Raw genomic sequence first — 57,671 nt, 5'->3', positions numbered from 1 at the left:
GCGGATCGATTCGCCAGCCGGCATCTTTCTGCGGCGTCGTCGGCTTAAAGCCTACATATGGACGCGTTTCCAGATACGGCCTTGTCGCATTTGCTTCTTCATTGGATCAAATCGGCCCGATCACAAGATCTGTCGAAGACAACGCCTACCTTCTTCAGGCGATTTCAGGCGTCGACAAAATGGATTCGACGAGCGCCAATGTGGACGTGCCCGACTATCTGTCAGCGTTAACAGGCGACATTAAAGGACTTAAAATCGCCGTGCCGAAAGAATACCTCGGCGAAGGAGTGGGAGAAGAAGCGAGAAATTCCGTGCTTGAAGCGCTGAAAGTGCTCGAAAGCCTTGGCGCGACATGGGAAGAAGTATCGCTTCCGCACAGCAAATACGCGCTGGCGACTTACTACCTGCTTTCTTCATCTGAAGCATCGGCAAACCTGGCGCGCTTCGACGGCATCCGCTACGGCTACCGCACGGACAATGCCGACAACCTGATCGACCTGTACAAACAAACGCGTTCCGAAGGATTCGGAAACGAAGTGAAACGCCGCATCATGCTCGGCACGTTCGCGCTCAGCTCAGGCTACTATGATGCGTACTATAAAAAAGCGCAAAAAGTCAGAACGCTGATCAAAAAGGACTTTGAAGACGTATTTGCAAACTATGACGTTATCATCGGACCGACAACGCCGACGCCGGCATTTAAAATCGGCGAAAAAACGAGCGATCCGCTGACCATGTACGCCAATGACATTCTGACGATTCCTGTCAACCTTGCGGGCGTACCGGGAATCAGCGTACCGTGCGGCTTGGCGAACGGCTTGCCGCTCGGCCTGCAAATCATCGGCAAACACTTTGACGAAAGCACAGTATACCGCGTCGCCCATGCATTCGAACAGGCGACAGACCACCATAAAGCAAAACCTGAACTGTAAGGGGTGAAAAAACATGAACTTTGAAACGGTAATCGGACTTGAAGTCCACGTGGAGCTCAAAACAAAATCGAAAATTTTCTCCAGTTCTCCAACGCCATTCGGCGCGGCGGCCAACACGCAGACAAGCGTTATCGACTTAGGCTATCCGGGTGTACTGCCTGTGTTGAACAAAGAAGCCGTTAATTTCGCGATGAAAGCCGCGATGGCGCTCAACTGCGAAATTGCGACAGAAACGAAATTCGACCGGAAAAACTATTTCTACCCCGACAACCCGAAAGCTTATCAAATTTCTCAATTTGATAAACCGATCGGCGAAAACGGCTGGATCGAAATCGAAGTCGGCGGAAAAACGAAGCGCATCGGCATCACCCGCCTTCATTTGGAAGAGGATGCGGGAAAACTGACGCATACAGGCGACGGCTACTCCCTTGTCGACTATAACCGCCAGGGAACACCGCTCGTTGAAATCGTCTCCGAGCCCGATATCAGAACGCCTGAAGAAGCTTACGCCTACCTTGAAAAACTGAAATCAATCATTCAGTATACAGGCGTTTCCGATTGTAAGATGGAAGAGGGCTCGCTCCGCTGCGACGCCAACATCTCCCTCCGTCCGATCGGACAAGAGGAGTTCGGCACAAAGACAGAGCTGAAAAACCTGAACTCATTTGCCTTTGTTCAAAAAGGCCTTGAGCACGAAGAAAAACGCCAGGCGCAAGTTCTTTTGTCAGGCGGTGTCATTCAGCAGGAGACGCGCCGCTATGATGAAGCATCCAAAACGACGATTTTGATGAGGGTCAAAGAGGGATCTGACGACTACCGCTACTTCCCTGAGCCTGATCTTGTCGAGCTTTACATTGACGATGAGTGGAAACAGCGCGTGAAAGACAGCATCCCTGAGCTTCCGGACGAGCGCCGCAAGCGCTACATCGAAGAGCTTGGCCTGCCTGCCTATGACGCGAAAGTGCTCACTTTGACAAAAGAAATGTCCGACTTCTTCGAAGCAGCCGTCGAAAAAGGCGCAGATGCGAAGCTGGCGTCGAACTGGCTGATGGGTGAAGTGTCGGCTTACTTGAACGCTCAGCAACAAGAGCTTGCGGATGTCGCGCTCACGCCTGAAGGCCTTGCCGGATTGGTCAAGCTGATCGAAAAAGGCACGATTTCATCGAAAATCGCGAAAAAGGTCTTCAAAGAATTGATCGAAAAAGGCGGAGACGCAGAAAAAATCGTCAAAGAAAAAGGCCTTGTGCAAATTTCTGACGAAGCGACGCTCAGAAAGCTTGTCACAGAAGCGCTCGACAACAATCCGCAATCGATCGAAGACTTTAAAAACGGAAAAGACCGTGCGATCGGCTTCCTTGTCGGCCAAATCATGAAAGCCTCAAAAGGACAAGCGAACCCGCCGATGGTCAACAAGCTTCTTCTTGAAGAGATTAATAAACGATAAAAAAACAGACTTATGCTACTTAAATGGAGGTCCTCATATTGGGGACCTTTTTTTATTTGATGTAAATAAATAAAATTAAAATTTATTTGAACTTTATTTAGAAATATATTATCATTAATTTGAGTTTTGTTTTTAAATTTATTGATAAGAGGGGCTGTCTATGGAAAGAAAAGATGTACCCGAGTGGATATTGGCTTTAGAAGAAGAGGATGTAGAATTTATTAAAAACTTTATGCTGAAATCTGGTTCGTTAAAAGAAATTGCAAAGAGTTATCAAGTATCTTATCCAACAGTTAGAGTTAGATTGGATCGGTTAATACAAAAAATTCAACTCATTGATGAATTGGAAAATGAGACTTTTGTTCATTTTATTAAACAGTTAGCTATCGATGATCAGATAAGTCTGGAAAATGCAAAGTTAATCATTGAGAAATATAAAAAAGAGCGGGGTGTTCATAAATGAATACTATATATATACTACTGATCGGATTTGCAATACTGGGAATTCAATATTTTTTATCGACCAGAAATCGTACTTTTTGGGGAGCTATACTGCCAACAGCTTATATCATTTTTCTCGTTGCATTATCCATTCATGAAGGAAAATCTTTCGCATCATTTTATCTTCCTCTTATTGGCGGACTGGCTTTATTGCTGGGGGAATGGATTAAAGGCAGAGAAGCTTTGAAAAAAAAGCAGGAAAGAGAAATGAGAGTTATGAAAGCCATGGATATTAAATAACAGGACCAGCCTCAAAAGGACAGAACAAGCTGCTTAAAAAACCTTGGAGAATAAATTCTCCAAGGTTTTTTCGTTATTCCACAACAGGCGTCAAAGAACCGCCGTCCCAGATGTCTCCCTTATTCAGCATCCATGGATGAAGATAGAGGGTGTCCGCTCCCTTATTCACAGCAGGGCTCCACCCATCGTTCCACGCCAGGAAGTACGTCGTATTCGGGTATTTCTCTTTGATTGCATGGATAAACCGCGCGTAATCCAGCCCGCCGTTTGTCGTCTGTGGCCCGACCTCTGTAAAGGCAAACGGCTTGTTCAGAGATGTGAGCTGATCGTAGCCATCAATGGCGTGCGGGTCATCAAAATAAGCGTCAAGCCCGACGATGTCAACATATGATGCGCCCGGATAAAAGTCTGTTTTAAAGTCTCTGTTGGCATCAGGCGCATACACCCACAACAGATGATCCAAGCCTCTTGTCTTTGTCATATAGTCATAGATTTTCACATAGAGCCGTTTGTACAAGGAGATTCTCGCGCTGTCTTTTTGATTATATTGCGTCAGTCCCCACCAGAACCATTCGCCGTTCATTTCGTGAAGGGGTCTGAACAGAACGGGCACACCTTCATTTTCAAGCTCCTGAAGGCCATCGGCGATTTTGCTCAGCATCGCCTCAAGCCGTTTTCCTTCGGGTGTGGAAGAATCTAAAATTCTCTCATACTGGCTGTTCGAAATCTGAGTTTTATAATGACCCGAAGTAAACGCGGGGTTTGCGAGGTGCAGGCTGATTTGCGGTATGCCTCCGCTTTTCCAGTATGCGATCAAATCGCTGTTGCAGCTGTAGTCAATCGTATCGGCGATCTCCTCCGGCTCCAGCCATCCTCTTGCATAATCGCAGCCGTATACGGCTGGCAGCTGTCCTGTTGCCTGTTTGATCCGGTCGGCTTCAGCCAGCGAGAATGTGTCGAGGCTGTATCCTCCGAATGCCCCGGACATTACCCGATTTTCCGTCCGATTGGGCAGGTGGGCAAGCCAGTTCATCACCGCTTTCGTCGTCGGCTGGGCATTCGGGTTTACCGGAGAAACGGTGTGTGCGTAGCTCGGTTGCGAAACGGCAAAAGCAAGGAGCAGCGCGAAGATGGAGCAAACGATGCTTTTTTTCACTAAGGTAAAACCCCCTAAAAATCTAGATTGTCTTAAGCGATCTTATTATACATGCTGTTTCCAAAATATTCATGGTCAGATCGTCGTATTGTAAGGAAATAAAAAAACAGCCATCAGGCTGTTTTATGAATGAAGGAAACGGGTGATCATTCCATAGAGATGCTGGACATTGTCCTGATGCTCCAAATTTGTCAGCATGCCCTGGAGCACGGGGACGCGGGGCGAATCTTTTCTCAGCTCTTCCTCGATCACATCCAGTGTAATGAGAATGTCTTCCGGCAGCGCCGGCTGACGTTTGGCATCTTCAAGCTCCCGCAAAATCGTATGTTTATCGGCCGTATTGCCGGCGTTCCGGTAATAGCTGTACGTCCGTCCGGCCAGGATCGGCTGCTCCCCGTTTTGAACCATGCCATCAATCATGTCATCGATTCTTCTCATAATAAAATCCGCAAGTTCGTAAAAATCGATATCCAGTTCATTAAAGATAAACAAATTTTGATAAGACTGCACGATGCCTTGAACGATCACGGACAAGTCTGACAGATAGGGCTTCACAATGTCCCCGTAGGCTGCTGACAGCGCGTTTTTATACGTCTCGTGGAATTTTTGGCTGACATTTTTAAAATATTCTTCGATCTTGCTGTTTTCCGGGATGCTGTGTTCGCTGATCATCACGAGAATAAAGTCGCGGTGCTCCTTGCTCTCACTGAATTGATAAGCAATCTGCTCCTTGAACGTTTCCTTCGGAGGAAAATTCTTTTGCTGAATGATCTTCATATTTTCCATCGTTCGATCGATATAATACTTAATGATCGCAAGCAAAAGCGCTTCTTTCGACTTGAAATGCAGGTAGAAAGCTCCTTTTGAGATGTTGCATTCATTGGCGATGTCCTGAATCGTTGTGGAAGCAAACCCGTTTTTCGCGAACAGGTGCAGGCCTGCTTTAATGATTTTTTCTTCTTTTTCTGTCATGAATGTACCCCTTTAACACTTCTTTAAAATTGAATAAATTTTAACATATATAAGTTGACGCTGTTTACTTTTGAAGTTTATTATTGTATAGAATGACCAGTCAGTCAATCTGTATTCTGAAAATGATATACACAATGGAGGTCGTAATGAATTCTATCATTAATTTTGTACTAAAGAACAAGTTCGCTGTGTGGCTGATGACGATTATTGTTACGGTTGCCGGCATTTATGCGGGTTTAAATATGAAGCAGGAATCAATTCCTGATGTAAACATGCCTTATTTGACCGTCAGCACGACATACCCCGGAGCCACTCCGAGCCAGGTAGCTGATGAAGTCACAAAGCCTGTTGAACAAGCCGTGCAAAACCTGGACGGCGTCAGCGTTGTGACGTCCACTTCGTATGAAAACGCATCATCGGTGATGATTGAATACGATTATGAAAAGGATATGGACAAAGCGAAGACGGAAGCCGCTGAAGCATTGGCGAATCTCGATCTGCCGGACAATGCGAAAGAGCCGAGCATTTCGCGCTACAGCATGAATTCCTTCCCGATCCTCGCGCTCAGCGTGTCCAGTGATAAAGACGATCTTCAAAGCTTGACGAAAAAAGTGGAAGACAGCCTCCTGACGAAGCTTGAAGGCCTTGAAGGCGTAGCTTCCGTTCAGCTTTCCGGACAGCAGGTTGAAGAAGTCGAATTTTCATTTAAAAAAGACAAATTGAAGCAATATGGGCTTGATGAGGATACAGTCAAGCAAGTGATTCAAGGATCTGATGTGACGACTCCGCTTGGGTTGTACACATTCGGGAAAGAAGAAAAATCGGTCGTCGTCAGCGGCGATATCGAAACAATTAAAGACTTGAAAAATATGAGAATTCCAGCGGCGTCTGCCGGAGGCGCAAGCGCGCAAGCCGGAGCGCAAAGTGCGCAAGCGGCCCAGGGCGCGCAGGCTCAAGCCGGAGCACAGAGCGCCGGACAAGCTCAGCAAAGCGCGGGAATCCCGACGGTTAAGCTGTCTGACATCGCAACGATTAAAGATGTCAAAAAAGCCGAATCCATTTCACGAACCAATGGTAAAGACAGCATCGGCATCAGCGTCATTAAAGCAAACGACGCCAATACCGTCGAGGTAGCCGACAACGTAAAAGCTGAACTCGAACAATTCAAAAAAGACCACAAAGGCTTCAAATACAGCTCGACATACGATCAAGCCGAACCGATCACCGAGTCGGTCGAGACGATGCTGAGCAAAGCGATTTTCGGAGCGATCTTTGCGGTTGTGATCATTCTCTTATTCCTAAGGGATATTAAATCAACATTAATCTCGGTCATTTCGATTCCATTGTCATTGTTAATCGCACTGCTCGTCTTGAACCAGCTTGATATCACGCTCAATATCATGACGCTCGGCGCCATGACGGTCGCCATCGGACGGGTTGTCGACGACTCGATCGTCGTCATTGAAAACATTTACCGCCGCATGAGGCTGAAAGATGAGCCGCTGCGCGGAAAAGCGCTCGTGCGCGAAGCGACGAAGGAAATGTTCATGCCGATCATGTCATCAACGATCGTGACGATCGCGGTATTCCTGCCGCTCGCACTCGTCGGCGGTCAAATCGGCGAATTGTTCCTGCCGTTTGCCTTAACGATTGTATTCGCGCTTGCCGCATCCCTGCTGATCGCGATCACGCTCGTGCCGATGCTTGCGCACACCCTCTTCAAAAAGTCGTTGACAGGTGCGCCGGTGAAGGCGAAAGAACACAAGCCTGGGGTACTGGCCAACTTCTACAAAAAAGTGTTGAATTGGTCGCTCAGCCATAAATGGATCACTTCGATCATCGCGGTTCTGATGCTGGTCGGAAGCTTGTTCCTCGTGCCGCTAATCGGAGCGAGCTACTTGCCTGCTACAAAAGATAAAATGGTGCAAATCACATACACTCCTGAACCGGGAGAAACGAAAAAAGAAGCGGAAAAAGAAGCGCAAAAAGCTGAAAAAGTCCTATTGGACCGCAAACACGTCGATACGGTTCAATATACGTTAGGAGCGGGAAATCCGTTGATGGGCGGAAGCTCAAACGGCGCGTTGTTCTATATCAAATATGAGGAAGACACACCTGATTTTGATAAAGAAAAAGACAACGTCCTAAAAGACATTCAGAAGCAATCCAAACGCGGAGAATGGAAAACCCAGGATTTCAGCTCTTCAGGCAATAACAATCAGTTAACGTATTATGTGTACGGAGATTCAGAAAAAGAGATTAAAGGCACTGTAAAAGAGATCGAAAAGATTATGAAAGACCAAAAAGACCTGAAGAACGTAAACTCAGGCCTGTCCAGCACATATGACGAATTTACTTTTGTCGCTGACCAGGAGAAATTAAGCAAACTCGGGTTAACGGCATCACAGATTTCTCAGGCGCTCATGAAAGAAACATCGCAGGCGCCGCTTACAACCGTGAAAAAAGACGGAAAAGATCTTGATGTCACGATTAAAACAGAAGAAGAAACATATAAAAGCGTCAAAGATTTAGAAAACAAGAAAATCACAACTCCGACCGGCCAGGAAGTAAAAATCGGCGATGTCGCGAAAGTGAAAGAAGGCACGACATCTGACACGATTTCAAAACGCGACGGCAAAATCTATGCCGATGTCACGGCGGAAGTTACATCGGACAACGTCACAGCCGTATCAGTCGACGTACAGAAAAACATCGACAAGATCGAGCTGCCTGACAACGTCACAATCGATACAGGCGGCGTATCCGCTGATATCGAAGATTCCTTTACAAAACTCGGACTCGCGATGCTTGCGGCGGTCGCGATCGTCTACCTTGTGCTTGTGATTACATTCGGCGGAGCACTGGCGCCATTTGCGATCCTGTTCTCGCTGCCGTTTACGATTATCGGCGCCTTGGTGGGACTATACGTATCAGGAGAAACGATCAGCCTGAACGCAATGATCGGAATGCTGATGCTGATCGGAATCGTCGTCACAAACGCGATTGTCTTAATCGACCGCGTCATCCATAAGGAAGCGGAAGGGCTCTCAACGAGAGAAGCGCTCCTTGAAGCCGGCTCTACAAGGCTCCGTCCGATCCTGATGACGGCCATCGCCACAATCGGCGCCCTGATTCCATTGGCGCTCGGATTTGAAGGCGGCAGCCAGGTCATTTCAAAAGGACTCGGCGTCACCGTTATCGGCGGTTTGATCAGTTCGACGCTCCTTACCCTTCTGATCGTACCGATCGTATACGAAGTGCTGGCGAAATTCCGCCGGAAAAAACCGGGTATGAAAGAAGAGTAAGTCGATAAAACATGAACCCCTTGGAATGCTCCTTTCCAAGGGGTTTTTTCTTTGATGAGACGATCGTCGGTGTTTAACAAATATATCCTGTGTTATGCTTTGTTTAAAAAAGGCAACAGAGGAGGCAGTGAATGGAATCGAAAGGAAACAACGAACCAAGCCCCAATGCCGTAAAGCGGCTCACCTGGATCATACCGATCGTGTTGATCGGAGTCATTTTTCTCTTGAAAAATATAAGAAATCCTGTGACTGATGTTTTATTTTATATTGTATGTGCAGGTGTTATCGCCTTAGTCATTTTCAGCATCATGAAAGAGACAAAAAGCAGATGAAAGCATGTTATGAGCTTGTCGATAAAGGTTGAAATGATCTTCATCGACAAGCTTTTTTAATGCTGCTGATTTCGTTTTCCAGCCCCGCAAAGAAGCGGTTAATCATGCGGATTGATTACCGCCAGCAGCTGATGGTCTTCCCATTTTCCGTTGATCTTAACGTTTTTCCGGGCGATGCCTTCTTTGTGAAAGCCCGCCTTCTCCAGCACCCGGATCGAGGCAAGATTACGGGGCATGACGCCGGCTTCGATGCGATGGAGCTTGAGATCTTGAAAGGCGAACTCGACCATCAGCTTGACGGCTTCTGTCGTGTAGCCTTTGCCGTTGTGTTTCTGATCCAAAAAATAGCCGATGAAGGCGCTTTGCAAGGAGCCGCGCAGTACCTGGAAAAGGTTGATCGTTCCGATCAGCGTATCGTTTGCAGGATCAAAGATGCCAAAATAATAATCTACATCGTTCTGCATATTTTCATATAACCTTTGAAGCCTCTTCTGTTGTCCTTCGATTGTATAAAACTCTTCGTTCCGCTCCATTGAAAACTGTTCAAAAAACGGGCGGTTTGCGTTCTGCAAGTCAAGGCAAGCCTCGGCGTCTTCAGCCGTGAGCGGCCTGATATAAATGTTTGTCCCTTTTTTGATCATGGAAAGTCTCCTTTTATAAAGATGGAATGTGGTCGGCTTTTTTCATCAACTCTTCAAAATACGCAAAAAATTGATCCCTGTCGACTTGATCGACGACTTCGACCATTCTGCCGTGAGGATGCTCTTCTGTCGTTCCTTGGCGCGGGCTTTCCGTATGGACAACCGCCTTGACGCTGCGCGAGCGTGTCATATCGACTGTGCCGAGTGTCAGCGTCGTCAGCACATCCCAAAGGTAGTATGTCGAATTCGTCTCGTTATGGACAAGCGGCGGACACATCGCATAGCACTGGCCGATAAAATCGATCCCGACATGCTTTCTGAGGCTTGCCCAATGGGAGCGGATATCGTTTGTCAATGGCACCTGGTTCGTGCTTTCAAGCGCGACCATTTCGATCTGAATATCGCGTTCAAACACCGTCTTGACGCTGTAAGGGTCCCAAAAGGCGTTCCATTCCGCCGTCCCGTCGTGCTCAGGCTCTTCCACATTTCCTTTCTCAAGGAAGGTACCGCCCATCCAGACAAGTTTGGCAATGTGCTTGATGATCGCCGGTTCTTCCTCAAGCGCCCTCGCCAAGTCTGTCAGCGGGCCGGTGAACAGCAGCGTCACCGGTTCCGGGCTCTGTTTGACGCATTCAATGAGATGGAGGTGAGCGGGCAGGTCTGACACAGGGGTCCGGACTTCGCCTTTTTCATTTAAAAGCGGCAGGGCGTCGACATAAAAAGCGTGCATGCGCCACTCCTTCGGGAACGGATGCACCCCTCTCGAATCGGATGCCGCAGTCTCGACCTGGTACGAACCGAAGCGGTCAATGATTTTTCGGCTGGCACTGAGAGCCGGCTCCAAATAGCAATCCGCCGGTATGACGGATGCTCCGATCAATTTGACATCTTCCATCTGCAATAGCAGAAATAAAGAGACGAGATCATCGACGCCTCCGTCATGGTTAAAATAAACGGGCTTTTTCACAGCAACATCTCCTTTTTTCTTAATATTAATTATTTTACATCAATTAGATCCCGAAGTCTTTTTTACCATGAATTAGGGCATTTTATCTAAAATTAAACAAATAATAAAACCCATTTTGTTGCGATTTTTTCAACAACTAGTATAATTAAAGGTTGTTGGTAAAGAAATGATACGGATACTCTAATAGGATGATGAAAACATGAAACGTGCACGAATCATATACAATCCGACTTCCGGACGCGAAATTTTCAAAAAAAACCTTGCCCAAGTTCTGCAGAAGTTCGAGCAGGCAGGCTATGAAACGTCTTGCCATGCGACAACAGGGGAAGGGGATGCCGTACAGGCCGCCAGAAACGCCGCTGAGCGGGAATTTGACTTGATTGTTGCGGCCGGAGGAGACGGCACATTAAATGAAGTCATCAACGGACTGGCGCCGTTGGAACACCGTCCCAAGCTCGGAGTCATTCCGGTCGGAACGACGAATGACTTTGCGAGAGCGCTCGGCATTCCGCGCGAGGATATTTTAAAGGCGGTAAACACAATACTAGAGGGAGAAGCCCGTCCGATTGACATCGGCCGCGTCAACGGCCAATATTTCATCAATATTGCCGGCGGCGGACGCCTCACCGAACTGACATATGACGTACCAAGCAAATTGAAGACGATGCTCGGCCATCTTGCCTATTATTTAAAAGGAATGGAAATGCTCCTTCCTTCGCTAAGGCCGACCGAGGTCGAAATCGAATACGACGGCAAGCTGTTTGAAGGAGAAGTGATGCTGTTTCTCGTCATGCTGACGAACTCCGTCGGCGGCTTTGAGAAGCTCGCTCCAGACTCAAGCTTGAATGACGGCATGTTTGACCTCGTTATTTTAAAACGGGCAAACCTCGCCGAATTCATCAGACTTGTCGGACTTGCCCTCCGCGGCGAACATATCAATGACGAGCATATCATCTACACGAAAGCAAACCGCGTCAAAGTGACGGTCAAAGACAAAATGCTCCTCAACCTTGACGGCGAATACGGCGGCGAACTGCCAGGCGAATTCGAAAACCTCTACCGCCATATCGATGTCGTCATGTCAAAAGAAAAAGCGAGAAAATTGGATGATTGAACTTGGTCTAAAGAGCTGGCCAAGTTTTTCTTATAGCAGGTGAAAAAGATGAAACAAAAAGCCCCCGTTCAAAAAAATGAATATTACAATGTCGTATTTGAAGATTTAACACACGAAGGAGCCGGCGTCGCCAAAGTCGACGGCTTCCCGATTTTCGTGCCGAACGCACTCCCTGAAGAAAAGGCTCAGATCAAAGTGACCCGGGTCAAAAAAGGCTTCGCCTTCGGCCGCCTTATCGACTTGAAAGAAGAAAGCCGCTTTCGTACAGACGCGCCGTGCCCGATCTACAAGCAGTGCGGCGGCTGCCAGCTTCAGCACATCAACTACGAAGGCCAGCTTCTCTACAAGCAGAAGCAAGTCAAAGACGTGCTTGAGCGAATCGGCAAGCTCGATTTAAGCCGGATCACCGTCCACCCGACCCTCGGCATGGAAGACCCGTGGAACTACCGAAACAAAGCGCAGGTCCCTGTCGGCGAAAGAGAAGGCGGTCTGATCGCAGGCTTCTACCAGCAGCGCAGCCATGAAATCATCGACATGAACGAATGCCTGATCCAGCAGTCGGAAAACGACCGCGTCGTTCAAGCGATTAAAGAAATCTGCGGCAAATACGGCATCAAGGCGTACAACGAAGAACGCCACAAAGGCTGGCTCAGACACATCATGGTCAGATACGGCGCCGTCACAGGCGAAATGATGGTCGTCTTCATCACAAGAACAAACGACTTCCCGCACAAAGCGAAAATCGTCGAGGAGATCACCACGGCATTCCCGCACGTCAAATCGATCGTCCAAAACATCAACCCGAAAAAAACAAACGTCATCTTCGGCGACGAAACAACCGTCATCTGGGGAGAAGAATACATTTACGACACCATCGGCGGCATCAAATTCGCCATCTCCGCGAGATCTTTCTACCAAGTCAACCCCGAGCAAACGAAAGTGCTCTACGACAAAGCGCTTGAATACGCCGAATTGAACGGCGAAGAAACAGTCATTGACGCGTACTGCGGCATCGGCACGATTTCGCTGTTTCTGGCGAAGCAGTCGAAAAAAGTATACGGCGTCGAAATTGTGCCGGAAGCGATTGACGACGCGAAACGGAATGCTGAGTTGAACGGCATTGAGAACGCTGAGTTTGAAGTTGGCGAAGCTGAGGTCGTGATTCCGAAGTGGTATAAGGAAGGCATTAAGGCTGATACGCTTGTGGTTGACCCGCCGCGCAAAGGCTGCGATGAGGCATTGCTGCGGACGATTTTGGAGATGAAGCCGAAGCGTGTGGTTTATGTGTCTTGCAACCCGGGAACCTTGGCGCGCGATTTGCGGGTGCTTGAGGATGGCGGGTATGAGACGCTTGAAGTGCAGCCTGTTGATATGTTTCCGCATACGAGCCATGTGGAGTGTTGTGCGTTTATAAAATTAATTAAATAATTAGCAGAAGGGTCCGAGAATCGATAGAGAATTCTCGGACTTCCGTCTGCCTTTATTTCAATCCTTTCTATTTAAGTAAGCGGTGTAAAAGATTAGGTGTTAGTTCTTGGGAATCAACGTATCCGTCAAAGCTGTTGTTTAGTTCAAGTAATGCTAATGATCTTATTTAGTTTCAAGAGCTGTTCTCATTAAAAAACGCTCAACTTTCATATTTCATATGAATATCCTCCTTAATTTATAAAGAGGTCTAGACCAAATTTTGAATGATTTCCTGTAATCTCAGCTGATTTTTAGTAGTAATTATAAAAACAATCTGAAAATACGACTATATTTTTACTTGGTTGTGAGGAGTATTCACAAATGATTAAAGGTGTGACGATACCAACTTTAAAGTTCACAAAGATAAATCCTCTAATTTTCTCCATTATTCTTAAAAATTCCTTGTATAGATAAAAAAATTTCTGGGGTACTAGGTTTTTTAGTGCCTTTGGCTAATTGCCTTTTGTGCCCCCCAAGAAAATAACAGGTGGTAGCAGTTGCGTGGAGGAAAACCAGAGTACCTCAGCGAGGCGGACTGAAATCGTTATAGATAGCTAAAATAATAACTTTATAGTGGGGAGAAATCTCAGTTAAAAAACGCTACAAGGAAATTGGCACAATTGGTCTGTTCTTCTAATATACATATAGAAGTACTCTAATTCTGTTGGTATAATAGTATTATGAAATTTAAGTTTTTTGTAATTTGTATGGTGAATCCAACGATTTTACAAATGAGAGAAGGAGATAGATGTTGTATAGCACATCAGACAAGTCTTTAGTACATTGTAGTGTACCTCAGCAGATATTTTATCGAGCCGAAGAGTGTATGGGTGATGAAATTGTTGGGTCCCTGTTGTGCAAGGAAAACATATTGCTCTGTACACCGAGAAAGTACATATTTCCACATCTAGTATTGAGAGCGCTTAATATGGATGAAACAATGGGGTTTCAGAAAAGAGAGAATCCATCTAAAAGGGCGGAAATCTTGGTGGTAACCAATCGCTTAGAGATGCTGGCCTTCTTGGAGACTTGCCGTGTGAATGCGGAGAGGCTCTTTCAAATATGCAGTAATATTCATCAATATATTGGGTATTGCAATATGGGGGATACCTACTTTGCTCGAGTGTATTGGAGGCACATTCTTTACCATTACTACGAAGGCAAGTTACCCCAAGATGTTCCCTTGCACTACATATATCCTGTTGCATCAGGCTACCGCAAGTTTAATGCCCTTTCAAGGGGGAACAGAAATATATTGGGGAGGAAGGATAGTCAAAATCCCACAATTTATGTAACGGAGAATTTGGACATGCTCAATGAGCAGGAACATAGTTTTGATTATATTTTTGTGGATTGTTCTTACATTAAAAAGGGCTTATCGAACTTACCTAAGGGCACTTTGTTGTTCTTTGACAACCTTTTAGATGACCGCATCCCATATCTACAGAAAAGTGCTGTTAAGAATTATATAGTTGATGGGAATTGTCTCCAGAATATTGATGAAAAAGAAATACAGCAACCTATGATTAATATAGAAGAATTGCTACATAAAGTGAGCATTCATTCGCTGGATGTAGAGTATGTTAAAAGTAGTTTTGAGCAGGAAATTGAGCGACTAATCCACCTATTGGATAAATTAAGAAAGGGGAAATTTTCAAGATATGATACGAATGTTGCGGCAAAGCTGGTGTATATTTTAATCCGACTTCCTATCGGTGCTGGACTTTACGATTTAATTGCATCAATGCAGCCATATTGGGACACTGTTCTCGGATTACTCCAAGAATTAAAGGATAGCGAAAGTCGTTATGAAAATGATTCTTTTGAGGAAATGGTGTCATTATTTGAGGATATTTTGTACAAACATTCTCTTGACCGTTCTAACCCTAAGGGGGATGAATTGAAGGCATTCATTCTAAACGAAGTAAAGCAAGGCAAGAGTGTTTGTGTGGTCTCCAATAGTCGAAAGAACCAACTTGCTCTAAAAGAGTTCATCTCGTTGGCAATGGGAATGACAATAGAGGAATTGGCTGAATACGATTTGCAATTCTTTGTGTCTAAAGATATTTGGGCCCAAGATATTACTGTACATTGTGATTCTCTTGTCATGTACTCTGCAATAAATTTTAGAGATTTACAGTCATTGTTGAAAATTTCTTATAAGAGAGCCAAATTATATTTGTACAGTTCAGAAATTAACTTAATTACTCAAAAATTGAAAACGATATTGGAAGCGGAAAATTATGCATTAAGGCATTTTGTTCAGAACTCAACTCAACAGGATAGCACTAACTTTTATAGGTATCTCTATAATCGATTCAACAAGTTTGCTCGTCAGAAAGTCATTGGTTTAAATAGTGCTGCTGCTGATTTGTTAGAGAAGAGTACAACAGTGTCCCCTGCTGTTTACCGTGGAGAGAAGGATTATAAAGGTACAGATGCTGTTAAAGCAACTTTGGTTCATTTTACAGATGGAAGCGTATCCTTCTTTACAAAGAACAGTGCAGTTTATGTGCTAGATAACAAGAATAAACGAGTTACACATAAACATTTTCACGAAATAGGATTAAAAGACACTATTCTTTTTGTCGATAACGATGCTAGGAAAGATTTGTATAGGATATTCATTCAATCTGTTGACGCGAAGGACACTAGTAAACAAGCATATCTGTCTATTAAAAAGTGGAGAGAATTATATGAAGAAAAGTTTATGGAAAAACGGATGGACGATGATAGGCTTTTCCGATTGATGCGAACTGCAGGTTGGAATAAAACTACAAAATCCGTTCTGCGAAACTGGAGAACGGGATATAGCTATGGCCCTCGGGACAGGGAGGACATTATGGTATTGGGTGAGGTACTTGGAATAAATACTTTTGTGGAAGATGTCCAAACCTACTATAATGCAATGTCGAAAATTAGGGTGGAGCGACGCAAAGCTTCTAGAATTTTAAATAAATTGATTTATTCCTCAAAACAAGTACTTGGTAATGAGGACTCAGCTATATTGGCCAGATACAATCTTACTTTAGAGCAGTTAAATGAATCGTTAGTTACCAAAAGCATTAAGGAAATTGTTTCAGACAGGATGTATTACATAAAACCTGCGGAAGTTGGCCTTTTATACAATGTAGATGCCAAGGAGTGACAGTATGAGTAAAGCAGAACGTGAAATGTACAAGAAAGTTCGCCGTATTATGGTTAGTGATTTAAAAAGGGATTTAATTGGACCAGCACATGACGAGTCTGATGTGATTTATGAAGCACCATCCCAGGCATATATTACGGGAATTTTATATCCTCTCGAATCCGAGGTAGAAACAGAAGAATCTTTAGAAGATGTTCAATTTGCTGACGTGTACGATGAACCTGAGTCGGGAATGGAAGAAGATGTGGAACAACAAAGAAATTCTGAACTTGAACAAGAAGCTGAAGAAGAGAAGATTACACCGAACAAGAAATTCAAGCATCAAAACTCTCTGGGAATAAGGTGCTATGTGCGAGAAACAACTGATCATATACGTGCATCAATCGCATGGGGGCGATACACATCATCTAAGAAATTTGATTCCGAAAGGAAAAGAGAAGTTATTTTGTGGACACGTCAAATTGAGTGTTTTGAGGAGTATATTTCCTTGTCTTCATTCGATCAGAATATTGATATCCCTATTACACAGGAAGTATCACTTGTTGTTAGCAAAAAAAAGCTTTCAGGTACAGATGTATTCCTTGTTTCAGTTTTCCTTGTAAATAAACGAGTTGATAAAAATAGCAATAATGCCATGTTCCAGTGTGAGCTTACTCTAACTCATGAAGAAGGTAAAGGTATTTTCCTATGTGAAAACGAAGCAAGGAAGGATAAAAATGACTTTAGTGAGTTCCTATATCGGAATAAACCTGTGTTTGCAAAAGGGTTTGGCTGTGCTGTTACCTGGAAAGCAGAGAGCAGCAACTACGCAAGTGAATTAAAGTCAGCCTTTATCCCAGAACATGAAGTCGAGAGTATGAGCACAGACTTACCGTACGATGAAAATTATGGTGAACTCCCTAAAGGTTATTTTTCCATTAAGCAATTTGCAGAGGCTGATGACCAACGTGAGACTATAGACAAGCTGAATAACCTAGCGAATAGGTATGAGAGCTGGATCAACAAGTTGCCTGTTGATAAGGTAGCAAATAAAGAAGCAACTGAGCGAGTTATTAAAGATTGTCAAGCAACTCTAACACGTATCAGAAGAGGCATTCAGCTGTTAGCGAACGAAGAGAATAATAAGGCATTTGTTGCTTTCAAATTTATGAATACAGTCATGCATACACAGGATGCCATGAAAAGATATTCTAGGAATAATAAGACCACCACACTCGAGACAGAGATACGCAAGGAAAATCTTGAATGGCGGCCTTTTCAGTTGGCGTTTATTTTGCTCAACTTAGAAGGGTTAGTAGATTTAAAATCAAAAGATCGTAAAATTGTAGACCTTCTTTGGTTCCCAACAGGTGGAGGAAAGACAGAGGCATACCTAGGCATTTGTGCTTTCCTATTGGGATATAGACGACTATTTGCTTCTACTAGCAGCGCCTATGAGCGTGATGGCGGTGTGACGATTCTTCTAAGATACACTCTCCGCCTTTTAACTACTCAGCAACGTGATAGATTAATGCGTATGATAAGCGCATGTGAGTATACACGTCAAAAAACCAATGCCTTTGGACAGTCAGAGTTTTCGGTTGGCTTCTGGGTAGGGGCACAAGTGACGGTAAATAAGCTAGATGACCTTACTGAGAACGAGTACTACCTTGACAGGGACAAGGTGCTGAAGGAATATGAAAAGATTGAAAAGCAAGTAATTGAATGCCCTTGCTGTGGGACAAAGGGCTTAGAGTATAAGTTTTTGCCAAGTAGAGACACCAAGACAAAAAAGACCGGAATTAAAATCTTTTGCACAAATGAGTCATGCTTCTTTTCAAAAACACATATCCCAGTCTACTTAGTGGACGAAGAGATTTATCGTAAATTGCCTACTGTGGTTATATCTACAGTTGATAAGTTTACGCGGCTACCTTGGGATGAAAAGACCGCAGCTTTATTCGGAAAAGTAAATAGGTTTTGTGAACGCTGTGGCTATATTGCTGAGGGGGAAAAGCATGAAAAATCTCATCGAAACCCTAAGGCTAGTGTTCACGATGTTAAACCATTTTATCCACCAGAACTTATAATTCAGGATGAGTTACATCTCATAACTGGGCCACTAGGAACTGTGTACGGCGGGTACGAAACGGTTATTGAAGAGCTAAGTACAGCTCATGAGGGCGAAGATTATCTCAAGCCTAAGTACATTGCTGCGACTGCTACAATTAAGAATGCTGAGGTGCAAGTCGAAAAGGTGTTCGGAAGGAAACTCACACAGCAATTCCCGCCTCCTGGATTGAAGGTAGAGGATTCTTTTTTTGCGCGAGAAAGAAACTTAGATGAGTTTCCCTTCAGGCTTTATGCAGGTGTTTGTGTATCTGGTCACTCAATGAAGACAGTCCTATTACGGATATATGCGGTGCTACTTCAAACAACAGAGCACCTTTTGGAAGATGAAGAACTTTCAAAATATATTGATCCGTATAGAACCCTTGTTGGTTATTTCAACAGTATCAGGGAACTAGGTGGTGCAGTGCGTTTGTTAGAGGATGACATAAAAAAGAGAATTCAAACCCTGCAGAAGAAGTATAAGTACAGTAAGCAGAGATACATCAGCCGTAAGCCAGAACTCACCTCCCGTGTGCCATCAAGTAGAATTCCTAAGGTATTGGAGCAGTTGGAAAAGGAGATAGGCAACGAGGAACTAGATGTGGTTTTGGCTACTAATATGATTTCTGTTGGGATGGACGTTGACCGTTTAGGACTTATGGTAATTACAGGTCAACCAAAGCAAACTTCTGAGTATATACAATCATCTAGCCGTGTGGGTCGTAGTAAGCCAGGACTCGTAATTACTGTGTACAACCCTTACCGGGCTCGTGATATGTCACATTATCAGAATTTCAAGGGTTATCACCAGCGATTATACCATTTTGTAGAGGGAACTACAGCAACTCCATATGCTTCTAGGGCTAGGGACCGCTTTTTGCACGCTATTGCAGTTGCTTTGCTGAGGTTGAGCTATCCAGAGTTGGCAAAGAACTTGGATGCAAAGAATATAAAGGATATGGACTTGAACTATCTCAAGGATGTAGTTAAAAAGCGTGTATCCACTGTGGAATATCGAAATGTCTCGGATACTATGGAGTATTTGCAACATTTCCTAGACGAGTGGATAAGTCGGGCCGCATCGGAAGACAATTTGCAGTATTACTTCAACCCTAAGACAAGAAGCGCAAGAATAGTAAACCAACGTCGTTTATTAGCACGTTTTTCTGAGGAAAAAGACCATGGCGGAAAGCCAACTCTCGATTCAATGAGGCAAGTAGAGGGGACATCTTCCTTGTACATCTATGAAGGGTGGAATAGCAGTGAAGAATGAAGTAGGGGAAGTCCGACCAGGACAATTAATTACAACATACGGTCCAGGAGCAATTATGGATTCCGTAAATGACTCACTTGTGGTTTTGGATATAAAGTACTGGACTAATTGTAATGAGAAGATATATGATAAAAACTTGATGAAGTTCCTGAAAAAGGATTATTTTAAGAAAATCCCGTCTACGAAATATAAGGATTTGCCAGCAATTCCGTTTCCAAACTACCACGTGTGTAGCAATGTTAAATGCTCACGTCTCTTTGATATTAGAGATAATTTTGTAATGAGCGACTATCTTAAAGGTGGTCCCAAGTGTCCTGATTGCTCACGGAAATCGTATCCTGCCCGTTTCGTGGTCTCGTGTCAAGAGAACCATTTAGATGATTTTCCTTGGAGATGGTGGGCGCATGGTAAGCAAGATACGGAATGTAAAGGAAAACTGCGTCTGTGGAGTACAGGGAATACATCTAGTTTGGATTCTCTGTTTGTAGAGTGTGAATGTAAAAAGAAGAAGAGTCTTAGAGGAGCAATGCAAGACAGTTCTTTTGAAGGCTACAAGTGTACAGGGAATCACCCTCATAAACTGAATAAAAAGTCGAATTGTAAGCAGCCTGAGCCTGTAATTCCATTACAACGCGGGGCATCAAATGTATATTTTCCTGCTCTAAGAAGTGCTATTGTTATTCCTGACAACACCAGTAAGGATAACAATCTTGATGATTTTTTTACTTCAGTTAAGGAAGTTATCAATATTTATGCTGACCTTATAGGTGAAAACTGGCATTATAAATTCTACAGTGATCGTTTAACCGGTCATAGTGAGTTCTCAGATGCTGAGGATTTCATCAGAAAGTGGACTGCTTATCTTAACAATGCTGATTCAGGTGAAGAAATAGAGTATAACCAGATTAAGGAGGCTGAATATAGGGCTTTTACTGCGTTTGATAGGAAGATAAAGATAGGAGACTTCGAGGCAGAAGTTGAAACAGTTCCAGATGATTTTCAGCCTTACTTCAAGAGAATTGTAAAGGCTCATAAATTAAAGGAAATTCTTGTCCTTCTAGGGTTTATGAGGAATGACAGTCCTGAACCGGATGTCAATGAACCGAAGAGGATTGAATGGTTAGAGTCAGATGGGTATGAAAACTGGTTACCAGCAATTGAAGTTCACGGAGAAGGGATCTTTATTGAATTTAACCATACGACTATAAGCAAGTGGCTCGAAGAAAACAGCGAACTTCCTAAGCGATCAGATAAGTTTTCATCCTTGTACGCAAGTTGGATAGAAAGTAAAGGATGGGAAGTACGTGATGAAAAAGATATTGTGTACGTTATGCTACATACATTTGCCCATCTATTGATTAAACAGTTATCGTTGCAATCGGGGTACTCGTCAGTGGCAATTAAAGAAAGAATATATTGTGGAAAGAACATGGCTGGTGTTCTCTTGTACACTGGTAGTACTGATCAAGAAGGTTCCTTAGGTGGTCTTGTCGAAATGGGCGGTATAGATAAACTTCGACCACTAATTGTAAATGCACTTGAAGAGGCAGTATTCTGTTCTAACGACCCATCTTGTGCGAGCTTAGAGCCGAGTGAGGATAACCAGTTAAACGGCTGTGCCTGCTTTGCTTGTTCAATGGTTGCTGAAACTTCTTGCGAAACAGGAAACCGATTATTAGACCGGTCACTATTGGTAAAAACAATAGACAGCAAGTACTCACCATTCTTTAAGGGGTTATTGTAGATGAGGAATGTGACTCGTTCGCATATGGTACTTCACCAAATTCAAAGCGTACTAAAAAAGTATGAGGAAGTTAGTGCACAAGAATTATATGAGTCCTTAGATAAAGGGACTGTACAAAGAGAATTTGGAGTACGATCAGTCGATTTATCACGCTTGAGTGTTTCCGAAGAGCAGTTTTCAGAACTGCTCTTGCTTTTTAAGCTCTACAGTGACCAGCAACAACAGAGTAGCATAGAGTTTGTTGCAACAGTTCCAAGTGAAGTAGACGTTAGGCTTAGAAAAACTATTGCTGTCATTAGAGAAATGATTCACGGTGCACAAAATACTATTCTTGTTACAGGATATGCAGTGTCAGAGTATGTAGATGAAATTATGGAAAGGGTTTTAGAAAAGGCACTTGCTGGAGTTAATGTTGATATTTTTCTTGACCGGAATCCCCAGACTGATCGCTATATAGAAAACATAAGAGGGAGAAATCTTCCGAGTAACTTTAATGTGTATGTATATAAAGGTTCTCAAGGATATTAATCTCTGCATGCAAAAGTAATTATGGTTGACGAAGAAAAAGCCTTTGTCTCATCCGCAAATCTTTCCTATAATGGGATAGTAAATAATATAGAAATAGGTACATTGGTTGACGGAGAAAAAGTTTTGGGAATAAAAAGTGTTCTACTAGAATTGGTTAAGAATAATTATTTCGAAAAAATTATATGGTTTGCATAAGGGAGATTGAAAATGATTGTAATTGATTTATTTTCTGGAGCAGGAGGGCTGAGTGAGGGATTTCATACGCACGACTTTAAAATTGTGTCGCATGTTGAAAAAGAATACTGGGCTTGTGAAACAATTAAAACGCGTTTGTTCTACCATTTTCTAAAAGCACAGAACGATTTAGAATTATATCATGAATACTTAAGGATATCAGACAATTACCGCAATATTGAACAATCGAGAGCTTTTGTCTTTCAACGTTATCCTGAGTTGAGGGAGAAGCTTGAGATGGAAGTACTAAACCGGAAGTTTGGCAATCCCCATAATGACCCAACAGCGACTTCTTCAACACAGATGATACAACTTATTCAGAATTCGCTACAGTATAGCTGTGCTACAAGTGTAGATTTAATTATTGGTGGACCGCCATGTCAAGCTTACTCTTTAGTTGGGCGAAGCAGGATGAAAGAGAGTGTAGATAAGGACTCAAGAAACTATCTATTCCAGTATTATAAAAGAATTGTCGATGAGTTTAAACCCAAAGCGTTTGTGTTTGAAAATGTTCCGGGGATACTTACTGCTAAGCAGGGGAAGGTGTACCAAGAGATTAAAGAGTCGTTTGATCAAATTGGTTACACAGTGTTATCGGGAACAAGCCAAGAAGACAGGAGTAATGTAATCGATTTTGCTGATTTTGGTGTACCTCAAAGAAGAAAAAGGGTTATCTTGTTTGGCTTTCAAAAGAAATTAAATTATGAGTACCCTAACTTTGAAAGACATAAATTATCTTGGAATAGTCCTTTAACCACCCGAGATGTTATTTCAGACCTACCGGTCTTGAAGCCAAAACAAGGTCATGATCTTCGACTTTTCGAGTATGATACGACACAGGGTGTTGATCATTTGTCGCCTTATGAACTGATGATGAGAGAGGACAGTATTGGATTTACTAATCACTTTGCAAGACCTATTAAAGAGCGTGATGCAGAAATATATCAAATTGCTATAGAACATGCCACCCAAGGAAGACAAATCAAGTACAATGAGTTGCCCGAGAGATTGAAGACACATAAGAATGAGAAGGCATTTCTAGACCGATTTAAGGTGCATTGGTGGGATATTATTCCACACACTGTAGTTGCTCATATATCAAAAGATGGTCATTATAACATTCACCCTGACATTAAACAGTGCAGGTCTCTAACGGTAAGAGAAGCTGCCCGGATACAGGGTTTCCCTGATAACTATAAGTTTGAAGGTCCGCGTACCGCTCAGTATACACAGGTCGGAAATGCTGTGCCGCCTCTCATGTCTGGAATAATTGCGAGAGCAGTGAAAGATGTTATGAATGGTCACCATTAAAAGACTGACTAGTAATTCTTGTACCTGCAAAAGTAGATGTCTCATGAAATTGGAATAGACCCAGTAACGTGACTTAAAATTGTTAAAATAGTTTTCTTATTGAAAAGATGAAGTGATACTGGAAGACACTTAGCCTTTTGGCGAGTGTTTTTTACTATGTAAGAGTAAAATAATCCCCACCAGAATTTTAGAAAATGAGAGACAGACCACAGGATCTTATAAATGAGATGTAAGTAAGGAACGGACACAAGAATATTTTTGGATTGTGACTGATTCTTGGTCTATCTTTTAGTGGTTTTAATAATTCATCTCTAGTATGAAATTTTTGTAATTGAAATCAAAACAAGGAGCTCTAAAAATGAGTTCCTTGTTTTAAAGTTGGGGTAAATTTTGCATTGTTTTCAGGTGATTAACGGCATGGGTGCGAAAGATGTTGTTGAAAGCGATGGATCGATCCATGATGATTATCGTATTAACTATTTCAGAGAACATTTCCGTCAGATGAAAGAAGCCATTGAAGAAGGTGTAGATCTCTTCGGATATACCAGCTGGGGATCCATTGACATTATTAGTGCGGGAACATCTCAAATGTCCAAACGATATGGATTTATCCATGTTGATCAAGATGACGATGGCAACGGGACATTGAAGCGCTCACGTAAAGATTCATTCTACTGGTATAAGAAAGTGATCGAGTCAAATGGAGAAGTATTAGACTAAAAAACCGCATTCATGAAAAGGTGATGGCGATGTTTAAAATAAAAAAGGTTTTAAACTCGAGTGTGGTACTGGCTGAAGATCAGAACCGACAGGAGATGGTTTTATGCGGCAGAGGCATCGGTTACGGACGAAAACCTGGGCATATGATTGAAGAAAAACAGGCTGATCAAGTGTTTATGCCAGTGGACAATATGAAGGCAAAAGAATTTCTCCAACTGTTGGATTCAATACCGCAAGAATTTATTGAATTGACACAGCAAATTGTTCATTATGCAGAAGAAAAATTAAAAACAAAGCTAAATTCCGGCGTTTACTTTACATTAATGGATCACTTGAATTTTGCAGTAGAGCGTTATAAAAAGAACATCAATATTACGAATCGCGTCTACTGGGAAATTAAAAACTACTATACAGAAGAGTTTGAGGCAGGGAATTATGCGCTGCAGCTCATCAATGAAAAACTGGGGATCCAATTACCGAAAGAGGAAGCGGCAAATATTGCGTTCCACTTAATTAATGCATTAGGAGAAGAAACAGAATCAAAAAATGGAATGAAGTATGCAAAAATGATCGGGAGCATAGTCAATCTTGTCCGGTAAACATTAAATATGAAATGGGATCAAGAAAATATCCATTACAGCCGATTTATCACACACGTTAAATTTTTTGTTGAAAGATTTTACGCTGATAAATTGCTGGCAGATCAGGAGAATGAATTGTTTGAACAAATTGCTAATTTATATCCGCAAGCAATGGATGTAGCTTTCAAAATCAAAGATTATATCAAACAGGTACACGGAATCGTCATTCCGAACGATGAACTAACATACTTGGGAGTCCATATTCATCGCTTGATTTCTTATCAGCAATTAAAATAAATGAAGAACCACTTGCCTTTGTGGAAGGCGAGTGGTTTCTTGTTTTTGAAAAAGAAGGAGCATTTCTGTTTATAGGCCAGATGAGTTGATTGATCTATACCAACAGTTAAAAAAGGCTTTTTTCTCAGTCGAGAAAAGTCTCATATTGAATTGTTGACAAAAATCTCTCACTAATTGACAAAAGGTCATTACAAAAATTTACACATGTGATAAGATCATTTTACAGATAGAGAACAATCTTAAAGAGAAAGAGGGGGGTTCGGCATGAGCAAGGTCGCTTCAGAAGTGGTTGCGGGGGTGTTGAACGAATTCCATTTGGCAATTAAAAAGCATGATATTGAGCAGGCAAAGCATCTTTTTGAAGAGGCGAAGTCGATGTTTTCCGGGATGGAAGAGGATCAGAATGTGCTGGCTTATTTTTCGCTTCTTGAGGAGCGGTATCGGATGATGCTTTATGATGCGAGAGGAGAGCGGCTGCCGCGGGAGTCTTACTTTAATGATTTGCAAATCGAGTGCATCGAGCAGACGGATCATATGATCGATTACTATTTTTATTTTTTTGAGGCGATGCATGAAGCGTACAACAAGAATGTTGAGCGGGCGATCAGCCTGTACAAGGTTGCCGAGAAAAAGCTGGCGAAGGTGCCCGATCAGATCGAAGCGGCCGAGTTTTATTTTAAAGTGTCTTGGCTGTATATGTCTCTCCGGCAAAATGCGGTTTCTCTCAATTATGCGAGAGACGCGATGAATATTTATAAAATGCATGACGGGTACGAAAAAAAGCTGGCGATTTCCCAGGTTGTGATGGGGACAAATTACATGCAGATGCAGCGCTTTAAAGATGCGGAGAAGTACTTTGAAGAATCGATCGAAATTTCCAAAAAGATCGACGATTCATTTTTAGAAGCGATGCTTCACCACAATATCAGCATTCTATATTCCAATTCCGGCCGGTCTCAGGAATGCATTCTCGCCGTCCAGCATGCGTTGAGCAACGCCGAATGGTGCGAGTCAAGCTATTATATCAACTCGCTTTACATGCTGATCAGAGAGTTTTTCAAAATCGGCGAAACAGAAGCGGCCCTGTTCTATTATAAAAAAGGACAGGAGGAATTAAAGAAAAACGGGAATAAGCATTATGAAAAGAAAATAAATATTATGTATGAGCTTTATTGCCATGAAAACGTTAAAAGCATCAAAGACGACATCGATTCCTTGGACGAGATGAATGATTTAGACGGTGTCTGTGACCTTTCATTGCTCATCTCAAGCTATTTTGAGAAAAAAGGAGATTTCAAGGAAGCGCTGGAATTTGTTAAAATATTCATGAAAGCCGAAAACAAAATGAGATCATTAGGGAGTGAGGTATTGTCATGAAAAAATTGATTCTTTGCTTATCGTTAACTGCTATGGTCTTAGGCGGAGCTGCTTTATCCCAAAGCCACAATCAGGCGTCAGGCGGCGTTCAAACAGCTGAGCTGCCGGTTGGGGGTTAAGTTTCTGAAGTCCTTTTACAGGCTTCTTTTTTAAAGCCATGAAATGGGGTGCGATTACAGTGAATCTGCAAGAGCATGAAATATAAAAACCTTCCAAATTCGCGAGAGGCCCTCCAATCGTTTAAAACATATTTAAACATTAAAATTGGAGGGGGATACTATGAATGACAAAACATTTCTTTCATATTTAAAACACGCAGATAAGCCTTTCAGCGGCTGGGATTTTTCTTTCATTGACGATACGGGAAGAATGAAAAGCGACCTGCTTTCATGGTCATACGGAAGCATGGCTCTGTCTCTTATTCAAGATTCCAAATCCATGCTCGATATGGGGACAGGCGGCGGAGAATTTTTATCGAAATTGGGGCCGTTTCCTTCGTCAGCATACGCTACTGAATGCTATTTGCCCAATGTGCCAGTTGCAAAGGAACGATTGACGCCTTTAGGGGTTCAGGTCGTCCAAATTGATGATGATGAAGATCTTCCATTTGAATCCGGCCAATTTGACCTGGTCATCAATAAACACGAGTCATATTCAGCACAAGAGGTGAGGAGAATCCTTTCAAAAGGAGGACTGTTTCTCACTCAGCAAGTCGGCGGGCATGATTGCGAAGAAATCAATGAAAAACTTGGTGTACCGCTAAATGAAGAATTTAAGGACTGGAACTTGGAAAAAGCGTTAAAAGAAATAGAAAAACATGATTTTAAGGTTTTAAAAAGCAGGGAAGAGTGTCCGACTCAAAGGTTTTATGATATTGGAGCTCTGGTCTATTACTTAAAAGCCATTCCCTGGCAGGCGCCCGGTTTTGAAGTGGATCAATACATGGATGAATTGTACGCGATTCATAAAATGATTGAAGAAAAGGGTTATTTTGATGTCACACAGTACCGGTTTATGATTTTAGCGGAAGCGATTTAGAGTTTGATCAAAGATTTGCCTATGAAGGGTGTCTCATATTATATGGTGACATCCTTTTTTATTTTCCTATATTTTTGTAAAGCCAGTTATTTATCCATATATTCATTTAGGATATAATTGTTACTACTTAATGTTATTACCAGTATTATGTTTTTTTCATACATCAGGAGGAAAAGCGATGGCATCCCAAACTGTAACCAAGTATTTTCGCGATAGTGTCGCTGCGAAACTAAAAATCAACTTTAAAAACAGTCGTTTTATGATTTCAGATTTGAATAGCCTTATACAAGGAAAGATAGACAGTAAGTACTACGCGGTTCTTTCAGACCACAAAAATGTCTCCGGTAAACTCGATGTTATCGTTGTGGCAAAGACGATCAAGACGAAATTCGACGTGCAGCAAAGGGTTGAGACAAATATTGAAGATATGACCGGAATTCTTTATATCCCGGCAGTTTTGACTGCCAATGGTATGTTGTTGCCTTCAGAAGACAAATATCCATGGATTCCGAGAGAGCATCTTCATCCAATCATTGACGAAGAGCTTGCGATCGGCTATGTCAATGACTTTGATGAATATATGAGCAACAATTATCAGAGGTTGGAAAGCAACCTCACTTGGAAAAGCTATTTTGAGTTTGCAAAAGATATGTATGAGTCAGTTACAGAAACCGAAATAACTTCAAATACAGTTAAAGAAATAGAATTAGAGAAAAATGTTTATATCTTTAAGGATGATTCCATCAATGCAACCAGAAATATATTAAAGTTATATGATCACCTTTTATCCAGCCAGCCGAATCATCTGCAGCTTTATCAAAATTTTATCAACCAAAAATTCACTTCTTTATCGCCGCTTATTCCAAACCGGATGTCAGAAATGCAGAAGCATGTCGGACAAATGGGCGGGGAATATCCTTTGTCGCCATCGCAAAGGGAGTGCCTGAACCATTTCAACAATATGGAAGATGGAGAAATTCTTGCAGTCAACGGTCCGCCGGGTACGGGGAAAACGACGTTATTGCAGTCGCTCGTTGCCAATCTTTATGTCGAACGAGCATTAAAAAAGGAAGATCCTCCTGTCATTGTCGCTTCATCAACAAACAATCAGGCAGTAACCAATATTATTGAATCATTCGGAAAGATTAAACCAAAATGGGAAAACAATCATTTAGAGCAGCGATGGATCGAAGGAGTCGACAGCTTTGCTGTTTATTTTCCGTCCGGCAGCAAGGAGAAAGAGGCGCAAGAAAAAGGATTTCAATATACGAACCCTCGGGGAGAAAACTTTTTTGACGAAGTTGAAAGCAACGAGAACATTGAGCGATCAACCGAAAAGATGCTCAAAGAATGCAGTCGATATTTTGAAACAAACCATACTGATATTAAGCAATGTGAGCAAACGATTTCAAATCGGTTAACAGCGCTTGAAGAAATCAGACAAAAAGTTTTATCCTTATTCTCCGAATATGATCAAATAGCTCCCAAAGGCGTTTCTTTAGATACATACATGACGCAATTGACCGAGGAAAAAACCGAGTGGGAAAGCACGTTTCAATCGATACAACAAAGAATAAAAGAGTGGCAGACGCACTTTTCAAACTTGCCGTTCTTTGTTCGCTTATTCAAGTTTCTGCCGTTCTTCAAGAGCAAATTAGTCAGTCGTGTCAGATATTTTATTCAGCCGGATGAAGAATTTATTGATGAGTCAATGAATCTCGATAAAATTCTCTCTCTGTATAGCGAAAAAGCAAAAGAGACGAGAGAAAAAATAAAGCAGGTCGATGCGACATACCAACAAGTCAGCAAATTGAACACAAAATATAAACAATTAATGGTGGAACTTATATCACTGAACATTCTTGAGAAATATCCTGGTTCATTTTCTTCTTTTGATAAGGCGAATGAATTTTTAGATACAACCATAAAATACGCCTCTTTTTGGCTAGCAGTTCATTACTATGAGTGCAGATGGCTTTTAGAGAAAAGACTGTCGGAAAAACAAAGAGGCACAAATTTCGATAATGTGTTAAATCAGTTTTATACAAATTTAAGTATGTTGACCCCTTGTTTTGTGATGACTTTTTATCAGCTTCCGCGAATGCTGCTGGCCTATAACAATGGGAAGGAGCATTTTCTCTACAATTATATTGATTTACTAATCGTAGATGAAGCAGGACAGGTGACTCCTGAGATTGCGGCATGTTCATTTTCGCTTGCGAAACGGGCAGTTGTTGTCGGAGATGTTTATCAGATTGAACCGGTGTGGAATATCAACGAAACATTGGATATTTCATTAGCTCTTTCAAATGATGTTATTACTTCGATCGAACAGTTTGAGAAGCTTCGCGAACTCGGCTTGAATACGTCAGAATCTAGTGTGATGAGGGTAGCGTGCAAAAGCTGTAAATACGAAAAACATCAGCAACGCGGTTTGTTTTTGAGCGAACATAGGCGCTGTTATGATGAAATTATTGAATACTGCAACAATCTGGTGTATAGAGGAAAACTTGAGCCAATGAGAGGTAAAGCGGCAGAGGATAAGAAAAATCCGCTTGTTCAATTATCGATTCCACCTCTTGGTCATATGCAGGTTGACTCATACCAGTCAAGCAAAAAAGCGGGCAGCCGATATAATGAAATAGAGGCAAGGGCCATCGCCACATGGATCAATGAGCATTTCTACAACATCCGAAATGCATATCATGAAGATGATCCAAAAAGTCTCATTGGCATTATCACCCCTTTTAAAATGCAAGTCGGCATCATCAAGCGTGCGCTATCACCCGATGTTAAACCGTTTATCGACGTAGGAACGGTCCATACCTTTCAAGGCGGCGAAAGAAAGGTCATCATCATGTCGACGGTGTACGGGAAAAATGACGGCTGCTTTTTCATAGACGCCAATAAAAGCCTTCTAAACGTCGCAGTTTCAAGGGCAAAGGACAGCCTCCTTGTCATGGGTGATATGAATTGTTTATCAGACAGCGCGAATAAACCGAGCGGATTGTTGAAGAGGATGCTTTTAGAAAATGACGTTGTTCATTCTTAATGAAGGTAAGGAGCGCAGCCATGAATCTCTTTCAATTACACCATCAAGATATGAAAGAAATCCGGGAAATACCGTTTGAGAAAGAAAAAGACATACAGCACCTATGTGAAAAAAATTTAAAGCAATTATTAGGCCTCAAGTTCATTGCCTCTGAGTTTCGAGTCGCCGGATTTCGGATTGATACGCTAGCATTTGATGACCAGACACAATCGTTTGTTATTATTGAATATAAAAACAAGAAACATTCCAGCGTAATAGATCAAGGCTATGCTTATCTGTCCATCATGCTTAATAATAAAGCTGACTTTATTCTTGAATATAATGAAAATCAAGAAAAACTTTTAAAAAGGAACAGTGTCGATTGGTCGCAATCAAGGGTCATCTTTATTTCGCCTGAGTTTACTACACACCAAAAGGAATCCATTAATTTTAGAGATTTGCCGATGGAATTGTGGGAAATCAAAAGGTATGAAAATGACCTGCTACAAATGAATCCTATCAGACCAAATGGGGCATCAGAGTCGATAAACACAATTTCGAATCAAAGTGAAGCAATTGAACAAGTGAGCAGGGAAATCAAAGTTTTCACAGAAGAAGATCATCTAGTCCGTAAGCCTGGTGAGGTGATTGATCTATACCAGCAGTTAAAAGAAGAGATTTTAAATGTGGGTGACAACATATCTGTCAAAGCAACAAAGCTGTATATCGCATTTACTGTTCATAAGCGTAACATGGTAGACGTTCTTCTCTTAAAAAAGGGCTTAAAAATTTGGATAAATGCCAAAAGAGGCGAGTTAGATGATCCCATGGATTTATTTAGGGATGTCGCAAACACCGGCCACTGGGGGAACGGTGATTATGAAATTCAAATCGATGATGAAAAACATATCGAATATATCGTTGATTTGGTTAAACAAGTTTATGAGAAAAATAAAGTTTAAGAGCCTTTTCCATATAAAAAGGCTTTTTTCTAATGTGAAACCATTCTTTGCCTGACAACTGATCGATTAAAAAATGAAACGAGATTGCAGCATCCATTGGGAAATTTTCGTTTTCGCAAGCGGCGCCCATTCCATTGAAAAAGGATGCCCCCGGGTCTGGACATCCTTTCTAGTTTTCTTGGAGATAAGCAGAATTAAATTATTCGAGTTTGTAAATGCTATTTTTCGTTCCTCTGTATGTAAACAGTACACCGCCTATCGTTATGATTCCCCCGGCAAGTGATAGGAAAGCGGGAATTTCGCCTATCCATACCCATGATATGAAAAGTGTTGCGGCTGGCGTTAAATAAAGCGAAATCGCGGCCTCTGAAGATCCTCTGTACGAGGTGATATAAGCAAGCGCAAAATATGGGACAACTGTAGGGAGCAATCCTAAATAAACAACACTTGCAGTAGATTGAATGGAAGCATGAGAAAGCTCTTCGAATAGCCCGGGCAAAAAGAACAGCATGGGGATGGTTCCTCCCCAAATCGCGTATGAAACAAAAGGGATAAAACCGTATTTTTGAATGTAGCGCTCTTGAAAAACGAAATAGATGCTTTCACATATCGCGGCCAGTAAAATGAACAACATCCCAGCCGCCGTGTTTTCAAAGTTTCCGACGCCGAGTGATATAAGCATGACGCCTAAAAAGCTGATCCCTGATCCGAGCCATTTCGCTGCACCAAATCGTTCTGCGAAAAACAGCCTCGCTAACAATGCTGAAAAAATAGGCGTTGTCGTGACCAGGAGGCTTGCCATTCCGGCGCTGACCGTTTCCTCGCCTTGATTGAGCAATGTGTGGTAAGCGGAAAATCCTAAAAAACCGAGCAGCAAAATGATGGGGATGTCCTTTGCTTCCGGCAGGCGCATCCGGACGGCAGCAGCCAGCAATATTAGAGCCGAAGAACCTGACAGCAGCCGAAGCAATGTGAGGTGCTGAGGCTTATAATCCTCCAGCCCGACTCGAATCCCCGGAAAAGCCGAAGCCCAAAAGCCGATCATCAGGCAGTATGACAACATGATGTACATCCTCTGTTTCTTCATCATTTTTCAATCTCCTTTTTAAAAAAACCAACCGGTTTAATTGTGTGTATCCATCTTAATGGACGTTTGGTAAAATGGCTTCAACCAGTTTTGAGAATATAAACCCAACCACTTATCGATAAAAGGAGATCCATTTATGCCCCACGCGCCAAAATACAAACAAATCATTCAATTTATAAAAGAGAAGATTGCAAATGGAGAATGGCCGATCGGCACCAAAATTCCGAGTCAGCGTTCATTGGCCAAACATTTCGCTGTGAACAGAAGCACGGTGATTACAGCTTTGGAAGAATTAATAGCCGATGGATTAATAGAAGGCAGAATGGGGAAAGGCACGATCGTTATAAACAATACATGGACATTGTTGGCCAAACATTCGACCCCTGATTGGGATAAATACGTGGCAGCCGGATTCCAGCAGCCCAGCCGGAAAACGGTTCAGGAGATTAATCAATCTGAATCGAATTCAACATTGATACAGCTCAGCAAAGGCGAACTTTCAAATGAATTGTTTCCGCTGGACATTATGAAAGAGATGATGGAGAAGGTTGCTCATAACATGGATGCCTTTGGGTATGAGGAGCCAAAAGGCTATCTTCCTTTAAGAGAGGCGTTGAGCAGCTATTTACAAACGGTCGGCATCCACGCTTCCCCGTCTTCCATCTTAATTGTTTCCGGCGCGCTGCAAGCATTGCAGTTAATCGCAATGGGGCTTTTGCAAAGCGGATCAACCGTTTTTCTTGATCAGCCGTCTTACCTTTATTCGCTGCATGTCTTTCAATCTGCGGGAATGAGGATGGCCGGATTGCAAATGGATGAAGAAGGCCTCATGCCAGAAAGCATCAAGATGACGCCAAACATGCGGACGAGAGCCATTTTGTACACCAACCCTTGTTTTCAAAATCCGACCGGAGTGTTAATGTCCAAAAAGCGGAGGGAAGAGATTCTGGCTTTCAGCGAACAACAGCACCTGCCTATCATTGAAGATGATATATACCGCGAATTATGGATTGATGCACCGCCGCCTGCTCCAATGAAAGCGATGGACAAAAACGGCCGCGTCTTATACATTGGCAGTTTTTCGAAAACGTTGAGCCCGGGATTAAGAATCGGCTGGATCGTCGGCCCGGAGCCGGTCATTGAACGTTTATCAGATATTAAAATGCAGACGGACTACGGCTCGAGTTCACTGTCTCAGAGAGTCGCAGCCGAATGGCTGACATCTGGGCTTTATCAGAAACATTTGGAAAACGTCAGAGAACAGCTAAAAATAAGAAGAAACTTTGTGTTGCATGTGTTAAAAACAGAGTTGGAAGGACTCGCGGAATGGAGCGTTCCAGCAGGCGGCTTCTTTATTTGGCTGAAGATATTGCCGCCGGTATCCATGAAAACTCTTTATGCCAAAGCACTTTCAAAAGGAATTCTCTTTAATTCCGGCGTCATATACGGGCAGGAAAGAGGCGATTACATGAGGCTGTCATATGCATTTGCTTCCTGTGAAGACCTGAAGAAAGGGATTACGCAATTAAGCGGACTGATTAAAATGCTGTCTGGTTGATGTGCATGAGTTGAAAATATTTATTCCAAAAGAAATAAATTTTACCTTATTTTTGTTAAACTTAAAAAGGATTTTAAATACATCATGACAGGAGAAACCTTATGCGGAACCCAATTTCAGTTTATTTTTCTTTAGCTCTCGCCATGGCGATCGTCGGGAGTTCGGTTGTTGTCGGCAAGCTGATGGTGAAGACGATTCCGGTGTTTTTGTCGTCGGGCATTCGTTTTTTTATCGCGGCTGCCGTTTTAATGATCTTGCTTTTTTGGATTGAGAAAGGCATTCCCGCTCTATCGAAAAAAGATGTCTTTGTTCTTTTGCTGCAGTCTTTTACGGGTGTCTTTCTGTTCAGCATCTGCATGCTTTACGGGGTTAAGCTGACGACGGGGATGGAGAGCGGCATTATTACGAGCACGACGCCGATGGCTGTCGGTGTTTTGGCTTTCTTTTTATTAAAAGAAAAAATAGAAAAAAGAATGGCTGCCGGTATCGTACTTGCCGTTATCGGCGTGATGGCGATCAACCTGTTCGGGGCCGGCGGCGAAGCAGGGAGCCCTTATGCATTGATGGGAAATCTGTTAATCGCGGCCGCAGTGATCGGTGAAGCGATGTTTACGCTAATGGCAAAATTATTGTCGCCTCATATTTCCGCATTGGCGATTTCGGCGTTTGTTTCGTTGTTCGGTTTTTTGTTTTTTCTGCCGTTTGCGGTCATTGAGGCTGTCTCGTTTGATTTTAGCGGTCCCGGACTTCTTGATTGGTCATATGTCCTTTATTACGCGCTGATTGTTACGGTGCTTGCTTTTTACTTATGGTACAATGGCGTGACGAAAGTGCCGGCGAGCGTTTCCGGGATTTTCACTTCGGTTCTCCCCGTATCGGCCGTTGTGCTGTCAGGCGTCATTTTGAAGGAGCAATTCTCACTGGTTCATTTGACCGGAATCGTGTTTGTAATTGCAGGAATTTTCATTACTGTTTTGAAAAAAGAGCAGAAGAAAGACAGCGGAAAACTCGCATCTTAAGACGGATTTCCAAAAAAATGTCGTAAATTCGATGCATCAATTTGATGAAATCGCCTGGCCCTGCGGTATAATAGATTTTGTGAATGAAAGATTCAATGTTGAAAGAGAGTGGTTACATCATGGGCCGTAAATGGAACAATATAAAAGAGAAGAAAGCGTCCAAGGATGCGAATACGAGCCGAATCTACGCCAAGTTCGGCCGCGAAATCTATGTGGCGGCAAAGCAGGGAGAGCCCGACCCCGAACTGAACCAGAACCTGAAATTCGTGCTAGAGCGCGCCAAAACATACAATGTCCCGAAAGCGATTATTGAGCGGGCGATTGAAAAAGCGAAGGGCGGTTCTGAAGAAAATTATGACGAACTGCGCTATGAAGGCTTCGGGCCGAACGGAGCGATGGTGATCGTTGACGCGTTGACAAACAACGTCAACCGCACGGCTGCCGATGTGCGCTCCACATTTGGCAAAAACGGCGGAAACATGGGTGTGAGCGGATCTGTCGCTTACATGTTTGATCCGACGGCCGTCATCGGCTTTGAAGGCAAAACGGCTGATGAGACGCTCGAATTATTGATGGAAGCGGATATTGATGTCCGTGATATTTTAGAAGAAGACGATGCGGTGATCGTCTATGCCGAGCCCGATCAGTTCCACGCCGTACAGGAGGCGCTGCAAAACGCCGGCATCACAGAGTTCACGGTGGCCGAGCTGACCATGCTCGCGCAAAATGACGTCGCCCTTCCTGAAGATGCGCGCGCGCAGTTTGAAAAACTGATTGACGCGCTGGAAGATTTGGAAGACGTTCAGCAAGTTTACCATAATGTCGATTTAGGGGCGTAAAAAGAAATCGTGAAGTAAAAAGATAGATGAACAGGCGAAAGTCTGTATTGTCTATCTTTTTTTATTTGTAAAGTTAACTTGACACCTGATTTTTTGTTAAGTATACTTTACGTATAGTAAACTTTACATTCCGATGGAGGAAAGATGAAAACGTTAATAAAGGAAAAGCGCACTTCGCTGAACATGACACAAGAAGAACTGGCTAAAAGGCTCGATGTGTCAAGGCAAACGGTGATTTCCCTTGAAAAGGGGAAGTATAAACCTTCACTCGTTCTGGCGCATAAACTGGCTCAAATTTTTGAATGTCTGATTGAAGATTTATTTATTTTTGAGGGGGATGAAAATATTGACTGAAACGATGACAAACACACTGATCGCTTTAGCAGGTTTAGGAATAGGCGTGCTCGGGATCGTAATTATATACAGTGTGAACAAACGGATTGGAAAAAAAGAGAGGCTGTTCGATGAACGCCAGCAGAAAATTAATTATCAGGCTAAGGCGCTCTCCTGGAACATTACAATGGCGGCTATTTTAATGGCCTGGACATTGGCAATTATTTTCCAAGGGATTTCCTTTTCATTTTTCTTAATAACAGGTTTATATATCCTGCAATGTTTATCAATGCTGATCACAACCGTTTACCTTGCGCAGAAAAACTAAGATGGTGCTGTTCCCCTTGTATCCGGATTTTACCGATTTATCGGTAAAATCTTTTTTTGTGGAAAAGAAAACCCGAGGCAAGGCCTAGGGTTCCGATCGACACGCAAATCTGAAATACAGATACGAGTCGGTATTTTCGGTGTGCTGGATATTACGTAGATAAAGTAGGAAGAAACAAAAAGTAATAGAAACATATATACGAAATCAGATCGAAGATAATATCGTCGCGTGGGGATTTAAGGGATATATGGAATCCTTTGTAGATGAAAAGGTCAAGAAAAGGAAGCAAAAATAAGAAAAGACCTTTGAGCTTGCCACTAAAGTGGTACATTAAAACGAACCATTAAGCCCGTCACCCAATCAAGTCATTCAGCTGGATATCATCTTGAGGGGAAGATTATTGCAAACAAATCCCCATCATACAGATGACTGAATTGGGAAAATTTTTATTCTACGTCTTTTAGTATGGCTTCAATTTTCTCAAGCCGCTGCTTGATATCCTTTATTTCCTCGTTTTCAAGTCTCAATTTCTCTTCGGCCAATTTGCCGTTCCTTAAATATCTTTTGACAACCTTTGTTAAGGCAACGATACCCGCAATGACAAGTGCTGCCATTACAAAATAGTATACTGGTATTAAAATTGTGATAATATCAACTGTCCCCATCTTTAGTCTCCTTACATTCTGTAGATTGTTGTTTCCCAAAATTCTCGATTAAATCATTATCAATCGTAAAGGAAAATTCTTTTAGATAATAGTACTTAAGAGCTTTACCATCTAATGAAACTTTCATTTCACTAAATATAATTCCTGTCTCCTCGAGCTTGGTTAGATGCAAATAAAGTAATGTCCTATTGATTTCTAACTTGCGTGCAAGCTCACTAACATAGCAACCTCCTTTTGATAAGATGGTTAGAATTTGTAAGCGAATTGGGTTTCCAAGTGCCTTTGCAATTAAGATTAATTGGTTTGGTTCATTTATTTTATTCATATGTAACAATAATTTAACACATGTGCATCTAAAAAAAAAGGTGTTTTTCAAAAAAATGATTCATTTGTTATATTATGTGAATCATAAAAAGGAGCATTATCTTAAAACACATTTTAATCAAAAAATAAATTTTATAGAGAAGAAAGATAAAATTAAAAGTATATTTTAATATAAATGCAATTAAAGTATATTTTTTCCGATTTGTTATTGTCTCTAAGTATTATACATGATAATATTAACAATAGTTGAATAGACTTCCAGTTAAATACACCTAAAAAAATTACTTTATTCGGAGGGTGATTTAAATGAAGAGATTCTTATTATTAGTATCCTTTTTGCTAGTGTTCCCTACTGCCTATGGGACTGCAATTGCAAAGGAAAAAACGCAAGGTTTAAGTTTGGAAGAAAAAATTTTTGAAATTGATAAAAGTGATGATTTATCAAAACAAGTTAAAAAACAAAAGTTTATCCAAGCTTTGGAGGATTCAACTGATGAGGAGAAGACTGAATATCTTGAAGAAGTAGGAGAGCGAGTACAAAATACTTTAAGTGAAGTTGATGTTCAATTAGGTGAAAATAAAGAAATAGATTTAGGCATGGGGACGACTATTGAATTAGAGTCTTCCGATGTTATAGAGTCAACTGAAGATGAATTAGTAAAGACTTCTGGATATGATTTTTCAAAAGGAAATGTACTCGAAAAAAAATATGGTGCTAGAAGATTTACATGTAGGGTTAGTGTGAAATCCCTTGGCATCACATTAGGATCTTTAGTGCTACGAAACCACTATACAGTGGGGAATTTTGGATTGAAAATGAGGTATGCATCCGATAGTGGAACATCTGGAATAGATCCTTTAATGATTATCACAAGTTCTTCTACATCGGTTCCTGACGGTAAAGCTGAAAAGGTAGGGTATGATATGAATGCAAGAGGTTCGTATAAATGGAAACTAGGTATTTCAGGTATATATGCATCTTTTACATCAGAAATATACAGTACAATCAAGTTACATAAGCTAAATAAGAAAAAGAAATTTGCTGTTGTATATCAAAATTACAAATTTACTGAGTGATCATGCCTTAAACATCAGCTGAAAAAAGATGAAAAGACAAATGTCAGACTGTTTCAGATTTATGAAAACAGAGTTTGATGATCGATTCCGGATTTTACCGATTTATCGGTAAAATCTTTTTTTATATCCAAAAGACTCATGAGATTGAATTTTCTTGAAAGACTGCCGATACATAAGATGTAGTCTAACTTTTCCCAAAACTGATTGATAGGAGATGGACTGAATGATTCAAATAACTGACCTCAACCGTCAATACATAGGAGGGGAATGGAGAGACGGCCAAAGTGAAAGCGTCTTGGCCGATCTGAATCCTTTTACCCATAAAACGATTACCTCTTTTCGGAAAGCGACGCGGGAGGATGTCGATGCGGCGTACAAAGCTGCGCTTGAGGCGAAAAAGAAATGGGATAACGTCAATCCTTATGAAAAAAGAGCGATTTTAGAAAAAGCCGCGGCTTATATTGAAGACAATAAAGAAGCGATCGTGTACCTCATTATGGAGGAACTTGGCGGAACACGGCTGAAAGCGGCTTTTGAAATCGATCTTGTCGTCAATATGATCAAAGAAGCGGCAGGTTTCCCGCTCAAAATGGAAGGTAAAATTCTCCCTTCACCGGTTGATGGGAAAGAAAATCGGATATACCGCATTCCGGCGGGAGTGGTCGGTGTCATCAGTCCGTTCAACTTTCCGTTCTTTTTATCTGTAAAATCGGTTGCACCTGCGCTTGGCGCAGGGAACGGCGTTGTCTTAAAGCCGCATGAAGAAACACTAATTTGCGGCGGCACGCTGATTGCAAAGATTTTTGAAGAAGCCGGTCTTCCGGAGGGACTTCTGAATGTTGTCGTCACGGATATCGGGGAAATCGGCGACAGCTTCGTTGAGCACCCGATTCCGAGAATCATCTCGTTTACCGGATCAACGAAGGTCGGCAGCTATATCGGGCAGCTGGCGATCAAACATTTTAAAAAACCGTTGCTTGAACTCGGCGGAAACAGCGCATTGATCGTTCTTGAGGATGCCGATTTGGAATACGCTGTCAATGCCGCGGCTTTCAGCCGCTTCACACATCAGGGGCAAATCTGCATGTCGGCCAACCGGATTCTCGTTCAAAAAGAAGTGTATCCGGAATTTTTAAAGCTGTTCAGCCAAAAAATCTCCGGGTTTAAAACGGGTGATCCGCTGGATCCTGAAACTGTGATCGGCCCTGTCATTAATGAACGCCAAGCTGAACATTTAAGAAAATCGATTGAGAAAGGCATCGAAGAAGGCGCCACACCGCTTCTGAAAGGCGATATTAAAGGCAATCTCGTCGAGCCGACGATTCTTGCGGATGTCACGTCTGACATGTCTGTCGCCAAGGAAGAGCTGTTCGGCCCGGTTGTGTGCGTCATGCCGTTTGAGACCGAAGCAGAAGCGGTTGAGATCGCGAATGACACTTCGTTCGGACTGAGCGGAGCCGTACACACGGGAAATGTGGAGCGCGGCGTTGCCATCGCGAAGCAAATCGAGACGGGCATGATCCATGTCAATGACACAACGATCAACGACGAGCCACATGTCGCTTTCGGCGGTGAAAAGCAATCTGGAATCGGCAGGCTGAACGGTGAGTGGAGCCTTGACGAATTTACAACGTTAAAATGGATTTCCGTCCAGCACCAGAAAAGGATTTTTCCATATTAAAAGGAGGATTTGATACATGAATGAAGCAGTAAAAACGGACATCCACCCGCTGCTGGATGCTTTTGTGAAAGTGGCGCCGTTTCTGAATCAGCTGATTCAGGACGATGTGACAGTGGGGATTTACGATACTGAAAAGCTGATCGTCAACATTCCGGGAAAGACATTTTCCCTTGATGTCAAAGCGGGTGATCCTTTGCAGGAAGGCGATATTATTACAGACGCCATCCGCCAAAACAAAAAGAAAGTGAGCATGGTGCCTAAGGAACTGTTCGGCTTCCCTCTTGCGGCGAGAGCGATCCCGCTCCATGACGAGAACGGAAGGGTTATCGGCGGAGTCGGACTCGGTACGAGTCTTGAAAAATCGGATCAGCTTCACCGCGTCGCAGAAAGCCTGTCGGTCATCGTCGAGCAGACGGCCTCAGCCATTCAGGATATCGCCGAATCTGTCAGCGGGTTTTCCGGACAAATGTCCGACATTTCCAAGCAGGCGAAAGAAGTCAGTGAAAGCGCCGGAGAAATTGAGAAAATTTCAGTTACCGTAAAAGGCATTTCAGATCAAAGCAACCTGCTCGGACTGAACGCGGCGATTGAAGCGGCGAGAGCCGGAGAGTCAGGAAAAGGGTTCTCCGTCGTCGCCGACGAAATCCGCAAGCTCGCGACACACTCAAAAGAAAACGTCGGGCAGATTGACCAAATCACGAAGAAAATCCACGCGTTATTGAAAGACCTTGAGCATTCGATCGAAGTCATCAATGAACATACGAGCGGCCAGGCCGCCGGCGTTGAACAAATTTCCGCCACGATGCAGGAGATCAGCAGCAACGCGCAAAACCTCGCCAAGATGGCGGAACATCATTTTGAAGACTAGATATATAGAAGAAAAAACTGCCTGACAATGTGTCGGCAGTTTTTTTACTAACACTACTACACTAGCGATTGAAATGACTGCCGTAAATATGGCTCATGAGTATGCTCTTTCCCGTCACACTGCAATTCCTTCAAACGTGTAAAAGAGACGAAATCAAATAACTATATATTGAAAATAACTCCGATAAGAGAATAAATAATGACAGTCGAAAAAAGAATTGTCATATGAATCAGAGAGTAAATAAACATGGATTTTGCCCATTTCTCTGAATCCATTTTTTTGTAACCATACACACTAAGAACCAACCATATGACACCTAATATAAGGGAAACAAGCATAATGCCGAGGCTCAAAGAAATAAAAAGGAGACTTGTCCCGATAAGGATGATTAAATAAATATTAGTTTGTATATATGTTCTTTTAACTCCTTTGATAACAGGGAGCATTGGAACTTTCGCAGCCTTATACTCATCATTTTTTCGAATGGCTATAGCATAGAAATGAGGCATTTGCCATATCACAGATGTCACAAAAAGACCGAGAACAGCAGGATGTGTGATGTCCGGATAAACAGCTGACCATCCAATAAGAGGCGGCATAGCTCCGCCGATACTCCCGACCTCTGTATTGTAAACTGTTCTTCTCTTACTCCACATGGTATACGGGACAATATAAAAAAACAATCCTAGAAACCCTAGGAGTGCTGCCAGAGAGGTGGTGAAACCAAGGATTATTACACCAAAAATCATCATAAAGATACCGAGCCATAGAACTGTTTTAGGCTTTATTTCTCCTGTAACGGTTGGTCTGTTTTTGGTTCTCTCCATAATAGAATCTATATCCCGGTCATATAAGTTGTTAAAAGCTCCTGCCGCTCCCATTACTAAAATAGACCCAATTAATGCAAAAAATATTTCTGGTAATTTCTCAGAAAGGCTGATTTTATAAGTATATAAAGATAATGTTAATCCAGAAAACATCGGAATAAGGTTAGATTTAATAATTCCTGTTTTAATGGTTTTTGACAATATGATGGACACAGGTCGTTTATCCGTTTTGATATTATTTTCAATTTGCATGATTCTTCTCCTCTTTTTAATGGCCACACGTTGATTTAGTGAAGTGCTAGTGATACCTTTTAGAATATACATACTATATGGTATGTTAATTCTGAACAGTATGATTGTCAATAAGAGGAGGAAGAAGAATGCTTAGAAGAAGGCTAACCCAAAAAGAGCGAAAAGAGGAAACACGTCAATTGTTGTTAGAATCGGCTGTTGAGATTTTTTCGGAGCTTGGCTTTCATGGGGCTTCTGTTGAAAAAATTGCTGAACATGCCGGATTTAGCAAAGGAGCGGTTTACTCCAATTTTAAATCTAAGGAAGAGCTCTTTCTGGCCTTATTGGAACAACAAATGAATTTACAAGTGAATAACATCGATCAAATCATAAATAATCAGCATTCACTTTCATATTTTATTGAAACAATGAATGATCATTTTGTCTCAGTGGTGAAAGAAAATCAAAAGTGGATGATTTTAAATATGGAATTTCTTCTTTATGTGATGCGTAATGAGTCAGTGCGCTACAAATGGTCTTGCATGATCAGGGAGTCTGTGGACCGGATCTCCAAGTCTGTCGCGAAACTAATGTTGAAAGAGAATCATGAGGTTACGCTATCTTCGGAAGAAATCGCTTGGACTATTTTTTCACTCGAAAATGGTCTTGCGATATTCAATTTTATTAATGGAGAAAGCGTCCCGATGAATTTATATGGAAAAGCGCTAAAAAATTTGCTTTCAGCCTCTGAGTGACTTTTTAATAGAAAAGTTGTACTTTTCAATTTCTAGGCTCAGTGTCATACATTAATTTAAATTTTATTTTAAATTTTTTAGAGGAATTTTCCCCGGGCAAAGCGAAAGTGATGAATGGGAAATCGCTTTCAAAGGGGGAAGGGGTAAATGAGAGTATATACACCGACTAAACTGACCGGATTGTTATTGGGGCCGATCAGTTTTTTGCTGATTCTCGGCTTGATACCGGAAGCTGAGTTGGCTTACGCGCCGCGGATCGTTCTTGCGGTTACAGCTTGGACGGCCGTCTGGTGGATTACGGAAGCCGTGCCGATTCCGGCGGCATCGCTCTTGCCAGTCATTTTGCTGCCGACATTGGGCGGTTTAGATATGGAAACGACGGCCAAAGCATACGGCGATCCGATTGTGTTTATGTATATGGGGGGATTTATCATTGCGATCGCCATCGAAAAATGGAATCTTCATAAACGGATGGCCTTGCATATTTTGAAGCGGATCGGGGCTGAAAGCCATCGAATCGTGCTCGGCGTGATGGCGGCGACGGCATTTTTATCGATGTGGATTTCGAATGCTGCCACCGCTTTGATGATGCTTCCCGTAGCGCTTGCAGTTATTAAAGAAGTGCAGGAAAAAGAAATTTTAAAAGGCGAATCGCTGCAGAAGTTCAGCAAAAGCATTTTGCTGGCTGTCGCGTATGCGGCTTCGATCGGCGGACTTGCCACATTGGTCGGTTCCGTCCCGAATGCGGTCTTTGCCGCGATGTCAAAACAGATGCTCAATCACGAAATTATGTTTTTTGAGTGGTTTTTATTCGGGTTCCCGGTTTCCGTTCTGTTTCTTGCTATTTTATATGTTTATTTAACGAAAATAAAATTTAAAGTGAGCGCCTTTCAAGGAAAAAAACCTGATTTTATCGATCATGATTTAAAGGCGCTTGGCGCAATGACGAGGGAGGAAAAATCGGTTTTTGCCGTTTTTTTGTTGACCGCATGTTTGTGGATGTTCAAATTCATCCTGCCGTTTCAAATTTCAGATACGTCGATTGCGATTTTCGGAGCGGTTTTGCTGTTTTTAATTCCGAGTACAAAGGATGAACGGATTTTGGAATGGAAGGATATGCAGACGCTGCCATGGGGGCTTCTTCTGTTGTTTGGAGGCGGCTTGTCGCTTGCGGCCGGTTTTTCGGCGACCAATCTGACGGCATGGATCGGCGGCAAGCTAAAGCTGTTGGAAGGCCATCCTTACTTATTTGTACTGATCATTTTGACGGCTGCGATTTTATTTATGACCGAAATCATGTCTAATACGGCTGTCGCCAATATGGTGATTCCGATGACGATCGGTCTTGGCGCCGCGCTTCAGGTCGAGCCGTACGGGCTGATGGCGGCAGCTGCGCTTGCTTCATCATGCGCCTTTATGCTCCCGATCTCTACCCCGCCGAATGCGGCCGTCTTCAGCTCCAATCTGCTGACGATGAAGGACATGGTCAGGGCGGGCTTTTGGCTCAATATCGCAGGTGTCGTCTTGATCGTGATCAGCGTATATTTCTGGCTTCCGGCCGTCTTCCTGTAATGTCCGTGAAAAAGCTCTCACTAGTTTTCTTGCATCATCTGCATTAAAATAAGGTTATGACATTACGTTAGGATTGGTAGACAGATGAGCATTTTTAAAGCGGAAGGTTTATATAAAACTTACGGAGATAAAACATTATTTGACCATATATCGTTTCATATTGAAGAAAACGAACGGATCGGCTTGATCGGACCGAACGGAACGGGAAAAAGCAGTTTGCTGAAAGTGATCGCCGGCCATGAATCGACCGAAAAAGGAGACATCACCAAGCCTGGCAGCCTCCATATCGAGTACTTGGATCAGGATCCTGATTTGGACGGTCCGGAAACCGTACTTGAGCACATTTATTCGGGAGATTCCGTGATGATGCGGACGATGAGGGCGTATGAGCAGGCGCTTCAGGAGCTGAATGCTTCGCCTGATGATCCGAAGAAGCAGGAAAACCTGCTGGCGGCACAGGGGAAAATGGACGAACACGGCGCCTGGGACGCGAATACGGCGGCAAAAACGATTTTAACGAAGCTTGGCGTCGCGGATGTGGCAAAAGAAGTGAGTTCCCTTTCCGGGGGGCAAAAAAAGCGGGTTGCGATTGCGAAAACATTGATTCAGCCTGCTGACCTCCTCATTTTGGATGAGCCGACAAACCACCTTGACAATGAAACGATCGAATGGCTTGAAGGCTATTTGAGCGGGTACCCGGGCTCGGTCGTTCTCGTCACCCATGACCGCTATTTTTTAAACCGGGTGACAAACAGGATCTATGAACTGGATCGCGGGCGCCTATACACATACAAAGGGAACTACGAAGTGTTTTTGGAAAAGCGGGCCGAAAGAGAAGCGCTCGCCGAACAAAGCGAAACGAAGCGGCAAAACCTTCTCAGAAGAGAACTTGCCTGGCTGAGAAGGGGAGCTAAAGCCCGTTCGACAAAACAAAAAGCAAGAATCCAGCGGGTGGAGGAACTAAAGGAACAAGATGCGCCTGAAACCGGTTCTTCCCTTGATTTCGCCATCGGCTCCCACCGTCTCGGCAAGCAGGTGATTGAAGCTGAAGGTGTTGACATCAGCCGCGGCGGCAATCAGCTTGTCCGTTCATTCGATGAACTGATTGTGCCGGGGGACCGGATCGGCATCATCGGACCGAACGGGATCGGCAAAACAACGCTTTTAAACGCGCTTGCCGGCCGCGTCAAGCCTGATGGAGGGCAGATCACGATCGGCCAGACTGTAAGAATCGGATACTATACACAGGATCACAGCGAAATGAACGATGCGCTGCAGGTCGTCGAATACATTAAGGAGACGGCTGAGGTCGTCAAAACGGCCGACGGACAAGTGGTCACAGCTGAGCAGATGCTGGAAAGGTTCCTTTTTCCGCGGAGCATGCAGCGCAACTTGATTCGCAAGCTGTCAGGCGGAGAAAAGAGGCGCCTTTATCTTTTGAAAGTGCTGATGGAAGAGCCGAACGTCCTGTTCCTTGATGAGCCGACAAACGACCTTGATACCGAGACGCTCGGAGTGCTGGAAGATTATTTGGAACAGTTTCCCGGCGTTGTCGTGACCGTTTCCCATGACCGCTATTTCCTTGACCGTGTCGTCGACAGGCTGCTTGTATTTGAAGGCAGCGGAAACGTTTCGCGTTTTCAAGGTTCATACAGCGAATATATGGAGAAGCAAAAGGAGACCAGCCGTCAAAAGCCGGCGCCTGAAGCCGCAGAACCTGCCAAACCTGAGAAAAAGAAAAGAAAGAAGCTGTCTTATAAAGATCAGCTGGAATGGGACGGCATCGAAGACAGAATCGCCGCTCTGGAAGAAAAGCATAAACGGCTTGAAGAGGAAATCGCCGCCGCCGGCAGCGACTTCGCCAAGATTCAGACATTGATGGAAGAGCAGGCGCAAACAGCCGCAGAGCTTGACGAGGCAATGGAGCGCTGGACCGAGCTGTCGCTGATGATCGAGGAGCTGGAACAATTGTAATGGAAGCTGCCGGGAAATCCCGGCAGTTTTTAATTTGTCGGGCTTTTTTCAGCATCGTTACAAAAATAGCCGATTAATTTTTCCTTTAATAAAGACGCCGCCAGACTCAGCTCTCTGTCTTGATGGACGATGAGCCCGTGGGTGGAGACAATCGGGGCAGTCACAGGCAGCAGTTTGAATTGCTTGGCTTCAAGTTCTTGTTTGACGGCGATTTCAGGAATGAAGGCAAAGCCGATGCCGCATTTTACCGCCTCTTTGATCATGGCGATGCTTGGGTACTCCAGGGCGCTGTTTCCTTCAATCCCGGCATCTTGCAATAATCTGCCCGCTTTTGTGTGGTAGACGCAGCTTGTGCCGAAGCTGATGAATGTTTCACGACTAAGAGCGCCAAGGCTCTCAGTTTCAACCTTTTCAGCGAGATCATTGGAAGCGATGAACACCAGCTTTTCTTCGAGCAAAGGGGTAAAAAGGATGTCGGGCCTATTCGGATTTTGCGGTACGATTCCGAAATCGACGGCATGATTTTGCACCTGCTGAACGATATCGTGCTGAAACCCGTTTTCCAATTGCAATCTAATCTTTGGATATTCTTTAATAAAATCCCGGATCAGGAGAGACGTGCGCGTCAGAAAAAACGATTCCTGCATGCGGATGCGGACGGTTCCTTGCGGCTGATCCAGTTCATTCATCGCTTCTTCCAAGGTGCTGCCTAAATGAATAAATTGATAGGCATATTTACTTAGCTTCAAACCGGCCGGTGTCGGCTTCACACCTCTTGACAGCCGGTGAAACAAACGCTGTCCGCAAGCCTGCTCCAAAAGCTGAATATGGCTGGTGACTGTCGACTGTACATACCCCAGCCGATCAGCGGCGCGGCTGAAGTTTTTTTCTTCCATGACGGCGATGAAGGTTTTAAAAAATTTACCCTCTAAAAGCTCAATCATAGCTTGTCATCTCCTTGACATCGAAAATCAAAATGATTTCTATCGTAATCATTCATAAGTAAAATGTCTCTCCCCATGATATCGTAGGTTTTGCAAGAATAAAAGAAAAATTGAGGAGGAAAACAATGAAAAGAACGAGAGGATTCAGACTTGGCGTGTACATTTTCAAGGATGCTGAAATCATCGACTATGCCGCCCCATACGGAGTGTTTTCAGTGGCGAGGAGGCTCGATCCTGAACTGGACGCCTTTCTTGTGGCGGATGCGATGAAACCGGTTCAGACGCAAGCCGGGCTTACCGTTCATCCGAATTACAGCTTCAATGACCAGCCAGATATGGATGCTTTCTTAATTCCGGGCGGTTTCGGTACACGACAGGAGACCAACAACAAACGGCTGCATCAGTTTATCCGCTCTCTGCCTGAGTCGACGCTTTTGGTGAGCGTATGTACAGGTTCATGGATTTACGGGCGCATGGGGCTCTTAGACGGGCTTTCCGCCACAAGCCGGAAAGAGCCGGATCGGCTTGAGGCGTCAGAGATGGGGCAAGTACCGATCGACCGCTTGGCGGACATCGCGCCGACCTGCCGCGTCAGCCGGGCGAGAATCGTCGACAGCGGACGGATCATCACCGCCGGGGGAATTGCTTCAGGCATGGAAATGGGCTTTCACTTATTGAGAAGAGCGGGCTATGATGAAAGCTTCATAGAAGAAACAGCGCGTGTTATGGAATATCAAGAGGGGTACAGCCAGTATCAGGATGATATTGAATACGTGCGGAAAGAGAAATAAGTCGAAGCTGCCGGGGAGAACCCGGCAGTTTACAACGGTTCGTCTGCCTGTAAAACGATTTGAAGCAACCCCGGAAAACGGCTGTCCAAGTCCTCTAGGCGAAGCCTAAATAAACCGTTGTGTTCTTTCTATTCTTGTATGAATGACTCCCGATTCCCTAAGGACTTTAAAGTGATGAGACAGGGTTGATTTTGGAATGGGAACGTTAACAGCGCTGCACGATTGTTCGCCGGCTTCTGCAAGATTTTTTATGATTTGAAGTCTGATTTGATCACTGAGGGCGTAAAGAACAGCGGATAAACTGATGTCAGGGCGGTTTGTCTGTTTGCATCGGTATTATACATTTCTTCAATGCTCCTGTTTAAAAACAGCCGGGCGCTGAATCAATCAAAAACTGCATAAGGATCGAGTCTGCCGGAAAAACCGGCAGCTCTTTTTGATTTATATTTTGGAAAACGACAGCCGCGCCACCGCATCATGCATGTGAATCGATTCTTCGTTCCGGCATTCGATCTCAAAGGTGGAGATCCAGTTCATTTCGTATAAGTCGGCAGCCGTTAAGCGGATGACGTCTTCTACAAATCTTGGATTTTCATAAGCCTGTTCAGTCACTCTTTTTTCGTCGGGCCTTTTTAAGACGGGATGGAGCTTTGCGCTTGCGTTCGTTTCCGCTGCGGCAAGAAGCTCGGTTTTGAAATCGTCCGGCATCTCCGCCTGCTCATTGATATGTGCGGTGATCTTGATTATGCCGCGCTGGTTATGGGCGCTGTATTCGCTGATTTCTTTTGAACACGGGCAGAGCGTCGTCACATGGGCCGTGATGCCGACGGTTTGTGAAAAGCCTTTGTTTTCATGATAAGAGACTGTCATATGGATATCGGCGTGCATCAATCCTGACAGTTTGCTTTCCGGGCTAAGGCGCTCGAAATACCATGGAAAACTGACAGAGACGGATGCGCTTTGCTGTTCCATATTGTCGGCTAAATCCTTTGCAAAATCTTTCAGTGTATGGACATCAATCGTCCAGTTTGCTTCGTGATAGCGCTGCAGCTGTTCTGTCAGGCGGCTCATATTGATTCCTTTGCGGCCGCGCGCAAGGCTCGTCGTAAAGGAAAAAGCGCCGATCGTCGTTTGTGTAAACGGCTTGAGCGAGGATGCAATCAAAATCGGATGCGAAACGTTTGAGACACCGACATGGTCAATGTCAAAAAAATAGTCGTTCGGTGTATTTTGAATATCCTTCATCTGTTCTTTATCGTTCGGTTTTATTCCTTTCACGGCTTCGACAGATCCGAAGCGGCGGTGGCGTTCGGGTTTTGCGGGCAAATGCAGTATACGTTCCATTGATGAGACCCCTTTCTGTAGTAAATCGAAATAGTTCCTATTTATTTTGAGGGAATGCTGTGATAAAATCAAGTGGTCATGTCTAAAGCATGCAAATTAAATCGAAATGATTTCGTTTAGGGAGTGGTTGTTTTGCAGCATAGCGAAATCGTCATTGTTGGAGCGGGACCCGCAGGTATTGGAATGGGAATCGTTCTGAAAAAACTCGGTTTTCAATCGTTTACGATTTTGGAAAAAGACCGTGCAGGAGCTTCATTTCGAAGCTGGCCTGAAGAAATGAAACTGATAACACCGTCCTTTACCGGGCAGGGATTCGGGGCTTTGGATTTAAATGCTGTTGCTCCGGGAACATCCCCTGCCTTTACTTTTCACCGCGAGCACTTGAGCGGGCAGGAGTATGGAGATTATTTGGCGCTTTTGGCCGATCATTTTCAGCTTCCAATTCAAGAAGGCACATCGGTTCGCAATGTTTATAAAGACGACGGCGGTTTTTCAGTTGAAACTAATAAAGGCACGATGAAGGCCAAAGACGTTATTTGGGGAGCCGGTGAATTCCAATTCCCGAAATATTCGTTTCATGGTGCAGAGATTGGCATCCACAATAGCAAGGTCGCCAGATGGAGCCAATTTGAAAAAGCCCATTATTACGTGGTAGGCGGCTATGAAAGCGCAATGGATGCGGCGGTTCAACTGGCGTCCTATGGCAGCGATGTGACGGTTGTGATGCCGAATTCGCTCCGCGAAAACGCTGAAGCCGATCCAAGCCGGTCGCTTTCACCTTATACATGGGAGCGTCTTGAAGATGCATATGAAAAAGGGAAGGTTCAGTTTTTGGAAAAAGCCCTGGTAGAAAAACTGGCGAAAAATGGACCAGCCTATGATTTATATTTGTCAGACGGGAGGAAAATACGCTCGGAAACACGGCCGATTATCGCGACAGGCTTTCATTCCGGGGCAAAACAAATCGAGCATTTGTTTGAATGGGGAGAGAACGGCAAACCGTTTTTAACGAATGAAGATATGTCGACCGTGACGGACGGTCTTTATTTAATCGGGCCGAGCGTTCAGCACCAAAACGCCGTCTTTTGTTTCATTTATAAATTCAGGCAGCGATTCGCCGTCATCGCCGAGCATTTGTTGGAAAAACGAAAGTTTTCGATTGATGAAAAGGTGCTGACAGAATACAGGGAAAATCAAATGTTTCTCACGGATTTGAGCTGCTGTGAGGTGCAGTGTGAATGCTGAAAGAGCCAACGCGGCGGCAGCGCATGCTCTTTATCGGACTCGAATCGGTCGGAAAAACAACGCTTTTTTCCGCGATCACAGATCAGAGAGCAGGCGAAGCAGCCAATGTGAAAGGATCGACGATATTTGCGGCTGAACGGGAGATCAAAAGCCTTCCGGGCTGGCAAGCCATTGATACACCGGGCATTCGGGAGGATGACAGCGTGTCGAAAAGAGCGCTGAAAAAAGAGATCGAAAAGGCCGATGAGGTGGTTGCCGTCTTGCGCGGCACCCATTTTTCAGAAGAGCTGAACGCGGTCTTGGACCTGATTCCGCCGGATGCCAGGCGCGTCTGCTTTATCGTTACGTTTCAGGATAAAATGACGGACGCCATGCGCCGGACGCTTTCTGAGCAAGTGGCCAAGCACAGTCTCCCGGTCCTGTTGGTTGATACGAGAACTGTGACAGACGATAAAAAAGAGCATATCATCGCTTTTTTAAGAAAAGAGGCTGAATTTCATCCGCTGAAACGGAAACGGATGAAACAGATTGAACTTGAAAGTGTGGCTGTTCAGCAGTTTGTGTTTCATCGTCCCGTAGTTGGGCCTGTTGTGAGCACTGCACTTTTATGTTTGTTATTTATGGCGCCGATCATATTGGCTTATCATACATCAGAGTGGATGCAGCAATACGCGGACGAATGGGCGGTTGAACCTCTCCAAAATGCGGTCGGAGGCTTGCCGTCATGGCTGAGCGCGGCATTGGCGGGGAATTATGGCCTGTTATCCCTTGGCATGTACTCGTTTGTTTGGGCGTTTCCTGTCGTTTTGTTTATGTCTATAGCAAATGCGGCAGCAGATGATTCGGGTTTAAAGGACCGGATCGTCGATTCACTGGACCCGCTGATGCGGAAGATCGGTCTGAACGGCCGCGATTTAGTTCCGCTTTTGACCGGATTTGGCTGCAATGTCGTTGCCGTTCAGCAGACGCGGTCGTGCAGCATGTGTACGAGAAAGCGTTGTGTATCATTTATTTCTTTCGGATCAGCGTGCAGCTACCAAATCGGCGCGACGCTGTCGATTTTTCATGCTGCGGGACGGGAGTGGCTGTTTATCCCTTACCTCGCTGTTCTTGTTGCCGCAGCAGCCGCTCATAACCGGATATGGTATCGCATCGATCAGAAATGGGCCGCTTACTTCGAGCGCCGGCAAACGTTTTTACAGATGCCGTCCTGGAAAGGGATCGTCTTTCGAGTAAAGGAAGTGCTTCAGCAATTTATCTTTCAGGCGATGCCGATCTTTCTCATCATTTGCCTGGCGGCGACAGTATTGAATGAACTCGGTGTCATCCGTCTTGTGACATTGCTTGTCTCGCCTGTTTTAAGCCTGTTCGGTGCTCCGGAAGATGCGGCGCCGGGCCTTGTTTTTTCTCTGATCAGGAAAGACGGTATTCTCTTGTTCAATGAAGGGAATGGAGCGCTTCTTGATGTGCTGCCGGGGGCAACGCTCTTTCTGCTCATTTACTTGGCATCAACCTTTACTCCATGCATGGTGACGGTTTGGACAATTGCCAAGGAACTGGGGATGAAAACGGCGGCAGCCATTATGGGAAAACAGATGGCCACTTCAGTCGTGTCAGTTTTGATCATCATGATCATCTGGAAGCTGACACTTTGCATTTTTAAATAAATTGTGGTGAAATAAAATATAAATCGTAATAATTACGATTTGATAAGAGGAAGGAGAATGAAAAAATGAGTAAAAAGATTCCTGTAACAGTGTTAAGCGGATACCTGGGGGCGGGTAAAACGACGCTGCTGAATCACATATTGCAAAACCGCCAAGGGCTGAAAGTCGCCGTTATCGTTAATGACATGAGCGAAGTCAACATTGATGCCGGGCTTGTCAAGCAAGGCGGCGGCCTGTCAAGGACGGATGAAAAGCTGGTCGAAATGTCAAACGGCTGCATTTGCTGCACACTCAGAGAGGACTTGCTGGTTGAAGTCGAAAAACTGGCGAAGCAAGGAAATATCGATTATATCGTGATCGAATCGACCGGTATCAGCGAACCGATCCCGGTCGCTCAGACGTTCTCTTACATCGACGAAGAATTGGGTATTGATTTGACGCGGTTCTGCCGTTTGGACACAATGGTCACGGTGGTCGACGCCAATCGTTTTTGGCACGATTTTCAGTCGGGGGACAGCCTGCTGGACCGGAAAGAGGCTGTCGGTGAAGAGGATGAACGCGACATCGCCGATCTGCTCATCGATCAAATCGAGTTTTGCGATGTGCTGATTTTGAATAAATGCGACCTTGTCTCCGAGGAAGATCTGGAAAAGCTTGAGAAAGTGCTGAAAACGTTGCAGCCTAAAGCAAACATCATCAGAGCGGTCAAAGGAGAGGTCGATCCGAAGGTCATCTTAAACACCGGTCTTTTCAATTTTGACGAAGCAAGCGGCTCAGCAGGCTGGATCAGGGAATTAAACGAAGGACACCACCAGCATACGCCTGAGACTGAAGAATACGGAATATCTTCGTTTGTATACGAAGCGCGCCGTCCTTTTCATACCGAGCGGTTTTATAACTGTATTCATTCGCTGCCGGAAAACGTCGTCAGGGCGAAAGGAATCGCCTGGTGTGCGACGCGCAACAGCCTTGCCCTTTTGATGTCGCAGGCAGGGCCATCCGTGTCGCTGGAACCGATCTCTTATTGGGTGGCCGCGCTGTCCAAGGCGGAACAGGAGCAAATCCTCAGACAGAATCCAGAGCTATTAAAAGAATGGAATGAAGAATTCGGAGACCGCCACACAAAGCTCGTCTTTATCGGATTGGATCTGTCCCCGTCAGAAATTACCGCCGAAGCGGATCGATGCCTTTTGACAGATTCGGAGATGGCGGACGACTGGTCGCTTTTATCTGACCCGTTCGATTGGCAGATTGAAAGAGCTAGATAAATGAATTTCCACATTAAGACAAAAGAGATATCTCTTTTGTCTTTTTTTATTTCAAACAAACCGGTGTTTTGTACACCATGTTGACATATCAGGAAAGGAATACTAATATTTTATTGTAATGTTAACTTAAATTATTTAAAGGTTAACATATGAGTGCGGTGTTTAGAGGGGGGATGAAAGCATGAAGGGAGAAGCGTATTACAGTGTGAGAATGAGAGCCTCCGAGAACGGTCCCCATGAAGAGGGGGGAAAACACATATCCGGAGGAGAGCGGCTTGCGCCTTTCATCGGTGTAAAGGATGCCGTCAGCGATTTATTGGAAAAAGCATTGTCTCATTCGCGGGGCAAGCCGGACTTTATGCAAATTCGCTTCGATCTTGTAAATGAACCGATAAAGTTTGTCCAGCCTCTGCGCATTGAAACGAATGAAACAAAATCAGCGGAAGAAGGACAAGCGCTTGCCCGTGAGCTGATCAGCCGCGCCGGCGTACCGAAAAACGCGGTAGACAAAGCGTTTCAAGGCATTGCCGAATACTCGGACGTAAGGGGCGCCGTTTTGTTTGACATTCATTCAGGCCGGAGGATTGACGGAAGAAAACAAAAAGGAGTGCGCGTCTCACGGCTCGATTGGCCGGAAGCCGATTTTCAAATGTGGGCGGCTTTGTGCGGAATGCCGCCGAATCCGCGGTTGAAAGAGGCGCTTGCCATCGCTTCTAAGGTATGTGAGCATCCGGCTGTCGTCGCCGAATTATGCTGGTCAGATGACCCTGATTACATAACGGGCTATGTTGCCGCTAAAAAGCTGGGTTATCAGCGGATAACAAGGATGAAAGAGCATGGAGACGAGAGCGGCTGCCGGATTTTTTTTGTTGATGGATTAACAGATATCAAGAGCTGTATAGACGGCTTGGAAAAACAGCCTGTATTCATTCGGTCGGGAGGTAAAACATGAATCAATCATTCGTTGAAAAAAGCAAAAAATATCTTTGGCTGCCTTTTACCCAAATGAAAGACTATCACGAAAACCCGCTGATCATCGAAAGCGGGGAGGGCATCAAACTGAAAGATATCGACGGCAGGGAGTACTATGACGGATTTTCTTCAGTATGGCTCAATGTCCACGGCCATCGCAAGAAGGAACTGGATGAAGCCATCAATAAACAGCTCGGCAAAATCGCTCATTCGACATTGCTGGGGATGACAAATGTTCCGGCGACAGAGCTTGCCGAGGTGTTAATCAAGATCACGCCGGAAAAGCTGACGCGTGTTTTTTATTCGGACAGCGGCGCTGCAGCAATGGAAATCGCGCTGAAAATGGCCTTTCAATATTGGAAAAACATCGGCAAGCCGGAGAAACAAAAATTCATTTCGATGAAAAACGGCTATCACGGCGATACGATCGGCGCTGTCAGCGTCGGTGCGATCGAGCTCTTCCACCATGTATACGGGCCGCTTATGTTTGAAAGCTTTAAGGTAAATGTTCCTTACGTATACCGCTCGAAAAGCGGCAACCCGGACGAGTGCCGCGATGAATGCCTCGCAGAACTCGAACGGCTCCTGAGCGAGCGGCACGGTGAGATCGCCGCGCTGTCGGTCGAATCGATGGTCCAAGGGGCATCGGGGATGATCGTGATGCCTGAAGGATATTTGGCAGGCGTCCGGGAGCTTTGTACGAAATATGACGTTTTAATGATTGTCGATGAAGTGGCGACAGGATTCGGCCGAACCGGGAAAATGTTTGCCTGTGAGCATGAACGTGTTCAGCCTGACTTGATGGCGGCTGGAAAGGCCATTACCGGAGGCTATTTGCCGATCGCCGTCACTTTTGCGACAGAGGAAATTTATCAGGCATTTTATGATGACTATGACAAACTGAAAACGTTTTTCCACGGCCATTCGTACACGGGGAACCAGCTTGGCTGCGCCGTTGCGCTGGAAAATTTGCGCCTGTTCGAATCGGAAAAAATCGTCGCTCAAGTTGCGGAAAAGTCGAAAATAGTGGAATCGCTTTTTCATGATCTTGCAGCGCTCCCTCATGTCGGCGACATCCGCCAGCTCGGTTTAATGAGCGGGATCGAACTCGTTCAGTCGAAAGAAACGAGGCAGCCTTATCCGCCTGAAGAGCGAATCGGATACCGGGTGTCTTTGAAAATGAGGGAGCTTGGCATGCTGACGAGGCCGCTCGGGGATGTTATCGCATTTCTTCCTCCGCTCGCCAGCACCGCCGATGACCTGAGCGCCATGGTGTCCATTATGAAAGAAGCGATTCAAGAGGTTACAGGCCGTGCCCATTGACGAATGGCTCAGCAGTCGGCTCGCCAGGACGAAGGCAGCCGGGCTTTACCGCTCGCTTAAACCGCCTCAAGCTGTCGCGGAAGCGAAACGTACGAATTGGGCGTCAAACGATTATTTGAGCCTGGCGAACGACAAACGGCTGATTCACGCCGCAGAAACGGCGCTTCGCCGCTTTGGAGCCGGGAGCACAGGGTCAAGGCTGACGTCCGGCAATACCGAATGGCATGAAAAACTTGAGCGGAAAATCGCCGGTTTTAAGCAGACAGAAGCCGCTCTCTTGTTTTCAAGCGGATATTTGGCCAATATCGGCGTGCTTTCGTCTTTGCCTGAAAAAGGAGACGTCATATTAAGCGATCAATTGAACCATGCGAGCATCATCGACGGCTGCCGCCTTTCAAAAGCTGATACGGTTGTTTACCGCCACACGGATATGAATGATCTTGAAGAAAAACTCCGCACCGCACAGAGCCGTGCTCGCCGTTTTATTGTGACAGACGGCGTGTTCAGCATGGACGGCACAATTGCACCGCTTGACGAAATCATGCTCCTTGCCAAGCGGTACCGGGCCTTTGTCATCGTTGATGATGCCCACGCAACAGGGGTTTTGGGAGATGCCGGTAGGGGAACGGGCGAGTATTTCGGCGTCTCCCCAGATGTTGTGATCGGCACGTTAAGTAAAGCTGTAGGCGCGGAAGGCGGCTTCGTCGCGGGCTCTAAAGCATTGATCGATTTTTTGCTGAATCATGCGAGAACGTTTATCTTTCAAACGGCTGTCCCGCCCGCAAGCTGTGCGGCGGCATGCAGAGCTTTAGACATCATTAAAGACAGCCGGGATAAACGCCGGCTTTTGCAATCATCGGTGACCACGATCAAACGGGGTCTCGAGGATATCGGGTTTACGGTCAAGGGAGAAGATACGCCGATCATACCCGTTATGATCGGAGACCCTCAAAAAGCCGTTCGATTTGCAAACGGCCTCAAGGAGAAAGGGATTGAGGCCCCGGCCATCCGCCCGCCGACTGTTGCGGAAGGAGAGAGCCGAATCAGGCTGACCGTCACCGCAGATCGCAAGTTAAGAGATATTGAAGCTCTATTAGAGGGGTTTAAATTAGTGGGAAGAGAGTTGAACTTGGTGAAATGAAGGGTTTTTTTGTAACGGGAACTGATACGGGAGTAGGGAAGACGTTTATCGCTTGCGGCCTTGCCGCTTTGTTGAAAGAGCAGCATGTTGATGTCGGCGTGTTCAAGCCGTTTTTGAGTGGAGAGCTTAGCAGCGATCCGCAGAGTGATACAGCACTTTTGAAGAACAGCTCTGAAACATCTCTCGCTGATGAGGAGATCACACCTTTCGTGTTTAAAGAGCCGCTTGCACCTTACACAGCAGGGAAGCTCGAAGGGAGGACCGTCGGGCTGGAAGATGCCGTGAACCATTGGAAAAAGATTAAGGATCGGCACGATTGCTTCATTGTTGAAGGGGCAGGCGGGATTGCGGTGCCGCTCGGAGAGGATTATTTCGTCAGCGACTTGATCAAAGCGCTCGATTTGCCGGCTGTCATTGTGGCCCGTCCCAATC

46 protein-coding genes and 4 pseudogenes (2 of these 50 cut by a window edge) are annotated in these 57,671 nt (G+C 44.0%); 39 read left to right on the top strand and 11 right to left on the bottom strand.

Annotated features, from left to right (window positions below; all coding sequences use genetic code 11):
- The 4 genes from gatA to M1D90_RS18405 all read left to right on the top strand — a co-directional run.
- On the top strand, positions 1-932 hold the 3' portion of the coding sequence (gatA, locus tag M1D90_RS18420) for an Asp-tRNA(Asn)/Glu-tRNA(Gln) amidotransferase subunit GatA (RefSeq protein ID WP_023855604.1). It extends 526 nt beyond the left edge of the window; only the last 932 of its 1,458 coding nucleotides appear in the window; its start codon lies beyond the left edge, outside the window; the stop codon is at positions 930-932.
- Positions 933-945: 13 nt separating this feature from the next.
- A complete protein-coding gene (gene gatB, locus M1D90_RS18415; RefSeq protein ID WP_020450467.1) occupies positions 946-2,376 on the top strand; it encodes an Asp-tRNA(Asn)/Glu-tRNA(Gln) amidotransferase subunit GatB in 1,431 nt (476 codons plus the stop codon).
- A 160-nt stretch (positions 2,377-2,536) separates the two neighbouring features.
- Complete coding sequence (locus tag M1D90_RS18410) at positions 2,537-2,839, top strand: DUF2089 family protein (RefSeq protein WP_025810340.1); 303 nt, start codon at positions 2,537-2,539, stop codon at positions 2,837-2,839.
- The gene (locus M1D90_RS18405) at positions 2,836-3,117 is read left to right on the top strand and encodes a hypothetical protein (protein ID WP_020450469.1); all 282 of its coding nucleotides are present in this window, start codon (positions 2,836-2,838) and stop codon (positions 3,115-3,117) included. The genes M1D90_RS18410 and M1D90_RS18405 overlap by 4 nt, the downstream gene beginning before the upstream one ends.
- A gap of 73 nt (positions 3,118-3,190) precedes the next feature.
- On the opposite strand, the gene M1D90_RS18400 is transcribed toward M1D90_RS18405, so the two are convergent.
- Both M1D90_RS18400 and M1D90_RS18395 read right to left on the bottom strand, forming a co-directional pair.
- Positions 3,191-4,273, bottom strand: a complete 1,083-nt coding sequence (locus M1D90_RS18400) for a glycoside hydrolase family 26 protein (RefSeq protein WP_043054158.1) — start codon at positions 4,271-4,273, stop codon at positions 3,191-3,193.
- Between the two features lie 123 nt (positions 4,274-4,396).
- Positions 4,397-5,245 carry a TetR/AcrR family transcriptional regulator gene (locus tag M1D90_RS18395; RefSeq protein WP_035337025.1) on the bottom strand — a complete coding sequence of 283 codons (849 nt, stop codon included), beginning with the start codon at positions 5,243-5,245 and terminating at the stop codon, positions 4,397-4,399.
- A 146-nt stretch (positions 5,246-5,391) separates the two neighbouring features.
- On the opposite strand from M1D90_RS18395, the gene M1D90_RS18390 reads away from it, so the two are divergent.
- Complete coding sequence (locus M1D90_RS18390; protein WP_023855607.1) at positions 5,392-8,550, top strand: efflux RND transporter permease subunit; 3,159 nt, start codon at positions 5,392-5,394, stop codon at positions 8,548-8,550.
- A 131-nt stretch (positions 8,551-8,681) separates the two neighbouring features.
- A complete protein-coding gene (locus M1D90_RS18385; RefSeq protein ID WP_039073296.1) occupies positions 8,682-8,882 on the top strand; it encodes a hypothetical protein in 201 nt (66 codons plus the stop codon).
- A gap of 98 nt (positions 8,883-8,980) precedes the next feature.
- Here M1D90_RS18385 and M1D90_RS18380 read toward each other — a convergent pair whose 3' ends face one another.
- A complete protein-coding gene (locus tag M1D90_RS18380; protein WP_130569466.1) occupies positions 8,981-9,523 on the bottom strand; it encodes a GNAT family N-acetyltransferase in 543 nt (180 codons plus the stop codon).
- Between the two features lie 13 nt (positions 9,524-9,536).
- Positions 9,537-10,490, bottom strand: a complete 954-nt coding sequence (locus M1D90_RS18375; protein WP_145654457.1) for a nucleoside hydrolase — start codon at positions 10,488-10,490, stop codon at positions 9,537-9,539.
- Positions 10,491-10,689: 199 nt separating this feature from the next.
- Here M1D90_RS18375 and M1D90_RS18370 point away from each other — a divergent pair, with 199 nt between their 5' ends.
- The 14 genes and pseudogenes from M1D90_RS18370 (at position 10,690) to M1D90_RS18305 (ending at position 31,406) form a co-directional block, all read left to right on the top strand.
- Positions 10,690-11,604: a diacylglycerol kinase gene (locus M1D90_RS18370; protein ID WP_023855610.1), complete on the top strand. Its 915-nt coding sequence runs from the start codon at positions 10,690-10,692 to the stop codon at positions 11,602-11,604.
- Between the two features lie 48 nt (positions 11,605-11,652).
- Entirely contained in the window at positions 11,653-13,032 is a 1,380-nt protein-coding gene (gene rlmD, locus M1D90_RS18365) for a 23S rRNA (uracil(1939)-C(5))-methyltransferase RlmD (RefSeq protein ID WP_456282953.1), read from the top strand.
- Between the two features lie 787 nt (positions 13,033-13,819).
- Entirely contained in the window at positions 13,820-16,219 is a 2,400-nt protein-coding gene (drmE, locus tag M1D90_RS18360) for a DISARM system-associated protein DrmE (RefSeq protein WP_218832546.1), read from the top strand.
- Positions 16,220-16,223: 4 nt separating this feature from the next.
- Positions 16,224-19,583 (top strand): DISARM system helicase DrmA, encoded by a 3,360-nt coding sequence (gene drmA / locus M1D90_RS18355; RefSeq protein ID WP_456282952.1) that lies wholly within the window; start codon positions 16,224-16,226, stop codon positions 19,581-19,583.
- Between the two features lie 55 nt (positions 19,584-19,638).
- Entirely contained in the window at positions 19,639-21,327 is a 1,689-nt protein-coding gene (gene drmB, locus M1D90_RS18350) for a DISARM anti-phage system protein DrmB (protein ID WP_456283521.1), read from the top strand.
- Positions 21,328-22,050: pseudogene (gene drmC, locus M1D90_RS18345) on the top strand (DISARM anti-phage system protein DrmC).
- 12 nt (positions 22,051-22,062) lie between these two features.
- Positions 22,063-23,400, top strand: coding sequence for a DNA cytosine methyltransferase (locus M1D90_RS18340; RefSeq protein ID WP_095292937.1), 1,338 nt, complete (start codon positions 22,063-22,065; stop codon positions 23,398-23,400).
- Between the two features lie 405 nt (positions 23,401-23,805).
- Positions 23,806-24,120, top strand: a pseudogene (locus tag M1D90_RS18335) (family 1 glycosylhydrolase); the annotation flags it as partial.
- Positions 24,121-24,149: 29 nt separating this feature from the next.
- Positions 24,150-24,998, top strand: a pseudogene (locus tag M1D90_RS18330) (PRD domain-containing protein).
- Positions 24,999-25,262: 264 nt separating this feature from the next.
- The gene (locus tag M1D90_RS18325) at positions 25,263-26,375 is read left to right on the top strand and encodes a Rap family tetratricopeptide repeat protein (RefSeq protein WP_456282951.1); all 1,113 of its coding nucleotides are present in this window, start codon (positions 25,263-25,265) and stop codon (positions 26,373-26,375) included.
- Complete coding sequence (locus M1D90_RS18320) at positions 26,372-26,494, top strand: PhrK family phosphatase-inhibitory pheromone (protein WP_011197633.1); 123 nt, start codon at positions 26,372-26,374, stop codon at positions 26,492-26,494. Before M1D90_RS18325 ends, M1D90_RS18320 begins: the two co-directional genes overlap by 4 nt.
- A gap of 160 nt (positions 26,495-26,654) precedes the next feature.
- On the top strand, positions 26,655-27,413 hold the full coding sequence (locus M1D90_RS18315) for a class I SAM-dependent methyltransferase (protein ID WP_026578916.1): 759 nt from the start codon (positions 26,655-26,657) through the stop codon (positions 27,411-27,413).
- A 178-nt stretch (positions 27,414-27,591) separates the two neighbouring features.
- Positions 27,592-30,465 carry an AAA domain-containing protein gene (locus M1D90_RS18310; protein WP_456282950.1) on the top strand — a complete coding sequence of 958 codons (2,874 nt, stop codon included), beginning with the start codon at positions 27,592-27,594 and terminating at the stop codon, positions 30,463-30,465.
- Positions 30,466-30,485: 20 nt separating this feature from the next.
- Positions 30,486-31,406, top strand: coding sequence for a DUF5655 domain-containing protein (locus M1D90_RS18305; RefSeq protein ID WP_456282949.1), 921 nt, complete (start codon positions 30,486-30,488; stop codon positions 31,404-31,406).
- Positions 31,407-31,605: 199 nt separating this feature from the next.
- Here the strand turns inward: M1D90_RS18305 and M1D90_RS18300 are convergent, their stop codons facing one another.
- Positions 31,606-32,493: a DMT family transporter gene (locus M1D90_RS18300; RefSeq protein WP_456283519.1), complete on the bottom strand. Its 888-nt coding sequence runs from the start codon at positions 32,491-32,493 to the stop codon at positions 31,606-31,608.
- 136 nt (positions 32,494-32,629) lie between these two features.
- Here M1D90_RS18300 and pdxR point away from each other — a divergent pair, with 136 nt between their 5' ends.
- The 5 genes from pdxR to M1D90_RS18275 all read left to right on the top strand — a co-directional run bounded on the left by pdxR (position 32,630) and on the right by M1D90_RS18275 (position 36,570).
- The gene (gene pdxR, locus M1D90_RS18295) at positions 32,630-34,051 is read left to right on the top strand and encodes a MocR-like pyridoxine biosynthesis transcription factor PdxR (RefSeq protein ID WP_145625445.1); all 1,422 of its coding nucleotides are present in this window, start codon (positions 32,630-32,632) and stop codon (positions 34,049-34,051) included.
- A gap of 101 nt (positions 34,052-34,152) precedes the next feature.
- Positions 34,153-35,070, top strand: coding sequence for a DMT family transporter (locus tag M1D90_RS18290; protein ID WP_145625443.1), 918 nt, complete (start codon positions 34,153-34,155; stop codon positions 35,068-35,070).
- A 119-nt stretch (positions 35,071-35,189) separates the two neighbouring features.
- Positions 35,190-35,909, top strand: a complete 720-nt coding sequence (locus M1D90_RS18285; protein ID WP_003179658.1) for a YebC/PmpR family DNA-binding transcriptional regulator — start codon at positions 35,190-35,192, stop codon at positions 35,907-35,909.
- A 144-nt stretch (positions 35,910-36,053) separates the two neighbouring features.
- Positions 36,054-36,263, top strand: a complete 210-nt coding sequence (locus M1D90_RS18280) for a helix-turn-helix transcriptional regulator (protein ID WP_020450493.1) — start codon at positions 36,054-36,056, stop codon at positions 36,261-36,263.
- Entirely contained in the window at positions 36,256-36,570 is a 315-nt protein-coding gene (locus M1D90_RS18275) for a DUF2178 domain-containing protein (RefSeq protein ID WP_023855788.1), read from the top strand. Before M1D90_RS18280 ends, M1D90_RS18275 begins: the two co-directional genes overlap by 8 nt.
- Positions 36,571-37,016: 446 nt before the next feature.
- Here the strand turns inward: M1D90_RS18275 and M1D90_RS18270 are convergent, their stop codons facing one another.
- Both M1D90_RS18270 and M1D90_RS18265 read right to left on the bottom strand, forming a co-directional pair.
- Positions 37,017-37,235 (bottom strand): hypothetical protein, encoded by a 219-nt coding sequence (locus tag M1D90_RS18270; protein WP_020450496.1) that lies wholly within the window; start codon positions 37,233-37,235, stop codon positions 37,017-37,019.
- The gene (locus tag M1D90_RS18265; RefSeq protein WP_227005646.1) at positions 37,222-37,560 is read right to left on the bottom strand and encodes an ArsR/SmtB family transcription factor; all 339 of its coding nucleotides are present in this window, start codon (positions 37,558-37,560) and stop codon (positions 37,222-37,224) included. The genes M1D90_RS18270 and M1D90_RS18265 overlap by 14 nt, the downstream gene beginning before the upstream one ends.
- A gap of 305 nt (positions 37,561-37,865) precedes the next feature.
- On the opposite strand from M1D90_RS18265, the gene M1D90_RS18260 reads away from it, so the two are divergent.
- The 3 genes from M1D90_RS18260 (at position 37,866) to M1D90_RS18250 (ending at position 41,185) form a co-directional block, all read left to right on the top strand.
- Positions 37,866-38,636, top strand: coding sequence for a hypothetical protein (locus tag M1D90_RS18260; protein ID WP_020450498.1), 771 nt, complete (start codon positions 37,866-37,868; stop codon positions 38,634-38,636).
- A gap of 223 nt (positions 38,637-38,859) precedes the next feature.
- Positions 38,860-40,317: an aldehyde dehydrogenase family protein gene (locus tag M1D90_RS18255; RefSeq protein WP_456282948.1), complete on the top strand. Its 1,458-nt coding sequence runs from the start codon at positions 38,860-38,862 to the stop codon at positions 40,315-40,317.
- Between the two features lie 16 nt (positions 40,318-40,333).
- Entirely contained in the window at positions 40,334-41,185 is an 852-nt protein-coding gene (locus M1D90_RS18250) for a methyl-accepting chemotaxis protein (protein WP_023855786.1), read from the top strand.
- A 161-nt stretch (positions 41,186-41,346) separates the two neighbouring features.
- On the opposite strand, the gene cyoE is transcribed toward M1D90_RS18250, so the two are convergent.
- Positions 41,347-42,264, bottom strand: coding sequence for a heme o synthase (gene cyoE / locus M1D90_RS18245; protein ID WP_023855785.1), 918 nt, complete (start codon positions 42,262-42,264; stop codon positions 41,347-41,349).
- A gap of 128 nt (positions 42,265-42,392) precedes the next feature.
- On the opposite strand from cyoE, the gene M1D90_RS18240 reads away from it, so the two are divergent.
- From M1D90_RS18240 to M1D90_RS18230, 3 genes are all read left to right on the top strand, one after another.
- Positions 42,393-42,998 carry a TetR/AcrR family transcriptional regulator gene (locus M1D90_RS18240; RefSeq protein WP_020450502.1) on the top strand — a complete coding sequence of 202 codons (606 nt, stop codon included), beginning with the start codon at positions 42,393-42,395 and terminating at the stop codon, positions 42,996-42,998.
- A 147-nt stretch (positions 42,999-43,145) separates the two neighbouring features.
- On the top strand, positions 43,146-44,570 hold the full coding sequence (locus M1D90_RS18235) for an SLC13 family permease (RefSeq protein ID WP_023855784.1): 1,425 nt from the start codon (positions 43,146-43,148) through the stop codon (positions 44,568-44,570).
- An 84-nt stretch (positions 44,571-44,654) separates the two neighbouring features.
- Complete coding sequence (locus M1D90_RS18230) at positions 44,655-46,544, top strand: ABC-F family ATP-binding cassette domain-containing protein (RefSeq protein ID WP_268489952.1); 1,890 nt, start codon at positions 44,655-44,657, stop codon at positions 46,542-46,544.
- Positions 46,545-46,573: 29 nt separating this feature from the next.
- On the opposite strand, the gene M1D90_RS18225 is transcribed toward M1D90_RS18230, so the two are convergent.
- Positions 46,574-47,488: a LysR family transcriptional regulator gene (locus M1D90_RS18225; protein ID WP_212110112.1), complete on the bottom strand. Its 915-nt coding sequence runs from the start codon at positions 47,486-47,488 to the stop codon at positions 46,574-46,576.
- Positions 47,489-47,613: 125 nt separating this feature from the next.
- Here M1D90_RS18225 and M1D90_RS18220 point away from each other — a divergent pair, with 125 nt between their 5' ends.
- Positions 47,614-48,279, top strand: a complete 666-nt coding sequence (locus M1D90_RS18220; RefSeq protein WP_075755015.1) for a DJ-1/PfpI family protein — start codon at positions 47,614-47,616, stop codon at positions 48,277-48,279.
- Positions 48,280-48,308: 29 nt separating this feature from the next.
- Here the strand turns inward: M1D90_RS18220 and M1D90_RS18215 are convergent.
- Both M1D90_RS18215 and folE2 read right to left on the bottom strand, forming a co-directional pair.
- A pseudogene (locus M1D90_RS18215) lies at positions 48,309-48,585 on the bottom strand (ArsR/SmtB family transcription factor).
- A 135-nt stretch (positions 48,586-48,720) separates the two neighbouring features.
- Positions 48,721-49,623, bottom strand: a complete 903-nt coding sequence (gene folE2, locus M1D90_RS18210; RefSeq protein ID WP_456282947.1) for a GTP cyclohydrolase FolE2 — start codon at positions 49,621-49,623, stop codon at positions 48,721-48,723.
- A gap of 132 nt (positions 49,624-49,755) precedes the next feature.
- On the opposite strand from folE2, the gene M1D90_RS18205 reads away from it, so the two are divergent.
- From M1D90_RS18205 to bioD, 7 genes are all read left to right on the top strand, one after another.
- A complete protein-coding gene (locus tag M1D90_RS18205; RefSeq protein ID WP_456282946.1) occupies positions 49,756-50,868 on the top strand; it encodes an NAD(P)/FAD-dependent oxidoreductase in 1,113 nt (370 codons plus the stop codon).
- On the top strand, positions 50,862-52,535 hold the full coding sequence (locus M1D90_RS18200) for a nucleoside recognition domain-containing protein (protein WP_456282945.1): 1,674 nt from the start codon (positions 50,862-50,864) through the stop codon (positions 52,533-52,535). Before M1D90_RS18205 ends, M1D90_RS18200 begins: the two co-directional genes overlap by 7 nt.
- 65 nt (positions 52,536-52,600) lie before the next feature.
- Positions 52,601-53,803, top strand: a complete 1,203-nt coding sequence (locus tag M1D90_RS18195; RefSeq protein WP_456282944.1) for a GTP-binding protein — start codon at positions 52,601-52,603, stop codon at positions 53,801-53,803.
- A gap of 181 nt (positions 53,804-53,984) precedes the next feature.
- The gene (gene bioW, locus M1D90_RS18190; protein WP_020450511.1) at positions 53,985-54,755 is read left to right on the top strand and encodes a 6-carboxyhexanoate--CoA ligase; all 771 of its coding nucleotides are present in this window, start codon (positions 53,985-53,987) and stop codon (positions 54,753-54,755) included.
- Entirely contained in the window at positions 54,752-56,098 is a 1,347-nt protein-coding gene (gene bioA / locus M1D90_RS18185; RefSeq protein ID WP_145654452.1) for an adenosylmethionine--8-amino-7-oxononanoate transaminase, read from the top strand. Before bioW ends, bioA begins: the two co-directional genes overlap by 4 nt.
- Entirely contained in the window at positions 56,088-57,239 is a 1,152-nt protein-coding gene (gene bioF / locus M1D90_RS18180) for an 8-amino-7-oxononanoate synthase (protein ID WP_216921168.1), read from the top strand. Before bioA ends, bioF begins: the two co-directional genes overlap by 11 nt.
- Positions 57,236-57,671, top strand: partial view of a dethiobiotin synthase gene (gene bioD, locus M1D90_RS18175; RefSeq protein WP_020450514.1) — the 5' portion only. Its footprint extends 272 nt past the window's final position; 436 of the gene's 708 nt are visible here — the first part of the coding sequence; it begins with the start codon at positions 57,236-57,238; its stop codon lies off the right edge, out of view. The genes bioF and bioD overlap by 4 nt, the downstream gene beginning before the upstream one ends.

Source organism: Bacillus sp. JZ34, from assembly GCF_053903205.1.
Note: the sequence above shows the minus strand (reverse complement) of the source record. Positions and strands in the feature narration are given on the sequence as shown.

Coding starts and splice junctions, on each gene's coding strand:
- gatB (WP_020450467.1), top strand. CDS start 946: ATGAACTTTGAAACGGTAATCGGACTTGAAGTCCACGTGGAGCTCAAA.
- M1D90_RS18410 (WP_025810340.1), top strand. CDS start 2,537: ATGGAAAGAAAAGATGTACCCGAGTGGATATTGGCTTTAGAAGAAGAG.
- M1D90_RS18405 (WP_020450469.1), top strand. CDS start 2,836: ATGAATACTATATATATACTACTGATCGGATTTGCAATACTGGGAATT.
- M1D90_RS18395 (WP_035337025.1), bottom strand. CDS start 5,245: ATGACAGAAAAAGAAGAAAAAATCATTAAAGCAGGCCTGCACCTGTTC.
- M1D90_RS18390 (WP_023855607.1), top strand. CDS start 5,392: ATGAATTCTATCATTAATTTTGTACTAAAGAACAAGTTCGCTGTGTGG.
- M1D90_RS18385 (WP_039073296.1), top strand. CDS start 8,682: ATGGAATCGAAAGGAAACAACGAACCAAGCCCCAATGCCGTAAAGCGG.
- M1D90_RS18380 (WP_130569466.1), bottom strand. CDS start 9,523: ATGATCAAAAAAGGGACAAACATTTATATCAGGCCGCTCACGGCTGAA.
- M1D90_RS18370 (WP_023855610.1), top strand. CDS start 10,690: ATGAAACGTGCACGAATCATATACAATCCGACTTCCGGACGCGAAATT.
- rlmD (WP_456282953.1), top strand. CDS start 11,653: ATGAAACAAAAAGCCCCCGTTCAAAAAAATGAATATTACAATGTCGTA.
- drmE (WP_218832546.1), top strand. CDS start 13,820: ATGTTGTATAGCACATCAGACAAGTCTTTAGTACATTGTAGTGTACCT.
- drmA (WP_456282952.1), top strand. CDS start 16,224: ATGAGTAAAGCAGAACGTGAAATGTACAAGAAAGTTCGCCGTATTATG.
- drmB (WP_456283521.1), top strand. CDS start 19,639: ATGGATTCCGTAAATGACTCACTTGTGGTTTTGGATATAAAGTACTGG.
- M1D90_RS18340 (WP_095292937.1), top strand. CDS start 22,063: ATGATTGTAATTGATTTATTTTCTGGAGCAGGAGGGCTGAGTGAGGGA.
- M1D90_RS18325 (WP_456282951.1), top strand. CDS start 25,263: ATGAGCAAGGTCGCTTCAGAAGTGGTTGCGGGGGTGTTGAACGAATTC.
- M1D90_RS18320 (WP_011197633.1), top strand. CDS start 26,372: ATGAAAAAATTGATTCTTTGCTTATCGTTAACTGCTATGGTCTTAGGC.
- M1D90_RS18315 (WP_026578916.1), top strand. CDS start 26,655: ATGAATGACAAAACATTTCTTTCATATTTAAAACACGCAGATAAGCCT.
- M1D90_RS18310 (WP_456282950.1), top strand. CDS start 27,592: ATGGCATCCCAAACTGTAACCAAGTATTTTCGCGATAGTGTCGCTGCG.
- M1D90_RS18305 (WP_456282949.1), top strand. CDS start 30,486: ATGAATCTCTTTCAATTACACCATCAAGATATGAAAGAAATCCGGGAA.
- M1D90_RS18300 (WP_456283519.1), bottom strand. CDS start 32,493: ATGAAGAAACAGAGGATGTACATCATGTTGTCATACTGCCTGATGATC.
- pdxR (WP_145625445.1), top strand. CDS start 32,630: ATGCCCCACGCGCCAAAATACAAACAAATCATTCAATTTATAAAAGAG.
- M1D90_RS18290 (WP_145625443.1), top strand. CDS start 34,153: ATGCGGAACCCAATTTCAGTTTATTTTTCTTTAGCTCTCGCCATGGCG.
- M1D90_RS18285 (WP_003179658.1), top strand. CDS start 35,190: ATGGGCCGTAAATGGAACAATATAAAAGAGAAGAAAGCGTCCAAGGAT.
- M1D90_RS18280 (WP_020450493.1), top strand. CDS start 36,054: ATGAAAACGTTAATAAAGGAAAAGCGCACTTCGCTGAACATGACACAA.
- M1D90_RS18270 (WP_020450496.1), bottom strand. CDS start 37,235: ATGGGGACAGTTGATATTATCACAATTTTAATACCAGTATACTATTTT.
- M1D90_RS18265 (WP_227005646.1), bottom strand. CDS start 37,560: ATGAATAAAATAAATGAACCAAACCAATTAATCTTAATTGCAAAGGCA.
- M1D90_RS18260 (WP_020450498.1), top strand. CDS start 37,866: ATGAAGAGATTCTTATTATTAGTATCCTTTTTGCTAGTGTTCCCTACT.
- M1D90_RS18255 (WP_456282948.1), top strand. CDS start 38,860: ATGATTCAAATAACTGACCTCAACCGTCAATACATAGGAGGGGAATGG.
- M1D90_RS18250 (WP_023855786.1), top strand. CDS start 40,334: ATGAATGAAGCAGTAAAAACGGACATCCACCCGCTGCTGGATGCTTTT.
- cyoE (WP_023855785.1), bottom strand. CDS start 42,264: ATGCAAATTGAAAATAATATCAAAACGGATAAACGACCTGTGTCCATC.
- M1D90_RS18240 (WP_020450502.1), top strand. CDS start 42,393: ATGCTTAGAAGAAGGCTAACCCAAAAAGAGCGAAAAGAGGAAACACGT.
- M1D90_RS18235 (WP_023855784.1), top strand. CDS start 43,146: ATGAGAGTATATACACCGACTAAACTGACCGGATTGTTATTGGGGCCG.
- M1D90_RS18230 (WP_268489952.1), top strand. CDS start 44,655: ATGAGCATTTTTAAAGCGGAAGGTTTATATAAAACTTACGGAGATAAA.
- M1D90_RS18225 (WP_212110112.1), bottom strand. CDS start 47,488: ATGATTGAGCTTTTAGAGGGTAAATTTTTTAAAACCTTCATCGCCGTC.
- M1D90_RS18220 (WP_075755015.1), top strand. CDS start 47,614: ATGAAAAGAACGAGAGGATTCAGACTTGGCGTGTACATTTTCAAGGAT.
- folE2 (WP_456282947.1), bottom strand. CDS start 49,623: ATGGAACGTATACTGCATTTGCCCGCAAAACCCGAACGCCACCGCCGC.
- M1D90_RS18200 (WP_456282945.1), top strand. CDS start 50,862: ATGCTGAAAGAGCCAACGCGGCGGCAGCGCATGCTCTTTATCGGACTC.
- M1D90_RS18195 (WP_456282944.1), top strand. CDS start 52,601: ATGAGTAAAAAGATTCCTGTAACAGTGTTAAGCGGATACCTGGGGGCG.
- bioW (WP_020450511.1), top strand. CDS start 53,985: ATGAAGGGAGAAGCGTATTACAGTGTGAGAATGAGAGCCTCCGAGAAC.
- bioA (WP_145654452.1), top strand. CDS start 54,752: ATGAATCAATCATTCGTTGAAAAAAGCAAAAAATATCTTTGGCTGCCT.